We start from the raw sequence: 56244 nt of genomic DNA, 5'->3' as shown, positions 1-56244 counted from the left end.
TCCAGGTGACTGAGGTTCTCCGGCTTCCGGGCGACGAGATCCACGCCGGCGACGTGGTGCTCGGCGTAGGAGCCGGGGCCGCCGAAGATCTGGGGCGTGTAGTACACGTCATCGCCGGCGCGGAACTCGGTCACGTCGGATCCGACTTCTTCGATCACGCCGGAGACGTCGTGCCCGATGATCGCCGGCAGCGGCACATAATCCGCATAGTCTCCGCGCCGGATCTGATAGTCGAGCGGGTTGATCGCGGTCGCGTGGACACGCACCCTGACCTGGCGGGGTCCGACGCGCGGTATGGGGACCTCGCGCAGCTCGAAAGCATCGGCCCCTCCAAAACGGCTGAGCACAATTGCTTTCATCGAGTCGGTCATATCGGTGGTCCTCATTGTCCTTGCGGGTGATCGTGGTTGCGGGTGCGCGACGTGCCGGGACGGGCCGCTCTCTCAGTGTCGCGGGTTGGATCCCTATCTTCCAGTGGCGGCATTGCCAATATTCGAGAGGAAAATGACACGTCCTGGGTGGCGGTGTGCCGCCGTGAAAAGGTCGATGTGAAGGGTCCTCAGGAGATCCGCGACGTTGCCGGCACGTGGATCGGTTGCGCGCAGGATGGCGATGCCGTCGTCATCGAGATCGACTGCAGCAGGGTGACCACAGGCCACGTCAGCACTGACGACCAGCTTCAGGACGGCGTGGCGTCCGCGGCCACGGGAGTCGGCCATTCGGCCGGTGAATCCTGCAGTGCCGAAATGTCGGGCAGCGGCTTCTGGCACAGCGTCCTGGCCTGTTTCGGCGTCATGCCGAGGGTGCGCAGCAGGCGCTCGGTCACTTCGTCGACGGTGGCTACGGCGTCGTGGTGAGGTCGCTCGCGCAGCAGCGTGGTGAGACCGACGAGCATGCCGCCGGCGATGGCCAAACCGAGTTCGGGGTCGGTGATCGTGAAGCGGCCTTGCTCGATTGCCGCGGCGATGTCGCGCAGTGCCCGCGGCGCCAGGCCTCGGTCGGACATGATGAGCGAGTTGGCGTGGGCAAGTAGCAGCGCGGCTTCCTGTGGGCGGTAGCGCATCAGGCGCCCGGTCAGTCGGTAGTTGGTGGCGAAGGCCTCGGCAGGATCGGATACCGATTCGGTGAAGGCGTCGAGGAGGGCGCCGAGGTCGTCGAGGGCGTCGGTGACCGCGGCCTCGAACAACTCCTCCTTGCTGGAGAAGTGGTTGTAGAACGATCCCATTCCCACGTCGGCTGCCTGGGTGATCTCAAGAATGGGGACGGCGAGTTTGCCTTGGGCGATGAAGCCCTGGGCCGCCCGCACCAGAGCATTGCGGGTACGCATTTTGCGCCGCTCCAGGCGGTTGACCGTGGGGTGCGGCGATACAGCTGCGTCGCGATCGGGCACGTCCATGTCGCAGAGAATATCAGCGAACTCCAGTCCTGAGGATTTCGTCAGAAGCCTTGACTGAGCGATTCCACGTATGTGACGATTTCCTCAATTCGATGTGGAGGAGGCTGAGGTGGCGCACGCGGTGACACCGGTGACCGACGGACACAAGGACTTACACAGCGAACGCGGCGCACTCCGCGGGGAGCACTCGGGCCGATCCCGCGATCCGCTGATTCGGGTGGCCGATATCGCCTGGGTGGAGTTCGACAAGCCCGACCTGATGCGCGCGGAGGCCTTCGCTCGCGCGTTCGGGTTCGGCGTGGCCCTGCGTCAGCCCGAGCAGCTGCACCTGCGCGGCACCAATGCGGGAGCGCCCTGTGTGCTGCTGCGGCGCGGCAACAACACCCGCTTCGCCGGACTGGCCTTGCGCGCCGCCGACGACATCGACGTACTGCGCCTGGCCGACAAGACCGGGGCGCCGATGCACCCGCTGCCGGAATCCCTCGGTGGTGTGGCCGTGCAGTTGACCGATCCCAGTGGCATCGCGGTCAAAGTCGTCGCCGGCCTGCATGATCTTCCCGCCCAACCCGCGCAGGCCGCGCAGGTGGTCAACACCGGACCCGACGACGCGCGTATCAACGCCACCGTCCGTCCGCCGCGGGTCCCCGCCCGGATCCAGCGACTCGGGCACGTGGTACTGCAATCCACGACCTATCTCAAGACACTCAACTGGTATCTCGACACGTTCGGGATGATCGTCAGCGACTTCCTGTTCTTCCCCGGTCAGCGCGAGCGCGGACCGGCGATGAGTTTCATCCGCTGCGACCGCGGCGCGACGCCGGCCGATCACCACACGCTGGCCTTGGCGCTGGGCCCGGCAAACCGCTATGTGCACTCGGCCTATGAGGTCGGCGATCTCGACGCGCTGGCCGCCGGCGGCGAATACCTGCGGGATCGTGGGTACTTCCGCTCCTGGGGGATCGGCCGTCACATTCAGGGCAGCCAACTCTTCGACTACTGGCGCGACCCCGACGGCTTCCTCGTCGAACACTTCACCGACGGCGACATGTTCGACAGCACCCTCGAACCCGGCTGGGCTCCGTTCACCGCATCCGGCCTGGCGCAATGGGGTCCACCGGCGACCAACGACTTCCTCGACACCAGCCCGCGTGCCGCCCGCCATCAAGTGACCTCGATGCTCGCCGCCTTGCGCGGCGACAACGAATTCGATTTCCACCGCCTCATCGGACTGCTGAAAGTAGCCACGTCATGACACTCTCCGTCCTTCGCACCGCTGCCGGCTGGTGGGTCCAGACCCCCACTGGAGCCGCCCGTATCGCCACCACAGCGACCAGCACCCGTCAACTGTTGGAGGCCCGGCCCGCCATCGATGCTGCCGCCGCCGAAGGCGGCACCGTCGCCATCGACGAGCTCGAACTGCTGTCACCGGTGACGGCCCCGTGTCGTGTCATCGCGCAGATGACCAACTTCGAGTCACACGTCAAGGATTCGGGCATGGATCCGAAGACGGTGCCGCTCACCTTCTTCCGTAAGTCGTCGGCGTCGATCACCGGGCCATTCGGTGAGATCGTTCGGCCGTCGCATGTGGGCCTGCTGGACTACGAAGTCGAGATCGGACTCGTGATCGGCCGCGACATCCCGGTGGGCACCGCCATCACCGATGCGAATCTGGCGGACTACATCGCCGGCTTGACCATCACCAATGACGTCTCCGCGCGCGACATCCAGTTGCCGCAGACGCAGTTCTACGAAGCCAAGTCGTATCCGACCTTCACCCCGGTGGGGCCCGCGCTGGTGCTGCTGGAGCCCGCGGAGCTGGCGCGCTTCGGCGACCTGCGCCTGCGGCTCAGTGTCAGTGGCCAGGAACGCCAGAACTCCATCGTCGACGGGGACATGCTCTACCGGCCGCTGCAGGCGCTGCAGTCGCTGACCCGCTTTCAAGACCTGGCGGCCGGCGACCTGATCCTCACCGGCACCCCCGCGGGCACCGCGCTAACCGCTCCACCCAAGCCGATCGAGATGATCGGCAACCTGCTGCCTCCGGCGGTCAAGTGGAAGGCCTTCTTCTCCCGGCAGGCCAAGAATCCGAAGTACCTGCAGCACGGCGACGTCGTGGAAGCATCGATCGCCACCGACGACGGCGCCATCGATCTCGGTGCGCAGCGGTTGGCGGTGCGGCACGCATGAGTGACGACTTGCTCTGGCCCGCAGCGCAATCACCGGACGACGACGCCGCCGACCGCGTTGCCGTGGAACGGCCGGCGAAGGCCTTCCCGGTGACCCGGGAGATCGACCAGCGATGACGCACGCCGCGGCCGACCTGCCCACCGAGCACGTCCCGGTGGTCATCGTGGGCGGCGGCCCCACCGGGATCACCGCGGCGACCCTGCTGGCCCAGTACGGCGTACAGACGTTGGTGCTGGACCGGTGGCCCCAGGTCTATCCGCAGCCGCGCGCGGTGCACCTCGACGACGAGGTCTACCGCGTCCTGGCCAGACTCGGCGTCGCCGAAGACTTCGCCGCGATCTCCCGCCCAGCCATGGGGCTACGTCTGGTCGATCGGAATCTGTCGGTACTGGCCGAGTTTCGGCGCGATACCGCAGTGACCCACAACGGATTTCCGGCTGCGAGTATGTTCGAGCAACCCGAACTGGAGGAGTTGCTGCGCGGTAACCTCACCCGCTATCCGAGCGCCCGGTTCCGTGGTGACGCCGAGGTCCTCGACGTCCTGTCAGACACCGCGACCGGTGCACTGCGCCTGCGTCTGCGCGACCGCCTCGACGACCAGGAGTCGATGATCTCCGCCGATTTCGTGCTGGGGTGCGACGGCGCCAACAGCGTGGTGCGCAGCTCCATCGGCTCGTCGATGCGCAACCTGAAGTTCGACCAGCGCTGGCTGGTCGTCGACATCACCACCACCGCAGATCTGCAGCAGTGGGAGGGCGTGCATCAGGTCTGCGACGGACAAAGAGCGGGCACTTACATGCGGATCGGCCCCACCCGATACCGCTGGGAATTCGCCCTGCTCGACGGAGAGTCCGTCGACGACTACCCGAACCTGACTGCCCTGCGTCCGTTGATCGCCCCCTGGACTTCACACGTCGACGACGCCGAACTATGCGTGATGCGGGTCGCCGAATACACCTTCCGCGCCCAGATCGCCGACCGCTGGCGCCGTGGCAATATCTTCCTCCTCGGCGACGCCGCCCATCTGACCCCGCCGTTCATCGGCCAGGGGTTGGGGGCCGGACTGCGCGATGCGATGAACCTGGCCTGGAAGATCGCCGCCGTGCACCACCGCGGCCTCGCACCCAGCGCGCTGGACAGCTATGAAGCCGAACGCCGACCACACGCCCGCGCCATGATCGCCCTTGCGCTCAATATCGGACGTGCGATGACCGCCGGCGGTCGCCTCGGCACGGCCGCGCGCGCAACAGTGGTGCCCCGCCTGCACCTGGTCCCGGGGCTACGGGCGAAGGTCACCGATTCGCAGACCCCGCCGCTGCGGTCCTCAGCGCTGGTGCGGCGCACACTGATCACCCGTCGCATCACGGGCCGATTGTGCCCGAACGCGTTACTCGGCAACGGTGGTCGCGTCGATGACACCTTGGGCGCAGGATTCGGCGTCATCACCACGGTCGAGCTGACCCCGGCGCAGCAGAGCGTGGTGGCGGCGCGTGGCGCCCGTACGATCCACGCCCCCGCCGGGTCTGAGCTGGCCCGGTGGCTGAACCGCCATCACGTGAAGTCCGCAGTGGTGCGGCCCGACCGGACCGTCATGATCGCCGGCCGCGACCTCGACAAAGTGTGCCGCGCTGTCCCGGTGTTCGTGCTCGACCATCAGCCGGGCCCCCCGCCGACCTCGCCACGCGCCGACGTCGCCTACCACGAATAGGAACTATCCGCGTGTATCGTCGCCCCTCGGATGTGACGGTCTACCGACCCGACATCTACACCCGCTCAGCGATTCTCGACCCCTATCCGCACTACCGTGCCTTACGCGACCTGGGTGCGGTGGTGTGGTTGCCCCGCCACCGCCTCTACGCACTGCCGCGTTACGCCGAATGCAAGGCCACCCTGCGCGACGACGGCCTGTTCTTGTCCGGGCACGGCGTCGCGGCCAACCCGCTGACCAACCGGCTCTCGCGCGGCACCACCCTCAACAGCGACGGCGCCGACCATGACCGGCGCCGCAAACTGGTCGCCCACCGCCTGATGCCCCGCGCGATGCGCACGCTCGGTGACGACGTCGACGCCCGGGCCCGGTCGATCGTCGACAGTGCTGTCGAACGAGGCAGTGTCGATGCGGTGACCGACCTCGCCACCGCGCTTCCGTTGGCCCTCGTACCCGACCTGGTGGGATGGCCCACCGACCAACGTGAACATCTACTCTCCTGGGCCGCAGCCACATTCGATATCCTCGGACCGCCGAACGTGCAAGCCCTCAAAGCCGTACCGCGCAGTGTGCACATGCTGCGCTTCGCCCGGCGCGTCGTGCGCGAACGCAACGTACTGCCCGGCAGCATGGCTCATGAACTGCTCAGCGCGGTCGACGAGGGCACCCTGTCGGTCGAGGAGGTACCGCCGCTGCTGATCGACTACATCGGCCCGTCCCTGGATACCACGATCAGCGCCATCTCCAGTGCGATCTATCTGTTCGCCACCCACCCCGAGCAGTGGGCGTTGCTCAAAGCTGACCCCGCGCTGCTGCCCAACGCGGTCAACGAAGTCGTCCGCTACGAGTCACCGTTGCGGGCCTTCACCCGAAAGGCGCTGCACAGCACCGATATTGCCGGCGTTCCGATCGCCGCTGGTGCCCGAGTGCTGGTGCTGTACGCTTCGGCCAACCGCGATGAGCGCGAATGGGATAACCCTGATGTCTTCGACATCCGAAACGACGCGGGACGTCACGTCGGGTTCGGCAACGGCGCCCACGCCTGCGCCGGCCAAGGGCTGGCACGACTGGAGACCAGCGCGCTGCTCAAGGCCCTCATCGATCGCGTCGATCGCATCGAGATCGCCGCCGAGCCGACCTGGGCTGTCAACAACATCATCCACCGCCACGCCCGTCTGCCGGTACGGCTCTTCGCCGCTGTGTAACGACGCTGTTCCGGTGGTCGCACTGGGTCCGAATCGCCCCATCGCACCGGCTCCCGCGGTCGGGGCCTCACCCTTTCGTTCAGCCGATGAGCGGTGTGCGCCGCGCGGTGAGGGCATCGAGTCGCCCCTGCATGGCCGACCGAACGCGCTCAGCGAAGTCCTCGGCTGATTCAGCCGCACACGATGTCATCTCGGGCATGACCGCGGTGACGAGCTTGGTGGGTAGTGGCAGATAGGGCAGCAGGCCGACGACGCCGAAGTTCAGACCCCATGGAATCGAGACGCTGAGCGGAAGGGATTTTATCCGCAGCAGTTTCGGCAATCGGAGCGCACGGGCGGCAGACTGACCGTCGCTGAGCACCAGAAGCGATTCCCCTGCTCCGGCGGTCACCACCGGCACGATCGGAACTCCGTGAGCCTGTGCTAAACGCGCGAAACCGGTGCCGTGAAACGTGATCGTGTTGCGGTCGCGCCACGACTTTCCGGCATCCACGTCACCCCCTGGGAAGACGAGGACATTGTGACCAGCTTCGAATGCTGAGTCGGCGGCGGCGCGGCTGCCCGGCGTCCCGCCAACTCGTTCGACCAGCGCCCCAGCGCCGAGCGTCCACGCGATCTGATGCACCATCGCGGTGGTAGGTCGCGTGATTCCCGCGGCTTGGCGTGCCGCGACGAAGGCTCCGACATTGAGATCGATGACCCCACCGAAGCCGTGATTGCACACGAACAATACCGGCCTGTCCGGTACCGGAGCGTCGATGTGAATCTCGTGCCGGTGATACACCCGCAGGTAGGTGTGGATTGCCGCCGACACCCAACCGGGCGGCGCGATCGCCGGCTCGTCAGTCATCCAGGACCACCGCCTGGTCACGGTGCTGCGGCTGATGTGGGCCGAACTGCGCGGCGATGCGCATGCATGCTCCTGTCTCCGGCGAAAGGTGGAGGGACCGTTGAGACTGCAATAGCGGCGGGGTCTACCCGAACTTCCACGGCCTCATCGCAGTCCCAACCCGGTGCTCGGGAGACCGGGCCCCCGAGTCACATCGCGATGTCGAACACCCACACCGCCAGCGTGGTGGAGGCCACGCTGATAATCACGATCGCGATGAGATTGAGCCAGATACCGCCTTTGACCATACTGCCGATGTTGACGTACCCGGTGCCGAAGACGATCGCATTGGGCGGGGTCGCCACCGGCAGCATGAACGCCGACGTCGCCGCGAGGGCGACGGGGATGGTCAGCAGTAGCGGATCCTGACCGATTCCCATCGCCACCCCGCCGATCACCGGGAGGAACGTCGCCGCGGTCGCGGTGTTACTGGTCAGCTCGGTCAGGAAGATGACCCCGGCCGTGATCAGCGCGACCAGCAGCAGGATCGCCAGCCCGCGCAGGGTCTGGGCCTGGGTGCCGATCCACTCGGTCAGGCCGGAGGAGCTGAATTGTGATGACAACGCCAAGCCGCCGCCGAACAGCAGCAGCACCCCCCACGGGAGCTGGACCGCGGTGGCCCAGTCGAGAAGTCGCACACCCAATTTCGCGCCGGCGGGGAGGATGAACAGCAGCAGCCCGGCTGCGATCGCGATTCCGGCGTCGGAGATCGGCGGGTCGTCCCAGATCAGGGGCAGTGAAATCCAGCTCAGTGCTGCCAGCGCGAAGATCATCGCGACACGCCGTTCGCCGCTGGACGGTGTGCCCAGTTTGGCCAACTCGTCGTCGAATAGCTTTCTCCCACCGGCGAGTTCGTCGACCTCGGGCTTGAAGATGAGCTTGGTCAGCAGCAGCCAGGTGATCACCAGCAGGACGGCGGCGACCGGCAGACCGAGCAGCATCCACTGACCGAACCCGATGCTGATGTCGTGCTCATCCTGCAGGTAGCCGACGAGCAACGTGTTGGGCGGGGTGCCGATGATGGTGGCGAGGGAGCCGACCGATGCCGCATAGGCGATGCCCAGCATCAATGCCGTGCCGAAATTGGATTGCTTGACCTGTTCCTTGACGTCGTCGTCTTCGGTGGCGGCGTCTTCGGTAGCGGCGTCGTCTTCGGCGGCGGCGGCGTCCTGGTCCTGGTCGGTTGCGATGTCCTCATCCCGGGGGCGCGAGATGGTTCCGGCGATCAGCAGGACCGAGACGCCGATCGGCACCATCATGACCGCGGTCGCGGTGTTGGAGACCCACATGCTCAGGAATGCGGTCGCGAGCATGAAGCCGGCGATCACCCGCGTCGCGCTGGTTCCCATCGCCCGGACCGTCAACAGTGCGATGCGTCGGTGCAGATTCCACCGCTGCATCGCGAGCGCGATGAGGAATCCGCCCATGAACAAGAAGATGATGTCGCTGCCGTAGTAGGCGCCCACGTCGGAGACACCCACGTCCTCGACCAGCGTAGGGAAGACCACCAGAGGCAGCAGCGCAGTGGCCGGAATCGGGATCGCCTCGGTCATCCACCACGCGCCCATGAGGACCGCAACGGCGGCGGTCACCTTCGCGGGGTGCGCCAGGTCGTCGGGCAACACCAGGTAGACCAGCACCGACAGCAGCAGACCGCCGCCGAACCCGAGCCAACGCCTGCGGAACGTCGAGGCCCTCTCCGCCGGGGCACGCTCACCCGGTGACTGCTGGTCGATCTCCTCGTCCAGATCGGGGTCCCGTGGGCTGCGCTCGAGGTCCTCTCGTGCGACGTCCTCCCTGGCCATCGATCACTCCCTCCGACGGTGGTGCGGCCCGTCCCGCGTGGATGCAGCGCGCAGGTGGGTCGACCGTGATGTGTATCACAGGACGTTTGTTACCCACTACGTGTCATTCGAAAGCCTGCAATGCCGGGGGGTGGAATCGCTCAGCCGTAGAGGCGCCCAGTGATGCGCAGCTGCCGAGCTTCCAGGAAGACCCCGGGCCGAGGGGCCGGGGTACCTGACAACCCGTGCGGGCAGAATCACTGCTGCGACACACGCCAGAGCCGACAAGAAAGAGGAGCATGATGAGTGTATTGGAGCTGTTTCGACTCGACAGCAAGGTCGTCATCGTCACCGGTGCGTCCTCCGGTCTCGGGGTGGCGTTCGCCAAGACGTTCGCCGAAGCTGGGGCTGATGTCGCGCTCGGAGCCCGTCGGGCCGAGAAGCTCTCTGACACAGCGAAACTGGTCTCTTCCACGGGTCGCCGAGCACTGTCCGTGCAGACCGACGTCGCCGATCCCGACTCCTGTCAGGCCTTGGTCGATGCGACCATGGCTGAGTTCGGCAAGGTTGACGTGTTGATCAACAACGCCGGTGTGGGCACGGCCGTTCCGGCTACTCGTGAGACGCCCGACGAGTTCCGCCGCGTAGTCGACATCAACCTGAACGGGTCCTACTGGATGGCGCAGGCTTGCGGTCGAGTCATGGCACCCGGTTCATCGGTGATCAACATCGCCAGCATCCTCGGCATCACCACCGCCGGACTGCCACAGGCCGCCTACTCAGCGTCCAAGGCCGCCGTGATCGGACTGACCAGGGACCTTGCCCAGCAGTGGGGATCCCGCAAGGGAATCCGTGTCAATGCGCTGGCGCCGGGCTTCTTCCGATCAGAGATGACCGACTCCTACAAGCCGGGCTACCTCGACGCGCAGATGTCGCGGGTGATCCTCGGGCGAACCGGCGATCCGGTCGAGCTGGCCGCGACCGCCGTCTGGTTGGCCTCGGCCGCCGGCGTCTTCGTCACCGGTCAGACACTTGCGGTCGACGGTGGCCTGACCATCACCTGAGACCGCCCTGGAGAACCGGCGGGCCATCAGGTCCGCATTCGCAGTATCGAAATGCCCATCGCCACAAAGGCGGTCGCGCGCACGCAGGCCGCCACGGTCCGCGCGGCATCCGGCAGGTCATTGCTGACGGCGACCAGGATCACGCCCGCCATCAGGGTGTAGACCACCCAGCGCGGGAGCACACCGGCTCGTGCCACGGCCCACCCGAGACAGAGTCCGGCGACCACCATGAGCGCTCCGTGGACTGTCAGCCAGACACCCATCCGCGCCGCCAGCGCTTCCCAGTCAGGGGTGCGTTCGACCAGGCTGTAGGTGACTGTGCCGGTGAAGTAGATGTAGGTGTAGGCGTACAGCGCGGCGCCGAGAAAGCCGAGTCGGCCGATGTGCGGCCGCTGCACGGCGTAGATGCCGAGCACGAACAGCGGCAATGTGGCCTCTGCGGCGTATGTCAGCACCAGCTGAGAAGTCGAGAATCCCCCCTGCGCCCATTCGATCAGGTCCGACAGGACGTACATGGCCGAGGACACGACGGCGGTGAGGCCGACGAGCACCCGAAACTGGCGTTCCACCATATCCACCTCCGCGGTGCATTTCGGGCTGCACCATCCCTGGTGTCGGAGTTCCCGCGGCGAGCCGTCCGGCCGACTGTCCGCCGTGACAGTCGGCATGTGGTGAATTCTCGTTGATTCGGCGGGCCGGGGCACCGCGAGACATCAGCCGAGTGGACATCGAGGGGACCAGTTCGTAGCCTTTCGGAGTTGTCACCAGCCGGACCCTGACCGGTCCCCGGAGCGAAGGATCGCGACCATCCGAACGACCGCCTGCCGCGCATTGCGGCGAGTGGTGTGCGGTTCTGTCGCCGCGGTCCTGGTGGCCGCGCTGTCGATGGGCGGCGTGCTGGCCGACCCGGCCGCCGATGCGCTGGCCAAGCTCGACGAGTTGTCCCGTACGGCGTTGCAGACTCGCACGGAGGTCACCGCAGCGCAACGCGACGCCGAGGACAAACAGGCCGCTCAGGAGGTGGCCGAGGATCGTCACCGCGCCGATCTGACGGAGCTGGAGGGCGCGAATGCGCGGCTGCAGCCGCTCCAGGACGCGGTCGACCGGGTGGCCGCGATGACCTATGTGGGCGGCGGCGCCGGGCAGTGGTCGGCCGTGCTCAACGCGTCCTCCCCGCAACAGCTGATCGATGAGCTCACGCTGCAGCGAGCACTGGCCGGCGCACTGGCCGATCAGATGGAGGACTTCCGGGCGGCCCGCGAACGGGCGGCCGCCGCGGCCCGAGCCTCCGAGCGGTCGGCCGTCGAGGCCCGTACGGCGGCCGAGCAGTCTGCCGCCGTGCGTACGGAGCTGCAGGCCAGGTGGAGCGACCTGCAGCGTCAGATACTTGCCGCCGAGGCGCAGTACGCGGTGCTGACACCGCACCAGCAGGCGGTGATCGACAACGCGGCCGCGGTGCTGCCGCCGGTGCCCGGTGGTCCCCCCGAGGCGGCGATGCCCGGTCTGCCACCCGGCGACGTCCTTCCACCGGTTGCGGTACCCCCGCCGCCGGCCGGTCTCGTCGACATTCCGGAGTCGTTGCCGGTCGGCGTCGCATCCGAGGTGGGGCTGCAACCCAACACCATCATGGCCGCGCGGGCCATCAGCGCACGGTTTCCCCAGATCGCCACCATCGACGGAGTGCGGCCCGACTCGAAACCGTGGCATCCGGCCGGTCTCGCGATCGACGTGATGATTCCCAACCCCGACAGCGCCGAGGGCATCGCGCTCGGGGACGAGATCCTGGCGTTCATGATGGCCAACGCGGCCAGGTTCGGGTTACAGGACGTGATCTGGCGCGGCACGTACCACACGCCGGCCGGTCCACAGGGATCCGGTTACGGGCATTACGACCACGTGCACATCACGACGACGCCGCGGCGCTGACCGGCCCCGTACTCACGGGTGCAGGTTCCACTGACCACAATCCTGGGCCAGGACGTCGTTGACGTCGACGCGGATCCCGCCGACCACCGGTCCGGGATTCGAGGCGGTGTCGATGATGCGCTGATAAAGCACCGCGGCGGGGAAGATCTGCCCACGCGACCAGGATCGGGTCTGCCATGCCCACACGCGACCGGGGGACTGCGACCTGCCGATCACACCGTCGGTGGTGGCCCACTGGCAGGTGTTGATCCCGCCATAGACCCCGGTTCGCTGCACACCGAGCACCGAGTTGATACCGCGAAACCACGGCAGTGCCAGTTCGTTCCACGCGTTGCGGTCGATGTCGTCGTCGACGCTGAAATAGATCGGGGCGCTGCGGCCCCCGCCGGCGGCGGTGTGCAGCGACCAGGCGGTGCGAGCGTCGGCGACTCCGCCGGCGAAGCCACGGGTGAAGTCCGACGGCGCCGTTCCACCGGGCTTTCCGTATTGGTAGTTGCTGACGATGACCAATCCGGCGGCAGTCAGCGACTTGGCGTAGGGCAGGGTGATCGGCTTGGCGCCGAAGTTCGACCCGGGCCGCGAGGTGGACACGTAATTGATCACCCCGGCGTGGCCGGCGGCGCGGATGTCCTGGGCCGGGATCTGGCGCATGGCGTAGTCGATCAGAGTGGGAGCGGCCGCCGAGGCGGTGGGCGCTGCGGCCGCGGCGGCGCCCACCCCCGCCAGCGCCGACAGTGCGGTCGCGCAGCGCAGTGCCTCACGCCGCGAAACGGGGCGTGAGTGCCTGCTGCTCGTAGCCCAGGGGGTCTCCCGCACCGGCGGATGTTAACAATGTGGCAGCTGTGAATGAGGTAGCCACGCCGCGCGTTTAGATCCGGCCGCCCGGGAACATCGTCTTGACCGCCCGGGTGATGTTCTCGCGGGCGGCGGTCTCGCTGGTGGGATCGAGCGAGCCGATCGCCACCACATAGCGGTGGTCGGATCCGACGACGCCGGTGGACACGTGCAACTGGTTGCCGCCGTTCCAGCAGCAGAACCATCCCTGTTTCACCGCGACCGGCTCCGCGTTGAGCCCGTCGGGGATGCCGAACCGTTGCGGATAGCCGTCGGTTCCCGTCGGCGTGGCCTGGGCGAGGTTGCCGATGATGATGTCCGCCTGCTCGGGCGGCAGACCGCCGGTGCCGTCCAGCAGCATGTCGTAGTAGCGGACCAGATCGCTGGCGGTGCTCTGCGTGACATCCCAGTGCCCGTTGTACGGCGCGGTCGTCCCCGTCAGCCCGTACCTCGCCACGATGCGTGCGATCACCGCGTTCTGACCGCTCCGGTCCCAGAACGTCTGGGCGGCGCTGTCGTCGGACGAGCGCAGCATCAGGTCGAGCGAACTGCGGTCGGCGGCGGACAGCTGCACCTTGTCCTGGGATTCCTGCATCAGCAGGTCGTCGGCGATGAACAGCTTCACCACCGACGCGATCGGGAAGGGTGTGTCCTGGCCGTTGGAGAAGACCTGACCGGTGTCGCGATCCAGCACCACGATCTCCATGTCGGCCCCGGATGCCGCGGCGTCGGCGGTGGCCTGCTGCAGGCGGGCGTCGAGTCCAGCCAGTGGGGCCATCGGCTGTTCGGGTGGAGCTTGCGGCAACGTCACCGGCGCCTGCGGAGCGGCACCGGTGGCCTGCGGGTGGTCGGCGTCCGGCGGGGAACCCCAGACCTGGGCCGCGCAACCGCTGACAAGCAGCGCCACACACGCGATCGCTGTGCCCGCGGTCGCGCGAATGAACCGCTGCCGACGACGCATGAGTCTCCTTCGATCCGATTCGGCCAAAGGGCCGGATCTCCTCTGTACCCGCCGGTCATCCAGCCTAATCGGCTTCTTCCGCTCGACAGGATCGACGGTCTGGCAGTCGTTGCGGGCGGGTGGCGCCGCGCGCAAGGATCGCCGCGACCCTTCGCCGATGCTCAGAGGCATGGCGAGTGTTGCTTAGATGGGCATCATGCGCACCCACGCAACCGTCGACCCCGCACGGGCCGGCGGCCCGTCGGCGCTGTCAACGATCTACGGGCGTGCTTCGCGATGACCGAACCCGGCGAATATCCGCTCACACCAACGCAACAGCGTGCCTGGATGAACTACATGCGCGTGTACCACCGGCTCGAGTACGAGATGAACCACCACCTTCGGACCGAATGTGGGCTCTCGCTCCACGATTACACGGTGCTCAGCGCGCTCTCACGAGCGCCCGATCGTCGGTTGCAGGTGACCTCGCTGGCGACGGTGATCGGATGGGAGCGCAGCAGGCTGTCACACCATCTGATCCGGATGACGCGCCGCGGCCTCGTCGAGCGCACGGCTTCGGCGGCCGACGGCCGCGGCACGGTTGTCATCCTCTCGGCCAGCGGCTGGGAATTGCTCGCCGCGGCCGTTCCGATTCACGCCGACTGGGTACGGCGAACGTTCTTCGCCGATCTGACCCCCGAACGCGAGGATGCCCTCGCCCACATCCTCGCGACCGTCCACGAAAGTCTGTTGCGCGTGGGCACCCTGCCATGCCCTGAGATCTAGACCTGGTTGATGCCACCGTCGACGAAGATCTCGGAGCCGGTCATGAAGCTGCTTGCGTCCGAGGCGAGGAAGACCACCGCGGCAGCCAACTCGGCGGGGTCGCCGATCCGCTTCATGGGATTGGCTGACAGACCGTCGACAAAGGCCTGCAGCTCACCGGCGGGCGGCAGATCCTGGAGGCCGGGCGTTTTGATCGGGCCGGGAACGACGGTGTTGACGCGGACTCCGCGGTCAGCCAACTCCACCGCCCAGGTCTGGCCGAAGGACCGAATGGCGGCCTTGGTCGCGGCGTAGGAGCCGAACGCCGGGGTGCCTCTACCGGCCGCAGTCGAGCCGGCCAGCACGATCGAGGCACCCGGGTTGAGCAGCGGCACGGTCTTCTGCACGGTGAACACCGTCCCGCCGACGTTACGGCTGAAGATGTCGGCGAGATGTTCGGGCGTCTCATCCTCCAGGGTGACGAACTCGCCGCTGCCGGCATTGGCGAAGACGACGTCGAGTCCGGTCCCTGCGTCGCGGATGGTGTCGACCAGCCGATCCAGGTCAGCGAGGTCGGTGACGTCGCCGGCCACGCCGACCACACCGTCACCGAGAGACGCCGCGGCGTCGTCGACGCGCTGCCGGGAGCGGCCGGTGATGAACACCTTCGCTCTTTCCTCGGTGAACGCCCGGGCCGTTGCGTAGCCGATGCCGGACGTGCCACCGGTGACCAGTGCTGTCTTTCCTTCGAGTTGAGGCATCTCGCCCTCCTGTTGTCGGGGAACGCGTTTGGTTCCACCGCCGACAACTGCGTCCCACGCCACGTTATTCCGTGACATGTCACGTATCATCGCGTCGGCCCAACAGAAGATGACAGCGCGACGCGCTCCTGCGCCGGCCGGCCGATCACGCAGAGGGGCCGAGGACGGGAGTGTGTTGCAGGAAGCGGTGGACGGCGGTGAGCAGCTGCGGCCCGTCGAGCATGGCCCGGTCGTTGTGCCCGAGGCCGGGGATCGACAACATCTCCTTGGGTTGAGGCGCTGCGTCGTACAGTCGGCGGCTCAACGACGCGGGCACGATGTCGTCGGCGTCACCGGCGATCACCAGCAGCGGGGCCGCCAGAGCGGTGATCCGGTCGATTGACGGATAACGGTCGAGCAGCAGCCGGCTCACCGGCAACCACGGGTAGTGCACAACCGCAACATCACCGAGCGACGTGAACGGCGAACGCAGAACCAATGCCGCGGGCGGATGTTCGACGGCCAGCCCGACTGCGACCGCGCCACCGAGCGACTCGCCGAAGTACACGACTCGGTCCCGGTCGACGTTCGGCTGAGCGGTCAACCAGCGCTGGGCGGCGCGCGCGTCGGCAGCCAATCCGTCCTCGGTCGGACGACCCGGGTTGCCGCCGTAGCCCCGGTAGTCGACCAGAAGCACCGACAGACCCATCTGATGCAGACCGTGGGCCAACGGGGCGCGCATCGAGCGATCCCCGGCGTTGCCGCCGAGCACCAACACCGCGGGGCCGCCGCCACCGGGAAGGAACCAGGCGGCCAGCTCGAGCCCGTCCTCGGTCTCGATGACCACATCGCGCGCGCCGGACAGCACCGCCGAGGCCGCCGGAAGCGGATCGTTCGACGGGAAATAGATCAACCGGCGCTGCTGTGACCACAACACGCCGAGCAGTCCCGACGCCACCAGGGCCGCGACCGTGAGGACGATCAGCGTGCGGCGCAACGGTCTCGGGCCCCGGCGTCGGCAATTACGCGCATGCAGCGGAGGCTCATGACGATCCCATTCCCGCAAGCCCCGCGTTCAACCCTCTAGCCGGCAGGGGTCACGTCCACGCCGGAGCCTTTGACCGAAGCCTTGGCCCGATTCTCAGCCCGCACCGCCTTCTTGCCGCGCACGAACCCGGACGCGGAGATGGACGCCGCCAGCAGCGCGCCCTCGCCCTTGACGAAGGGATGGAACCCGACGCCGGCGCCACCGCGACCCTTCACCGGGATGTCGGCGACGTCGGTGACCTTCCAGCTCTTCTCGGACACCGACAGGATGGCTTCGCCGTTCGCGCACGAAACCGGCAGGGCCGCGATGACCTCGTCCTCGCTGTCGGCGAGCTTCACCCCGGCGACACCGTTACCGGCGGCGCCCTGGGGGTTCACCGCTGCCGGGTCGATGCGGAGGACCTTCCCCCGCCGGGTCACCAGCGCCAGGTGGTAACCGGACGGAAGGACTCCCGACCGCACCAGCCCGGAGATGTCGGGCGCGACAGGGATGTCGCGGATCTTGAATGGCAGGCCGCCGCCGTTGGTGAACTTCACCCGGCCATCGGTCCACACCGCCCAGCCAAGGCCGGAGGTGAGCAGGTCACCGTGGCTGTCGGAGAACACACCGCGGTCGTCGAGGCGCCAGGAGAGGTTGACCTTGCGCTCGCGCGGTCCGTCGTCGCCGGCGCCGGAGGTCACCGGGGTCGCATCGGCGTCCAGCACCGTACGCCGGTCGTACTCGGCGCCCTTGAACAGTTTCGCGGTCTCGACGAGTTCCTTGTCGATCACCAGCCGCCGTGCGTCGGGGTTGTCGACCAGCTCGGTGAGCTCGGCGAACTCGGCGTCCAACTTTTCGGCTTCGGCCTGCAGTTCGATCACGTCGAGCTTGGTCAGCCGCCGAAGCTGAAGTCCGAGAACATAATCGGCCTGCTCGGCATCGATCCCGAACCGCTCCTGCAAACCCTGCCGGGCATCGTCGACGGTGTCGGAGCCGCGGATCACCGCCACCGCGGCGTCGATGTCCAGGTGGATCGTCATCAGCCCGGCGACCAGATGGCGGCGCGCGGTCACCTTCTCCAGCCGATACTGGCTGCGGTGCAACACCACCGAATCGCGCAGCGACAGGAACGCGGCGATCAGCTCGCGCACCGACCACCAGCGCGGCACCCGGTTCTCGTCGAGCGCGACCAGGCTGGCGGCGAAGGTCGACTCCAGCGGTGTGAGGGCCAGCAGTTGCTCGCGGATGGTCTCCGCGCTGTGTCCGCGTTTGGCGGTGACGACGATGCGCAGCCCGTTGCGGCGGTCGGTCAGGTCCGACATGTCAGCGACACCGGCCAGTTCGCCGGACTCCACGAGAGCCCGGATTCGCTCCTGCACAGTGCCGCTCGCGACTCCTGGGGGCAACTCGGTGATGACGCAGTTCTTGCCGTCGACCGAGATCGTGCCGCGCACCGTGAATGCGCCCCGACCGGTCGTGATGTACTCGCGAAGGCCGGCGGTGCCGACCACGGTCGCCCCGCACCCCCAATCGGGGCCCGGTATCAGTTTGACCAACCGGTCGTCGGTCATGTTCGGAGTCTTGAGCAACGCCCGGCAGGCCGCCATGATCTCGCGGGGATTGTGGGCCGGCACCTTGGTGGCCCAACCCTCGGCGATACCCACCGCGCCGTTGCACAGCAGCACCGGCCACTGGGCCGGCAACACGGTCGGTTCGATCCACTCGCCGTCGAAGGTGGCCACCATCGGCACCGCGTGGTCCGCCAACTCGGCGGTCAACGCCGCTCCCGGTGCCGACAGCCGCATCTCGGTGTAACGATCGGCGGCCGGAATGTCACCCTGGATGCGTGGGAAAGCGCCTTGCCCGTCAATGACTTTCACCCGCTGGAAGTCCGCGGCCATCAGTGCCGCGGCCCCGTACATCGACGCACCGCCGTGCGGGTGCAGGTTGCCCGTCACGGCAGAGCAGACCTTCGAAGACTTCTGCGGCTTGTTTCCGGGCAGCAGGCGGGAGTCGTACATCTGATAGAGCAGGCGCCGTTGACCCGGCTTGAGCCCGTCGAATGCGGACGGGATCGCGCGGTCGCTGACGCTGTAGAGCGCGAAGGTCAGCTGGTAATGGTTCCAGTAGTCGTCGGCGCTCTGATCGAGCACCAGATCGGGATTCTGCTCGGGGATGTCCAGGGTGGCGGTCATGTCGTCGTTCCTAGGTCAGGTCCAGCGATGCGGTGTCGACGCGGGCGGCGACTTCGGCCATCCAGCTTCGTCGGCCCTCCGGTGGCCCACCGAACAGAGTGTGATGCAACGGCGAGTCGCCGTGGTCGAGGTTCACCCGAATCACCGTGCGGCGCTGGGGGTCCAGAACCGTGTTCCAGAAGTCGTCGGCATCCATTTCGCCCAGACCCTTGTTGCGCTGTACTTCGACCTTACGCTTGGAGGTGGCCTTCATCTGCGCCACCGCGGCGTCACGCTCCGACTCGTCCTGACAGTAGACACGCTGCTGTCCGTCTTTGACCACGAACAGCGGTGGCAGCGTGACGTACACCATGCCGGCCGCTACGAGGGGCCGGTAGAAGTCGAGGAACATCGAAATCAGGCTGGAGTTGATGTTCCCGCCGTCGGGGTCGGCGTCGGAGGCGAACAGGATCCGGTCATAGCGGCACGACTCGGGATCGCAGTTGTCGCGCACCCCGCAGCCCAGGATCCGCTCGATGGCGTCGAATTCGTCCTTCACCCGTGCCTTGTTCACGGTGAATCCATAGACGTTGGGCGGCTTGCCTTTCAACGGGAAGGCGGCCTGGAAGGTGGCGTCACGGGCCGCCTTGATCGTCCCCAGGGCGGAATCGCCCTCGCAGAGAAACAGCTCGACGCCCGACCCGCGCCCCGACTCCCTGCTGGGCAACAGCTTGGGTGGCAGCGACAGGTTCGTTCCGAGGCCCTTGGCCTTGGAGGCCGCCCGGGAACGGGCCTTGGCGCCTTCGGCGCTGCGCCGCGCCCGGGCGGCTTCCAGCGCCAGTTTGGTCCACAGCGACACCGTGTCGGCGTTGGCAGGGTTGGCGGCCCAGATGTTGACGCTGCGTGCCACGTCCGGAGCCATCGCCACGTTCAGGGACCGTGACGACACCGCGGTCTTGGCCTGCGAATCCCACGCCACGTCGGGTGCGCGGGTGTCTACGGCCAGCGCGGTGACCGCAGCGAAATCCTGTGCCTCCGGACCGTCTTCGCCCTTGGCCAGTCCCAGGTCTCGGATACGGGACGCGCGATCGGCCAGCGCCTCGGACAGACCCTTCACCGCGGCGGTCAGATGCGACCCGCCACCGGGGGTGCGCACGGTGTTGCAGAACGCCGCGACCGTGGCGGGTTCGGCGGGGCCGGCGGTCAGCGACCAGCGGAACGGGGTCGGACCGCGGCCGGTGGTGTACTCGCCACGCCCCTCCACGACGGCTCGCACGCCGGGGACAGGCGTGCCCGCGGAAGCGCACATGAGGTCGAGCAGGGTGTCGGTGCCCCACGGGCCGCTGAACGATTCGACCAGCTCGGGCCGGATCTGCTCACCCGGCCAGCCCTCGTCGACGACGACCAGGTGCACGCCTGGTGACATCCGCGCGGCGGCGTGCGCCCGCAACAGCACCTCGTTGATGTCCACCGTGGAATCCGGAACGACCGCCGGGTCGAACAGGATGCGGACGGTGGTGCCGTGGGCGTCCGGTTTCCGGTTGCCCACCCCGCGCAGCTTCTGGGTGTCGGCGCGGGTGAACGGGGCGGCCGGGTCGAAATCTCTGCCCTCGAACACACCCGGGTATCCGCGGCCGAAGCTCTGCAGGTAGGTCTTGCCGGCGCGGCGCACCGTGACATCGGTGCGGGCGGAGATGAACACCGCGGCCGCGGCGCCGATCCCGTTGAGCCCGGCACCGGTGCTGGACGCGTCGGTGTGTGCGGAAAACTTGCCGCCCGCCCGCGCGGTGCCCAGGGTCTTGACGATGCCGTTCTTGCCGTTCACCGGATCGGAGTCGACGGGCAGGCCCCGCCCGTCATCGGCGACGCTGACCGACCCGTCCTCGTGCAGGGTGATGGTGACGGTGGACCCGCCATGGTCGGGGTCGGCGACCTCTTCGATCGCGTTGTCGACCAGCTCGCGCAGTGCGGTGTTGAGCACGTCCAGGCCGAGGTTGACCGCCGGCCGCAGGCGGGTGTGCTGGACATCGTCGAGTTCGGTGATGTCCGCGGCGTTGTAACTCACTGCTAGTTCTCTCCGTCAGTGCCAGGTGTGCCGCAGGGATGGTAGTCCGTGGAACCGACAACTTCGTGACGCCCTGCCGCGGGGACAGGGAGCGCGATGACGGGTCTGACCGCGGCAGGGCGGGACCGCGGGGAGTTCAGATCGCCCTTCGAAGCCGGTGACGCGTCACCCGGCGGACCGGATAGACCTGGTCAGGCCGGAAAGCTAGCGGTACTCCGGGTTCTCGTATCCGAAGTCGCAGCCGGCTTCCCACTCCGAACGCTGGTTGCCATAGGCGGGGAAACCGCCGGCGTCCTTGAGCATCTTGGCCATGTGCATCAGGTTGTAGGTCATGAACGTGGTGTTGCGGTTCACGAAGTCGTTCTGCGGCCCGCCGGAGCCCTCGTCCAGGTAGGACGGACCCGGTCCGGCCTCACCCATCCAGCCCGCATCGGCCTGCGGAGGCAGGGTGTAACCGATGTGCTGCAGGCTGAACAGGATGCTCATCGCGCAATGCTTGACGCCGTCCTCGTTGCCGGTGAGCAGGCAACCGCCGACCCGGCCGTAATACGAGTACTGCCCCCTGTCGTTGAGGACACCCGAGTATCCGTAGAGTCGCTCGATCACGTGTCGCATCACCGAACTGTTGTCGCCCAGCCAGATCGGGCCGGCCAGAACCAGGATGTCGGCGGCGAGCACCCGCTGCAGCAGAGCCGGCCACTCGTCGCTGGCCCAGCCGTATTCGGTCATGTCCGGCCGCACCCCTACCGCGATGTCGTGGTCCACGGCGCGGATCTGGTCGACCTCGACGCCGTTCTTGCGCATCAGCGCGACGCTGCGGTCGACCAGTCCCTGGGTGTTGCTCACTTCGGGTGAGCGCTTCAACGTGCAGTTGATGTACATGGCCTTCAGGCCGGTGAAGTCCGGGGCGGCGGGCGGGGTGGTCATGACGACTCCTTTGGCGGCGGCGGGGGCTCAGGTGCCCGCTCGCAACACTAGCGGGCCGGGCGGGCCTCAACTGGTCAGCACGTAGACCACCGACGCCAGGCCGAACGCCATGAATCCGATGGCGGTGGCGATGACGGACCATGTCTTCAGCGTCGTCACCGTGTCGAAACCGCAGAAACGCCCGATCAACCAGAAGCCGGAATCGTTGACGTGCGAGAAGGTGATGGAACCGGCACAGATACCGACGACGACCGCCGCCAGCGGGATCGCACCGAGGTCCATCGCGACCACGGCGGGCGCCATGATCGAACCCGCGGTGGTCGCCGCGACGGTGGCCGATCCCTGGGCGACGCGGAAGATGACGGCGATCAGGAAGCCGGCGAGCATGACCGGCAGACCCAGTGCGTCCAAGCCGTCGGCCAGGGTCTGGCCGATCCCGGTCTCGGTGAGGATGCGGCCGAAGGCGCCGCCCGCGCCGGTGATGAGGATGATCGAACACACCGGTGCCAGCGCGTCATCGACGAGTTTCTCCAGCACGGTACCGACGGGCTCGTTGCCGCGGCGGGGCAGCACGTAGAGGAACAGCATGGCCAGCAGGACGGTGATCAACAGCGCCATCGAGGTTGTCCCGATCAGTCGCGACAGCTGGTAGGCGAAGTTCTCGTCGTCCACCACACCGTCCGCTTCCAGCGTCGAGAACACAGTGTTGAAGAAGATCAACATCAGCGGCAGCAACAGGATGCCCATGATGGTCCAGAAGCCGGGCCGCTCGTCCTCGGGATAGTCCTTCGGTTCGCCGAGCAGCGTGGGGACCGGCATGTTCGGGTACCGCTTGGCGATCAGCAGACCGAGCCGGTATCCGGCGAGGTACCACGTGGGCAGTCCGACGAGCAGCGAGACGATGACCACCATCCCGACGTCGGCGCCCATCACCGTCGCGGCGGCGGTCGGGCCGGGGTGCGGCGGGGTGAGCGCGTGCATCATCAGGAACGCGCCGATGGACGGCAGCACGTAGAGCATGAAGGAGCCGCCCAGGCGCCGTGCCACGGTGTAGATGATGGGCAGCATGACGATGAAGCCGGCGTCCAGGAAGATCGGGAACGCGTAGAACAGCGACGCCACCGCGAGCGCCAGCGGCGCCCTCTTCTCGCCGAACCGGTCGAGCATCTTGTCGGCGAGAACCTGTGCACCGCCGGTCATCTCGATCAACCGGCCCAAGACGGCGCCGAAACCGACGAGTAGGGCGACGGCCCCGACGGTGTTGCTGAACCCGGCGATGACGACGCTGACCACATCGCCGATGCTGATGCCGGCGGCCAGCCCGGTCAGCACGCTGACCACGATCAGCGAGAAGAAGGCGTGCAACCTGACCTTGACGATCAGGATGAGCAGCACCGCGATGGCGACCAGTGCGATGGCCACCAGCAGGGCGGCCGGTCGCTCCGCGAGAACTACTTCGTCCATGGAAGTCCCTTCCGGGTTTGGCAGACGCAGGGAACGGCGTCAGCGACGCCGTCTGGTTGTGGTGGTCACGATCCCTTCGGCGCCGGCCCGAGTTCGCGCAGCAGATCCCCCATGCGGGAGTACGCCTTGTTCCGGTAGGCGATGAGTTCGGCTTTGGTGTCGTCGTCGAAGTCGCCCGTCCAGCCCTTACCGTTCTTGGTGCCGTGGCGCCCCGCCGAGACCGCGTCGGTGAGTAGTTCGGGTGTGGCCATGCGCTCACCGAACTCGTTCTCCAGGGTGCGGAATCCCTTGGCATAGACGTCGAGTCCGGCTTGGTCGGCGATGGCGAACGGTCCGAAGAAGCCGAGCCGGAATCCGAAGGTGGTGCGGACGATGGTGTCGACATCCTCCACCGAGGCCACCCCCTGCTCGACGATCAGGGTCGCCTCCTTGAGCAGCGCGTACTGCAGGCGGTTCAACGCCATGCCGGGGGTGTCAGCGACCTGGGCGCCCTCGCGCCCGGCGCGCACCAGCAGGTCCTTGACCGAGTCGATGACCTCCTGGGTGGTGGCCTCCCCGGCGACCAACTCCACTCCGGGGATGAACGGCGCGGGATTCGAGAAGTGCACGGTGAGGAACCGCTCGGGGTTGGTGACCGCCTCGACCAGAACCTTGACCGGGATGGTGGAGGTGTTGGTGCCGATGATCGCGTCCGGCCGGGCGCTCGCGCAGATCCGGGCCAGCACTTCTTTTTTGACGTCGGGGTCTTCGAAGACGGCTTCCATCACGAAGTCGACGTCGGAGACCGCGTCCTCCAGGCTCTCGCCGGCGGTGAGGTTGCTCATGATGGTCTTGGCGCTGTCCGCCTCGAACAGACCCTGTTCCTCGAACTCCTTGGCTTCCTTCTCCAGTCGCGCCAGCGCCGTACGGGTGGCCGCGGCGTCCACGTCGGCGATTCGGACCTCGAAGCCTCTCAGGGCGAGGACCTGAGCGATCCCGCCGCCCATGTATCCGGCGCCGACGACGGTGACGGTGTTGATCTTGCGCATGCGATTCCTTCGGTTGGGGTCAGGCGAGTGCGGAGGTGAGAACCTGTTGGATGTACTCCCGGTTCTCGGCGCACACACCCAGGGAGTCAGATCCGTAGTGCTCACAGCAGAACGGCCCGGAGTAGCCGAGTTCCAGTGCCAGGCGGATCATTTGGCGGTAGTTGATGTATCCGTACTTCAGCGGCAGCGGGGCGGAACTGTATGCGCCGGTCGCCGGGTCGTAGTCGCGCGAGTAATTCTTGATGTGCCAGAAATTGGAGTAGGGAAGGACTTTGGCGAACATCTCGCTGAAATGCGGCATCGGCCGGTGCAACCGGATCAGGTTGCCCAGGTCGGGGTTGAGGCCCACGGCGTCGTGGTCGACGTCGCGGATGAAGCCGACCGCCTCGTCGGGTGTCCCGATGTAGGTGTCCTCGTACATCTCCAGGCTGAGTTCGATGCCGTTGGCCCGGGCGTGGTCTCCAAGTTCGCGGACGCGCTCCACCGCGAGGTCGCGCAGCGCCGGATCGTCGACGTGCCCCTCGACCAACCAGAACCAGATCTGCTCGCTCTGCTCGGGGGTGATCGCCTGCATGAAGCCCGTATTGACGATGGTGGCACCGAAGGTCGGCGCCAGATCGATGAGGCGATGTGCGTCGGCCAGGTTCTGCTCACCGTTGGCCACGTCGACGACCGAATTGCGGGTCATCGAGATCGAGGAGATCGCCAAACCTTCGTCCTTGAGCACCGATCGGAATTCCTCGACCCGACCGTCGGACAAGGCTGCCAGCGGAACCCAGGCGTCGGTCGGGTCGATGTAGTCGAACCCCAGCTCGCGGACTTGCCGAAGCTGCGAGGCCCACACCGTCGCCGGTGCGTCTTTGATATGGCCGCCGTCGGGAGCTTTGTTGCCGAACCCGAGCATGTTGGCCGAGATCGGCCAGGTGTGAGCCGAGAACATCTCGGTCCTCCATCGTGGTCTGAGTCACAAACAGTGCCTTAAATCACATAGGATATAGGCGTCCCCAGGTCCTGTGTCAACGTCGGGGTTAAACTCAGCTCCCTGCATGAGAGCGTCGCGTGCATCGCCGGCGTGACGACCAGCCCGACGTGCCCGACGGGCGGTGATGCCGCCGGGAAGCGGAAAGGGCTGAGGTGGGAGCCGACGAGTACCCGATGCCGGTGCGCAGCACGCTGGTCGACCAGGTCTACGAGCGGTTGATGGAGCTGCTCCTGGACGGAACGCTGCAGTCCGGAGATCCGGTCAGCATCGACGGAACGGCGCGTTATCTGGGTGTGTCGCCCACGCCGGTGCGCGAGGCGCTGGCCCGGCTGGAGTCCACCGGAAATGTCGTGCGGGTGGCCATGCGGGGATATCGGGTCCCGGAGATGCCCGACGCCAAGGAGATCGCCGACATCATGGATGCCCGCCTGCTCATCGAGCCCAGATTGGCGGAACTGGCCTGTTCGAAGGCCGACGACGGCTGGCTGGACGCCCTGGAAGACGCGGTCGAGGAGCAGGAACGCGCCCCGCACACCCCCGATGCCGCCGCGATCCGGAAGTACCACCGCCCGGATGAACGGTTCCACCGGCTGATCGCCGAACATGCCGACAACGCGGCGCTGTTGCGGGCCTACGACGCGCTCGGTGGCCACGGGCAACGCTTCCGGCTCTTCATCGGGGTGGGCGTCCAGGACTCCTCACACGCGATCTCCGAACACCGCGAACTGCTGGCCGCGCTGCGCCGCGGTTACGGCCCTGAGGTGTACCGCCTGATGCACAGCCACATCAGTGGCGTCAAAGAGCGAGCACTGGCCGAGCATGCGCAGGCCGTGCGCGTTCAGACCGATTCAGCGCATACCGATCGGACCCGGCGTAAGGCCGGTGCGGAAGCGCGGCAGAAGATCGGTGATCAGCCAAGGGGCTGATTCGGCGTCGACAATCCTATACGATCAATGGATCGATAATCAGGGTCCCGGGGTGGTCCCCGCGGCCTGACCGCCGCATCCAGAAGGATGGAACCCAGAAGGACGGAACAGTGACGTACCTCCTCAACTCCCCGGACGACTTCGCCGACGAGGCGGTCCGCGGCCTCGTCGCCGCCCACCCCGACCTGCTCACCGAGGTACCCGGTGGCGTCGCCCGTTCGACGCAGACTCCGCAGGGGCAGCCGGCACTGGTGATCGGCGGCGGGTCCGGGCATTACCCGGCGTTCGCCGGATGGGTCGGCCCCGGCATGGGCCACGGCGCACCGTGCGGCAACATCTTCTCCTCACCCTCGGCCTCCGAGGTGTACTCCGTGGTGCGCAACGCCGAGAACGGCGGCGGCGTCATCCTCGGGTTCGGCAACTACGCCGGCGACGTACTGCACTTCGGGCTGGCCGCCGAGAAGCTGCGCCACGAAGGCATCGACGTGCGCATCGTCGCCGTCAGCGACGACATCGCCTCCAACGGTCCGGACAACCACCGCGATCGCCGCGGTGTCGCGGGCGACCTACCGGTCTTCAAGATCGCCGGCGCAGCCATCGAAGCCGGCGCGGATCTCGATGAGGCCGAGCGGGTGGCGTGGAAGGCCAACGACGCGACCCGCTCGTTCGGTCTGGCGTTCGACGGCTGCACCCTCCCGGGCGCCGAGGAGCCCCTGTTCCACGTCGACAAGGGGCAGATGGGCGTCGGGCTGGGAATCCACGGTGAGCCGGGCGTCCGGGACAGCCGCATCGGCACCGCCGCCGAGATCGCCGACCTGCTGTTCGACGAGATCATGGCCGAAGAGCCGCCGCGCGACGCGAACGGCTACGACGGCCGGGTGGCCGTGATCATCAACGGGCTCGGCACGGTGAAATACGAAGAACTCTTCGTCGTCTACGCGCGTATCGCCGAACGGCTCGAGGAAAAGGGGCTGACCGCCGTGCGCCCGGAGGTGGGTGAGTTCGTCACCAGCCTCGACATGGCCGGCTTGTCGCTGACGCTGGTCTTCCTCGACGAGGAACTCGAAAAGCTGTGGACGGCACCGGTGGAGACTGCGGCCTATCGTCGCGGGGCGATGCCGGCCGTGGACCGCGCACCGCGCACCGGTGTCTGGGACGCCGCGGAGCCAGAGATCCCGCAGTCGAGTGAGGACTCCCAAGCCTGCGCCCGCACCATCGCCGCGGTGCTGGAGATGTTCCAGGAGGTGTGTGCCGACAACGAATCAGAACTCGGCCGCCTCGATGCAGTCGCCGGCGACGGCGATCATGGACAAGGCATGACGTTCGGGTCCCGCGGCGCGGCACAGGCGGCCCGCGCCGCCGTGGAGCAAGGTGCCGGTGCCAGAACCACGCTGCTGCTGGCCGGCCAGGCGTGGGCCGATATGGCCGGCGGCACCTCGGGCGCGCTCTGGGGCGCCGCGCTGACCAGCGCCGGCGGCACCTTCGCCGACACCGAGGGCGGTACCGACCGGATGATCGTGGATGCGGTCAGCGCCGGGATCGACGCCGTCGTCCGTCTCGGCGGCGCTCAACCAGGCGACAAGACGATGGTCGATGCCGCCCTGCCGTTCCGTGACACGCTGACCGATGCCTTCGACTCGGAGGCAGGGCCGGCCATCACCACCGCCGCGCGCGTGGCGCAGGAAGCGGCCGAAAAGACCGCCGAGATTTCGGCGAGATTGGGTCGCGCGCGGGTACTCGGTGAGAAGAGCCTCGGCACCCCCGACCCTGGGGCGCTGTCGTTCGCGCTACTGATGGCTGCCTTGGGCGACCATCTGTCGCAGTGAAATTCGAGAGGAGCAAAGCATGGCTTTGAGGATCGTGATCGGCGGCGACAACGCCGGATTCAACTACAAGAAGGCGCTGCGCGAGGACCTCGAGTCCGACGCGCGGGTGGCGGTCGTGGACGACATCGGTGTCGAGGACGCCCAGGACGACACGGCGTATCCGAACGTCGCCGTCGCGGCCGCCGAGAAGGTCGCCAGGGGTGACGCCGATCGGGCGTTGCTGATCTGCGGCACCGGCCTGGGCGTCGCGATCGCTGCGAACAAGGTCAAGGGCGTCCGCGCGGTGACCGCCCACGACCTGTACTCCGTGCAGCGCTCGGTGCTGTCGAACAATGCGCAGGTGCTGTGCATGGGGGAGCGAGTGGTCGGGCTGGAACTGGCACGAGCGCTGGTCAAGGAATGGCTCGGCCTGGAGTTCGACCCACAGTCCTCCTCGGCGGCGAAGGTCGACGCCATCTGTGCCTACGAGGGTGACTGACCCGGGGCCGGTCGGGGTGCCCCGGTTGTGGATCGGCACCAGCTGGAAGATGAACAAAGGGCTCGCCGAGGCCCGTCGCTACGTCCGTGGGCTGTCAGACCATGTCAGTCGGCACGGCGCACCAGGAGTGCAGCCATTCATCATCCCGTCGTTCACCGCGCTCGCCGCCGCCCGTGACGAACTCGGAACCGACTCGACCGTGTTGCTCGGTGCACAGAATGCGCATTGGGAAGATGAGGGAGCGTGGACCGGCGAGGTGTCGGTGGCCCAGGCCAAGGACGCAGGCGCCCAGCTCGTGGAGATCGGACATTCCGAGCGTCGCGAACACTTCGGCGAAACCGTGGAGACGACCCGGTTGAAGGTGGCGGCCGTCCTGGCCCACGGCCTGGTGCCACTGCTGTGCATCGGTGAGAGCGCCGAGGTCAAACGCGCCGGGAACTCTTCACCGTTCATACTCGACCAGGCGGCGGGCGCGCTCGACGGTCTGACCGCACCGGAACTGAGCCGCGTCCTGATCGCCTACGAGCCGATCTGGGCCATCGGCGAAAGCGGCCGCCCCGCCACCGTCGAAGAACTCCGGCAACCGTTCGCCGATCTGGATCGTGAGTATGGCGGCCGGACAAGGGGATTGGTCTATGGCGGCTCGGTGAATCACGACAACGCCGGCGACCTGCTGGGCATCGACGGGGTGACCGGACTTTTCATCGGCAGGGCGGCGTGGCAACTGCCCGGCTACCTCAGCCTTCTCGAGATCGCCGCGGCCCATCCGAAGGCGGCCGGCTGATCGGCGGGCAATTTCGGCATACCGACGAATACCGGCACCGACTGGCCTTCAATTGAACCGTCAGCCACTGGTTGCCATAGCCAGGGTGAGCGCCGGGAAAGGGTGTGTTCTCGATGGAGCGTAGATCGGTCGGCGGGTCCGAGGACACCTCGCTGTTGAAGGTGCTGGGGAACTGGGACGTCCTGGCGCTGGGCTTCGGGGCGATGATCGGTTTCGGCTGGGTGGTGCTCACCGGGGACTGGATCGGATCCGCGGGCACCCTCGGAGCGGTGCTGGCCATGACCGCCGGCGGTGTGATCATGGCCGTCGTCGGCCTGACCTACGCCGAGCTCACCGCGGCGATGCCCAAGGCCGGTGGTGAACACAACTTCCTGCTTCGCGGAATGGGGCCCCGATGGTCGTTCATCGGCTCGTGGGGCATCGTCGGCGGCTACGTGACCATCGTGGCGTTCGAGGCCGTCGCTCTGCCCAGAACCGCGTTGTACCTCTTTCCCGGGCTCAATCAGGTTCACCTGTGGGACGTCGCGGGCAGCCCGGTCTACCTGACGTGGGCGCTGGTGGGCGCGATCGCCGCGGTCGTCATCACGACCATCAACATTCTGGGGGTCAAGTTCGCCAGTGTGGTGCAGACGTTCGTCGTGGTGCTCCTTCTGGTCATAGCCTTGATGCTGGTCGTCGGTTCCTTCACCGGCGGCTCCCCGGACAACATGCAACCGTTGTTCACCGGCGGCGCGGCGGGTTTCTTCGCGGTGCTCGTCGTCGTGCCGTTCCTGTTCGTCGGATTCGACGTCATACCGCAGTCCGCGGAGGAAGTGAACGTGCCGGCCCGCCAGATCGGCCGCCTCGTCGTCATCGCCGTGGTGTTGGCCACCGTGTTCTATCTGCTGGTCATCGCCACCACATCATCGGCGATGCCGCCGGGCGAGCTCGCCGAGGTCGACATTGCCACTGCGGACGCGTTCGGCGCCATGTTCGGTAGCGACGCGATGGCCAAGGTGCTGATCGCGGGCGGCATCGCCGGAATCCTCACATCGTGGAACTCCTTGCTGCTGGGCGCATCCCGGCTGATGTACTCGATGGCGCGTTCCGGCATGCTGCCGGCCTGGTTCGGCAGGTTGCATCCCAGGTTCCGCACGCCGGTCAATGCGTTGCTGTTCATCGGCGCGCTGTCGTTCGTCGCGCCGTTTCTCGGCGAGGCGATGCTCGGGTGGCTCGTCGACTCCGGTTCGCCGAGCATCGTCATCGCCTATCTTCTGGTGTCCATCGTCTTCCTGGTGCTGCGCCGTCGCGAACCGAGCATGGATCGGCCGCTGCGCATCGGCGGAAACGGCAACGGCGGCAAGGTGATCGGCGCCGCCGCGGTGGTGCTCTGCGCCGGGTTGCTGGCGCTCTACCTGCCCGGTATGCCGGCCTTCCTGGACGTCCAGCCGTGGATCCTGTTCGGTGCCTGGTGGGTGCTCGGCGCATTCTTCCTGCTGCGGATCCCGACCGGTGTCCAGCCGGGCGAGGACGCCGAGCACCGCTTACTGGAGGCGCTCAAGCAGCGTTGAGCGCGCCGGTCAGGAGTTCTGCGTGTCGTTGGTGCGGAGGGCAGGCAGCAGGGCCGGCAGGACGAGCCGGCGGCGCAGGCGGTTGCCGGAATGCCGGAACAGGCAGCTCATCGCCGCGGCGGTGCCGCCGACGTCGTCGCGGGCGGTGAGGTAGGTCCATTTGTGCGCGTCGGGCAGGCTGAAGAACTGCTCGAAGAAATCGGGGACCTCGGGCGGCGGCATCCGCAGAAGTGCTTCCAGACCGATCCGGCGAAAGCGATGGATTGCCTGCGCAGTCCGCGGCCACACGGTCTGCTGGGCGGCAGACAGTGCGCTGTCCGGATCGGAGGGCAGGTGCGCAGCGAGCGCCTCGGCGACCAAGGGGGCGAGTTGCAGGGAGGCGGCCACGCTGAAGCCCGTCGCCGGATGGATCAAGGGCGCGGCCGCACCGAATCCGAGTACGTCACGTCCGGCGTGCCGCGGATGGTCGACGCGGAACGAGACCTTCTCGCTGCGTGCGTCTTCCGGAGGGACGACACCGCGGCGGGCCAGCCGGGCGTGCAGCCGTCGGCGCAGCGTCGACAGCGCCAAACCCGGCCTACGGGCCAGGGAAGTCTCCTCCAGCAGCACCCGACCACCGCCCAGCGGAACGCCGTAGAGGAACGTCGGCCAACCGGCCTCGCCGTGATCGGCGCGCCAGTCCATGAAGAGTGCATCGCCGGGAGCCACCAGCGGCGCGGCCCGGTCTTCGTCGAGGATCAACCCGAAAGCCGTTTGCTCAGCGGGTGTCCCGTGCGATGCTGTGCGGTCCAGGGGCCGCCACCGGCCCCCGGCGTCGACGACCACCGAGGCCCGTAGCTGCGACCCATCGGCCAACGAGACCATGCCCCGTTCCGGTGACCCGACCGCCCGACCGGTGTGGACGTGCACTCCGCTCAGCCGGCCTGCGAGGTGCGCGCGGAAAGCGGGCACGTCCAGGACGGCGTATTCCCACCCCAGCAGGTGTTCGGTTCGTGCGATCGCCCGGCCCGCGGCCCGGGCGGCGACCACCGAGTCCGGCAGATCCGCGGGCAGCTCCCGGCTCCACAGGCCGTAGGTCGCCAGCCAGGGCCGATCCGGCGCAGGATCGAGCAACCCGGTGTCGAGGCCGAGGCGCCCACAGGCCCCCGCCAATGCCATACCCGCGGGTCCACCCCCGACCACCAGCACGTCCATGCATCCATCGTGCCCGGTCGTTCCGTCGGCGCGATGACGACAGCTGAAGAGCACGGCCGCCTCTGGACGATCGGACAGGTGATTCGGCTCTTCGCCTATGGAAACGTCCGGGCACTGTCGGTTGTATGGACGGTATGACAGCTGACTCCCACCGCAAGACCGTCCTGGTTCTCGGGGCGACGGGTAAGACCGGTCGACGGGTCGCCGCACGGATGCGACTGCGCGGTCACCTGGTGCGACCTGCGTCCCGGACCAGTGAGGTGCCCTTCGACTGGTCGGATCCCCAGACCTGGGACGCCGCCCTGCGCGGCGCCGAATGCGCTTACGTCATCTCGCCGGGCGCGCCCGGTCCGGTGCACGATCTGGTCACCCGTGCCCGACAGGCCGGCGTGCGCAGACTGGTCCTGCTGTCCGGCCGCGGCGCCGACAACTGGGGAGATTCATCGTTCGGACTCGACATGCTCGACGCCGAGAGTGCGGTGCGGGATTCCGGTCTCGAATGGACGATCCTGCGGCCCAACAACTTCGACCAGAACTTCAGCGAGGAACTGTTCCACGGCCCAGTCGTCGCGGGGGAACTCGCACTGCCCGCCGGTGACGTCCCGGAGCCTTTCATCGACATCGAGGACGTGGCCGACGTCGCGGCCACCGTGCTGTCCGAGCCGGGCCGCCATGTCGAACGGACCTACGAACTCAGCGGGCCCCGGGCCATCACATTCGGCGAGGCTGTCGCCCTGATCGCCAGGGCGACCGGGCGGTCGATCACGTACAAGCGGATCTCCCCGGCCGAGTACATCGCCGCCCTGGTCGAGGACGGCCTGTCCGAGTCTGATGCCGGCCACCTCGCCGGCATGTACGACATCATGGAGCGCGGATTGATCGCGGACACCACAGCTGAGATCGACGCGCTGCTGGGCCGGCCGGCGCGCACCTTCGAGGACTACGTTCTGCGGACCGCAGCGCTCGGAGTGTGGGACCGATGACCTCGGCCGCCGGCGACGTACCTGCCGATGCCCTGACTCGGTCCGACATCGAGTTCCTCTGCCGTCCTCTGCACGGATTCCTGACCATGGCCGCCGGACCGGTACCCCCGCAACCGCGTCCGGTCTGGTTCGAGACGACCGCCGACGGGACGCTGCAGTTGTTCACCGGCCCCGACACGGTGAAAGTGCGGCGATTGCGTCGCGATCCGCGCGCCTCGCTGGTGGTCGCGGCGCCGGTCGGGGAACGTGAGCGGTGGATCTCGGTCACCGGGCACGTCACCGTGGCTGTCGACGGCGCCCACGATCTCGCACGCCGGCTGGCCGCGCGCTACTGGGACCTCGACGATCCTGTCCGCGCCAAAGACCTGGCCGACATCCTCGCCGAGGATCAGGTTCGGCTGGTGCTGCACCCGACGGCCGTGCACCGCGCGGTGTTCTGAGCAGGCCCGGCGATTGCGCGGCCGGGCATCACCGGCCTGCCAGGCTAATCCGGAACTGCTGCGCCGGAATCAGTTTCACGCTGGAGGAGCCGGCGTGCACTGGCCACGATGTGATCCTCCAGCACGCTGCGCCGTTGTCCGGGATCGTCGTTCTCGATCGACTCGAGGAGTACCCGATGCTCCTCCGGGATGGCGAACGGAGTCGAGTGCCGGCGCGCCAGCCGGTGAATCTGCATTCTTATCCGGGGCTGCACGCTGGTCCACAGCTGTAGAGCGTGATCGGAATGCGCACTGCGCACGATGGATTCGTGATAGGCGACGTCGAGTTCATTGAGCTGATCCAGATCGCCGGCGCGGGCAGCGATGCCCATCTGTTCGACGAGTCGCCGTAGCTCCTCGAGCGTGGTGGGATCGGCGCTGGCCGTCTCGACGGCAAAGGACTCGATCGCCAATCGCACGGGCAACAGCACCCCGAGTAGTTCGTCGGGGCTCACCGACGTGACGAAAGCCCCGCGGTTGGGAATGTGCTGGACCAGTCCCTCACTCTCCAACTGGCGCAGCGCCTCGCGCACCGGGCCGGGGCTGGTGTGCAGATGGGCGGCCAGGATGTCCTGTTTGAGTTGAGCACCCGGTGCGATGTGTCCCTTGACGATCTGCTCGCGCAGCCAATCCGCGATCTGATGTCGGCGCGAGGCGGCCAGGGGCGCAGGGGCGGTGGCGCCCAGGCTCTCAGCGTGCGTCATGCGTGTCTCCCTCTGCGCCCTGCTCGCGTTTCTCATCCTAGGCATCCCTGACTGTCATCCCCGACTGTCATCCCTCACCGTCATCCCTCGCGCCGTCACCCCTGACCGCGCCGACGCGACGCGAGCGCACCGGGCCGTCTTGCGTAGATTATGGATTATAGATAATCTCGAATGTGATGCGGGTCGCAGCTCATACCGACCTCGCCTCCGACCCGGCCGATCGGCCGCCGACCCGAATCGAGGGATGAAGATGCGAAAAGCGTTCCGTGCACTCGCTGTTGTGTTGATGGCGGTCCTGCTGGCCACCGGCTGTACGTCGTCGGGTTCGGGGGGCGGCCCGGCCGGCGCCGGTCAGAGTGTGCTGACCAAGGTGCTTCAGTCAAAGAAGGTGTCGATCGGCGTGTTCGCCGATGCGCCGCCCTACGGCGTGATGAACAGCGCGGGTCAATACGAGGGATTCGACATCGACAAGGCGCGCGCACTGGCCGAGTCCCTGGGCGCGGAGGCCGAGTTCGTGAGCACCACCAACGCCAGCCGGATTCCGATGCTCGAGACCGGCAAGGTGGACGTCATCATCGCCGCACTGACCAATCTGGATGAACGCGCCCAGGTGGTCGCAATGACCCGCCCGTACGCCTCGGAAGGTCAACTCGTCGTGGTGCCGGCCGACAGCGACATCCGCAGCTATGACGACCTCACCGGCAGGAACGTCGCCGCCACCCGGGGCAGCGTGCCGGCCACCATCCTCAATACCCAGTTCCCGCAGGCGAATGCCAGCTTGTTCGAGGCGGTGGCGGATTCGATCCAGGCGCTGCGCAGCGGCAAGGTGGATGCGCTGATGGAGAGCACCGCCGTGGTCGCCGACATCCGGGACAGCGAGGGCGACGCAGTCCGCGTGCTGGAGGCTCCGCAGCTGGCGCCGTCGTTGGTGTCCTTCGGGGTCAAGATGGGTGACCAACTCTGGCTGAACTATCTGAACAACTTCATCATGAACTACAACATCAGCCAAGGGGCCAACGAGTCGTACAACAAATGGCTCGGGATGGACGTCCCCGAGCTCATCAAGTAGGGCCGAGTAGCCGACGATGCAGCTCTACTACGGCGATGTGGTGCCGCACCTGGGGCCGCTCCTGACCGGACTGGCGATCAGTATCGCGGTGAGCGCGGCCGCCGCACTGGCCGGCGGCGCCCTGGGCATCCTGCTCTACGCCGGCCGGACCTCCGCGGTGCGCACCCTGCGTGCACTGGCCGGCACGTACATCGAGATCATCCGCAACACACCGCTTCTGCTGCAGCTCTATCTGGTGTACTTCGCGTTACCGCAGGCAGGGATCAACCTGGATCCGATCGCAGCCGGCGTCGTGGCGCTCACCGTCAACAACGCCGCATACATGGCCGAGATCTATCGAGCCGGATTCCAGTCCGTGCCCGACGGTCTACGGGAAGCCGGCGCGGCCCTGGGGTTGAGCACGCGGGACACCTTCTGGCGGGTACTGCTACCGCCGGCGATGCGAAACGTGCTGCCGGCCATGACCAACCAGACGATCCTGCTGTTCCTGGCATCGTCGGTCACGTCGGTGGTCGCCCTGCCGGATCTCATGCACGCCATGCTGGGCATCACCTCGACCACCTTCCGCACGATCGAGACGCTCACCGTCGGTGGTCTGCTGTACTTCAGCGTCGCGTTCCTGATCGCCGCCGCGTCACGGGTCGTCGAGACCCGCTTCATCACCTGGAAGGTGGCGTGATGTTCGAAGCATTCGGTTGGCAGCACTTGTCTTTGATCCTGCAGGGCGCCGTCGTGACCATTCAGATCTGTGTGCTCTCCGTACTGTTCGGCGGCGCCCTGGGACTGGTGATCGGACTGATGGTGGCCGGCACCGTCCGGCCGCTGAAGTGGCTCAGCGCGATCTACATCGCGATCATCCGGGGCATCCCGGTGCTCCTGGTCATCTTCTTCGTGTACTTCGGCGTGCCGTTGCTCATGCCCGGCAGCGGGCTCGCCGAGTACTGGGCCGCGGTCATCGCGCTGTCGATCTTCGCGTCCGCGTATATCGGAGAATTGGTGCGCGGCAGCATCCAGGCGGTACCGCTCGGGCAGTTCGAAGCGGCAGAAGCGCTCGGCCTCGCGTACCGGGATCGGATGCGCTTCGTCATCCTGCCGCAGGCGGCCCGCCTGATCGTGCCACCGGGTGTCGGGTTCCTGGTCATCCTGATCAAGGACAGCTCACTGGTTGCCGTCATCGGATTGATCGAGCTGACCCGAGCGGCCAATATCGTCAGCTCACAGACCGCCGATCCGATCCTCGCCTACACCGTCGCGGGTGCGTTCTACTTCGCCATCTGCTTCGTTCTGTCCGCGCTGTCGCGCCGCTACGAACGCCGTCTGGGCAACAAGGTCGCGGCACCCAAGCTTGGTGATGCGCTCACCAACCTGACCACGGGAGCAAGAACATGATCGAGATATCCGACCTCCGCCTGAGTTTCGGTGCCAACGAGGTCCTCTGCGGGATCTCCTGCGCGGTGGCCGAACGTGAGGTGGTGTGCATCATCGGTGCATCAGGCTCGGGTAAGAGCACCCTGCTGCGTTGCATGAACGGCCTGGAACGCCCGTCGCATGGCAGCATCGTCGTCAACGGCCACCGGCTCGGCCCGCAGGAGCGGCCCGCCGACCTCGCCGTCGTCCGGCGGGATGTCGGAATGGTGTTCCAACACTTCAATCTGTTTCCCCACATGACGGTGATCGACAACATCATCCTCGCACCGCAACGCGTGCTGAAGCGAAGTAGGTCACAGGCACGCGAGCATGGGCGTGCGCTGCTGGACCGGGTCGGGCTGACCGACAAAGCCGATGTCTATCCCGATTCCCTCTCCGGCGGTCAGAAGCAACGGGTCGCCATCGCCCGGGCGCTCGCGATGGAACCCACCATCATGCTGTTCGACGAGCCCACCTCGGCTCTTGACCCCGAGATCGTCGGTGAAGTGCTGGCCGTCATGAAGGACCTGGCCGCCGACGGTATGACCATGGTGGTGGTCACCCACGAGATGGGGTTCGCCCGTGAGGTGGCCGACCGCGTGATCTACATGGACAAGGGGTGCATCGTCGAAACCGACGAACCCTCAGCGCTTTTCGGATCTCCCCGAGAGTCCCGAACGCGTGAGTTCCTCAGCAAGGTGCTCTGACGTGCCCGCCCTCGACACCCTCATCGCCGGTGGTGACATCGTGGACGGCACCGGCGCGCCGCCGCGGCGGTGCGATGTCGGCATCGCCGGCGACCGCATCACCTACCTCGGCCTTTCTCAGCAGGTCGACGCCCGCCACGCGGTGGATGCCTCCGGGATGTACGTGTTGCCCGGGCTGATCGACCCACACAGCCACAGCGACTGGTCGACACTGGGAAACCGGGAGGCGTACAGCACAATTCACCAGGGCGTGACGACCGAGGTGGTGGGCAACTGCGGTGTCACCTATGCCCCGCTGGGCGGCGTCGATGTGGAGGCCGCGCGCAGTGCCTTGCGGGCGATGGGATACCAGGGCCCGATCGACTGGCGCAGCTTCGGTGAGCTGCTCGACACCGTGCACGCGGGCCGGACCGCGCAGAATCTCATGTGGTTCGTCGGGCACACCGCGATCCGGTCGGCCGCCAGATCGAATGCCGAATCGGCGGGCGTCGACGAACACCGAGAGCGGCTGCGGTTGGTCGAAGAGGCCCTGGAGGCCGGCGCGATCGGACTGTCCAGCGGGCTGGAGTACGGTGCCGGCAGATTCGCCGACACCGACGAGCTCGCGCAACTGGCGCGAATCGTCGGGCGCCGTGATGGTATGTACGCCAGTCACATCCGAAACCGGGACAGCGGACTCGATGACGCCGTCGAGGAGTTCTTCGACGTCGTTCATCGGGCGGGGGTGCGAGCGCAGCTGTCGCACCTCAACGTGCGGTACGGCACCGGGGCCGAACCCGGCGCATGGCACCGTGCGGTGCACCGGGTCGTCGAAGAGCGACGCAGCGGTACCGACGTGCTGGCCGACATGACACCGTACCCGCACGGGATCGGGATGGCCGCCGGGCTACTCCCCGGCTGGCTGGTCGAGCGGCCGCCAGCCGAAGCCGCCGAACTGCTGCGCGACAAGGAAATACGCGCCCAGGTCCGGTCCGACTGCGACCGGTACTGGCGGTTTCTGCATCGGGGGCAGTGGGACCGGGTCCGGCTTGGCGTGTCGGCAACGCATCAGGAGTGGGAGGGGCTGACCTTCCCGGAGATCGCCGCGCGGCACGGTCGCGACGAATGGGACTGCCTGTTCGACATCCTGGCCGCCGCCGGGGCCGATCTGGGCGGCGTGCAGCTGCTCGGATTGCTGTTCACCGAGGACCACCTCGCCGACGCCATCGGTCACGACCACTTCCTGCTGGGCGTCGACGCTTTCACCACCCGGCGCGACGGCACGCTCAACGCGCGCACCCGCCACCCGCTGTTCTATTTCGGCCATACCCATTATCTCGCCCACCATGTGCCGGCAGGAACGCTCTCGCTCCAGGAAGCGGTGCACAAGATGACCGGCATGGTGGCCGACCACTTCCGCATCCGCGACCGCGGGTATCTGCGCGCTGACCATTACGCCGACGTCGTGGTCCTCGACCCGAAGCTGCTGGCTGCCACCGACACCTGGGGGTTGCCGAAGGCCTACGCCTCGGCCGTCCGCCAGGTCTGGGTCAACGGCAGCGCGGTGGTCGCCGACGGTCAGCACACCGGCGGGCTGCCGGGCCGGTTACTGCGCTGAACCCGGGCCCAGCCGGGTCGCACCCAACTGCGCATCGACGACACAACACGGAGGAAGACAGCATCAGATGAAGATCGAACGGATCGAGACCTGCGGCCTACGCGGCGCCACGCCGGAAGGCGGGTGGTCCAACGAACTGCGTCCCGACGACGTCGTACACACGTTGGTCGCCGTGCACACCGACACCGGCCATGTGGGGGTCGGCAGCGCCTTCACTGCGGAGGGACTGGTCCGCGCCGGGCTTGACCTGCTGCGGCCCCAACTCGTCGGCCAGAGCGCACTCGAGGTGGAGCGGATCACCGAAACGCTGCATCAGAGTGCCTTCTGGATGGGTCGGGGTGGGACTCTGACCCATGCCACCAGCGCTGTCGACATCGCATTGTGGGACCTGGCCGGGCAGGCATTCGGACAGCCGGTCGGCCGGTTGCTCGGCGGACGCTACCGGGACTGCGTACGTCCCTATGCCTCGGTGCTGATGGACGAGGCCCAGGTGATGACCGAGAATCTCGAGGCGCTCGTCGATGAGGGGTTCACCGCGTTCAAGATCGGTTGGTGGAAGTTCGGTCGTGTCGACGCCGCGACCGATGAACGTACGGTGGCCGCCGCGCGGCAGGCGGTGGGTGACCGGCTGCTCGCCGTGGATGCGGGCGGATCGGAGGCGTTCTTCCCGGGTGGACTGTCGTGGGCCAAACGTACGGCCAACATGCTCGCCGGTTACGACGTGGCCTGGTTCGAGGAGGCGCTGGCGCCGGATGACCTCGACGGATTTGTGGCGTTGCGCGCCCATTCGCCGATACCGATCAGCGGTGGTGAGGTCCTGACCCGACGGCAATCGTTCATGCCGTTCATCGAGGGCGGCGCCTTCGATATCGTGCAGCCCGACACCACCAAGGGCGGTGGTCTCAGCGAGTCGCGCCGGATCGGTTGGGCTGCACAAGATCACGGGATCCGGCTGGTGCCACACGGATGGAATACCGGAGTGGGCCTGGCGGCCGATCTACAGCTGGCGTCGGCGCTGGCCGGCACAGACCTCGTCGAGTACAAGACCGGGTCCGCCTACATCGACGATCTGATCCTCGGGGGCTGGAGTCTGGACGGCGACGGGATGCTCGCCGTGCCAGACTCCGCGGGACTCGGTGTCGCCCTCGACCCCGACGCGCTGACCCGCTACGGAACCAATCCCACCTTCGCCGAGGCTCGGTGACGGTATGCCCACGATCCATCCGCTGTTCTGTCACCCGGTGATCCCGCTGGCGTCGATCGCGCACATGGACCATGTCGACGAGATCGGCGCAGGCCTCGTGGACGGGGGCCTACCCGTGGTCGAAGTGGCGCTGCGGGGGCGTCACGGTATCGCGGCGATCCGGAGCTTGGCGCGGCGCGGTGATCTGCTGGTCGGGGCGGGAACCGTGCGAACGGTCGCGCAGGTGCACGAGGTGCTCGATGCGGGCGCACAGTTCGTGGTTTGCCCCGGCCTGGACCCGAGCGTGGTCGCCGCCGCCCGGACGGCCGACGTTCCGGTCATCCCCGGGGTGCTTTCCCCGTCAGAGGTCCAGGCGGCACTGCGTCTGGGTCTCGACCAGGTGAAGTTCTTCCCGGCCGGGACCGTCGACGCCCTGGCCTTCCTCCAGGCCTATTCCGAGGTCTTTCCTGATGTGCAGTTCATGCCCTCCGGTGGGGTGGGGCCGTCCAACCTGGACGACTACCTCTCACGGCCCAACGTTTTCGCGGTCAGCGGCAGCTGGATCACCACAGCCGCATCTGCCGGGCGGGCCGCGGTGGCAGACGCCTGCCGACGGGTCGCGGACGCGGCCGCGTCGGTACGGTCGGAATGAGTGCCGCGCGGCTCGACCTGGTGACGGTCGGCGAGTCGCTGGGGCTGCTCACCGCCGACGGTGTGGGCAGCCTGTCCCGCGTCAAGACGATGCAACTCGGATTCGGTGGCGCCGAGAGCAACGTGGCGATCGGCGTCGCACGTCTGGGTGGCTCGGCGGCGTGGATCGGCCGGGTGGGCGCCGACGCGGTGGGCGAGTTGATCCTGCGCGAACTGCGCGCCGAGAAGGTGGAAACCCATGCGTCGGTGGACCACGGTGCTGCGACAGCACTGATGCTCAAGGAGCGACCTCGCCCCGGGACAAGCCGCATCACCTACTACCGGCGGGACCAGGCGGGGAGCCGGTTAGGTCCCCCGGATGTGCCCGCGCCGGTTCTCGGACGCGCCCGGATCGTCCACCTCACCGGAATCACCGCCGCACTGGGCGAGCGACCGCTGGCCGCGCTGCACGAAGCGATCGACCAGGCCGAGCGCGCGGGAGCCACCGTCTCTTTCGACGTCAACCACCGCAACGGGCTGTGGGCCGATTCCGCCGATGCCGCTCTCGCCTACCGGGGTCTGCTTGCCCGGGCACACCTGGTGTTCGCCGGCGAGGACGAAGCGCAGCTGGTGACCGGCGAGCACAGCCGAGACCGGCAGATCGACGCGTTGCTGGCTGCCGGACCGGATCAGGTCGTGGTCAAATGCGGAGCCCGGGGCGCGGTGGCGGCATCGCAGGCCGGGGCGCGGCTGTCACGCCCCGCTCATCGGGTGACGGTGGTCGACACCGTGGGTGCCGGCGACGCGTTCGTGGCGGGCTGGCTGGCCGAGCTGGCCCGGTGCGGCGACATGAGCTCGTGTCTGGAGGTCGCGTCAGCGTGTGGCGCACTTGCCTGTACCGCCATCGGTGATTGGGAGGCCGCTCCCACGCGGGCTGATCTCGACCGGTTCGCCGGCCCCGAGGAGGATCCGGTCAGCCGCTGAGGTGCTTGATCTATCACCGGGTGCCGGCGCGTCCATCACAGGTGCCGGTCAGCAGCGTGTCACGCCGATGGGATTGGGCACGACGATCGCCCCCCGATCGAACAGCGCTCGGGTCAACGACGTGAGAACGTGACGTGACGGCGTATCGTCGAGCAGATCATGTCCGCCGGCAGCGATCCTGTCGGTGGCTGCCTCGATCTCCTGGCGCAACGCCCTGCCCCGAGCGGTGAGCCGTCCTCGGTCATCGATGATGCCCAGGCCGGTCAGTCGCTCGGTCGCCTCCGCCCACTGACCGTCGGTCCAGCCGCGGTGTGCGGCGAGGACTTGCCGCGGCACCGCACCGGTCCCGATGTGCGTGAGGGCGAGTTCGAGACCGGTGAGGCCCATGGCAGTGGCGACCGCCACATGGCCGTCGCCGCGGTGCTCGCGAAGGACGGTGGCGGCCAGCCACAGTCGGGCCAGGGTACTTGTCGGCCGACTTTCGGCCGCCCAGGCCGCGGCGAGGGCTCTGCCGTCACAGCACAGGCTGTCCGCGGACCGCTCCAACAAGTCCGTGACACGCCGCAGATCATCGAACGAGCCTGCGGTGGCCGCATCTTGGAGCACAACCTGGGCAGCGTGCAGGCGAGCCTGTACCGCAGCGGCCGGTTCGATCCGGTGCCAGATCTTCGGGATGGCGCGAGCCACCATCGCCGGCGAGAATCCGAAGAACAGCGCCGCCACCACCGCGCTGGATGCCGAGGCTCCCAGGGGCGCTGCCCGGCCGGCGAAGTAGCCGTTCCAGCTGCCGGTAAGCCCGGCGCCCACGAGGGTCTCGGCGAATGTCGGATGGTAGTAGCAGATCGCATGCACCGGCTCGTAGAGAGACCAGAATCGGCGGGCGGCGGACGCGGGTGGTGCGGACATGGCTGCCACGTTCGCTGTCGCGCCCATCGCCGTCCAGGTCCAATCAGGTTCGGGTGGACCAGTCCAGTTACCCACGATTGGACGTAGACAGCCTCAACCAGCTCGGGTTCTCATGGTGCCGAGACGAAAAGAGGTGAAGCCATGAGCGAGGACGGCGGAGACGACACCGACAGGGTATTCACAGTCGTCGCAAACGAATCGCCGACTCACCCAGATGCCCGGGAGACCATCCTGCGGGACCCGGGATTTGGCGACCACTTCACCGATCACATGGTGCAGGTGGACTGGACACCCCAGTCTGGTTGGCACCATCCCCGGGTCGTGCCCCTCGGCCCGCTGTCGTTGCATCCGGCAGCTGCTGTACTTCACTACGGGCAGGAGATCTTCGAAGGTCTCAAGGCGTTTCACGGTGGCGACGACCGCTTGCGGGTCTTCCGGATGGCCGATCATGCCGCGCGGTTCGCAGCTTCCGCGGACCGAATGGCCATGCCGGCGTTGCCGTCAGATCTGTTCTCGGAGTCTGTGCGCCGACTGGTGGATGTCGACCGAGCCTGGCTGCCGGACGGGCGCGGCACCAGCCTCTATCTGCGGCCGTTCATGGTGGCGACCGAACCCTTCCTGGGGGTTCGACCGGCCCGCGCCGCCACCTTCGGGGTCATTGCCAGCCCGGCCGCAAGCTATTTCGCCGACGAATCCGCAGTGTCCATCTGGTTGTCCGGCCGCTACTCACGTGCTGCGGCGCGCGGTACCGGTGCGGCGAAATGCGGAGGAAACTATGCCGGAGCGCTGGCTGCTCAGGTGGAAGCGCACCGGCACGACTGTGCACAGGTGCTCTTCACCGATGCGGCTACGCAGACATGGGTGGAGGAGGCCGGCAGCATGAACCTGTTCTTCGCCTTCGCCGATGGCACGGTCGTGACTCCACCTGCCGACGGCACCATCCTGGCCGGCGTCACCCGCGACAGTGTCATCGAACTGGCCAGCAGCCGGGGATACCACGTCGCGCAGCGACGGATCGGTATCGCCGAGTGGGCTTCGGCGGCACGGACCGGGCATCTGCGTGAGGTTTTCGCCACCGGAACGGCGGCGGTGGTGACGCCGATCAACCGACTGCTCGGCGACGGCTTGGTCATCGACACACCGACCCAGGGCTTCGGGATTCTGGCCAGGATGCTTCGTGACGAGCTGACTGGGATCCAGCGCGGGACGCGTCCGGACCGGTTCGGCTGGATGACGGATCTCGGGGAGTCCTCACGGACCTCACAGTCCTCACCGAGCCGCCCACAACGATATGCCGCGACGGTCTGACATGACCGACCCGTCGGAGCTTGCCAGGCCCACCGCGCGCGCCCACATCGGCGCGCATACGCTGGCTCCGCTGCTCGGGCATTGGGACGCAACGGGATCGGCGTACACGGCACTGGCATCACGACTCAGACTGCTGATCATCGACGGCAGAATACCTAGCCACACCCGATTGCCGTCGGAGCGCGAACTGGCGGCGGCAGTCGGACGCAGCCGCAGCACCGTCGTCGCAGCCTACCGGGCACTGCGTGACGAGGGGTATCTGGTGAGCATCCGCGGTTCGGGCAGCATCGCCCGGCTGGCTCCCGCAGACATCCATGGTGTGGATCCACCAGTTGTCGATTTCGCCCGCGCTGCACCCGCTCCCGTGGCCGCGCTCGGCGACGTCATCGCCCGTGCGGCGGCCACCGCCCCCGCTGCGATCACTCACGCCGGAGTGGACATGCTCGGTGAGGAGTCACTCCGGGTGAGGATCGCCGAACGGTTCGTCCGTCGCGGACTGCCGACCCGCCCCGACCAGATCATGGTGACATTGGGCGCGCAACACGCCATCGCGCTGATCGCCAGGACGCTGTTGGCGCCGGGCTCCCGGGTACTGGTGGAATCACCGAGTTATCCGCATGCGCTACAAGCGTTTCGTGACGCCGGCGCAAGGATTCTCGGCACCCCGGTGACGTCCCAGGGGTGGGATCTCGACCACGCTGCCGGCGTGCTGGACCGGCTACGGCCGGTGCTGGCCTATCTGATGCCCGACTTCCACAACCCCTCGGGAGGCTCGATACCCGACACCCAGCGGGCTCAGCTTGCCCACGGGGCGCGACGAACCGGAACGTTGCTGTTAGTCGATGAGACAACTGCCGAACTCGATATCGACGGAATCGGGTCGGCGGGCGAAATCGCGACTCAGGCCGGTGATTCGGTCATCATCGTCGGCTCTTTGAGCAAGACCGTATGGGGTGGATTTCGCATCGGTTGGATCAGAGCCGATCCCGGGATGCTGACCCGGCTGGCGGCGCGCCGACCCGCCGGAGATCTGGGCACCCCGGTCATCGAACAGCTCATGGCGGCGAGCGTGTTGGACGACCTCGACCAGCTCCTCGCCGAACGACTCGCCCAGCTTCGCGGCCAGCGTGATCTGGTGATCCGGCTGCTACGCAGCCAGCTACCGGACTGGCATGTCCCGAGCGTCGCCGGCGGCCTGTGTCTTTGGGTCGGGCTCGGGACGCCCCTGAGTTCACGACTGGCGGCCGCGTGCCAACGTCAGGGCCTGCGAATCTCTGCAGGGCCGACCTTTGGTACCGACGGTGCCCATGAACGGTTCATCCGGGTGCCGTTCACCGCCGGACCTGAGCACCTCACCGCCGGGGTCTCGATCCTGCGGGACACCTGGGACCGGGTCTGCGACGGCCGACGGCGTGGCGGCCGGCTCGCGCCGCTACCACACACCCTCTGATCCGAAAGGGCCTGCACCCCAATGCCAGCGGATGAGACACTCAGTTCGGCAGTGGCCGCGCACGTCAAGGACAGCTTCTCTCGGCAGGGCCTGATGAAACACCTCGGGGCGCAGATCACCGTGCTCAAGAACGGATTCTGTCGTATTTGCGTGCTCTATCGAAGTGAGCTCACGCAACAGCACGGCTACTTCCACGCCGGTGTCACCAGCGCTCTGGTCGACACGGCCGGCGGCTACGCGGCGCTGAGCACATTCGATGCGGTCGACTCGGTCCTGACGGTCGACTTCACCGTGAACCTGCTGGCGCCCGCTCGCGGAACACGACTCCTGGCAGAGGCGCATGTCGTCCGGAGCGGCAGGACGCTGACGGTATGCCGGCTGGAGGCCTACACCGAGAGCGCCCACGGACAGGGCACCCATATCGCCACCGGAAGCCAGACATTGATCCGGTTGGCTGAAACATCGGACAGCTCAGGGTGATCGCGTCCGCCCGGCCTCGGCGACCCGGCGTGCATCACCGCCACGCACCGTAGAGCAGCAGAGCGCCGAATCCGCACAGCCCCAGACCGCTGACCAGGTCCAGTCGCGGTCGCCAACGTCCCACAGAAAATCGCCTACCACCCGCGGTGACAGCCAGCACGCCGAAAATCAGCATTCCGATCGTCGCGTGGATGCCGGCCAGCGCCGCCCCGAACAGCGCCGGCGAGTATCCAGGGGGAAGGAACGGTGGCAGGAAACCGAGATAGAACACCCCGATTTTCGGGTTGAGCGCATTGGTCAGCAGACCGGTTCGGAACGATCCGGCGAGTGACGGTGACTCACCCAGGCGGGTTGCGTCGATGACCTCGTCCGGTAGGTGCCGTGATCGCCGTACGAATCCGATGCCCAGCCAGAACAGGTAATAGGCGCCGAGAAGCTGTATCGCCCGGAACATCCCGGGGACCGCGGTCAGCACTGCGGCCAGCCCGGTGGCCGCTGCAACACCCCAGATGAGCACCCCGCTGCACACCCCGGCGGCGGTCGACATCCCGGCACGCACTCCGGCCACCACCAACGCGCGAGTGACCACCAGCATGTCCGGGCCCGGGGTGAGCGTCACCAGCAGTGCGGCCCCGGTGAAAGCGGTCACCGCGTCGACGGGATTCATCCGAGGTGCCGCCTATCGATGCGAAAGGATCTGGTGCATAGTTGATCTCGAGTCTGGGGTGGTGCAGCGCACCAACTGTGGTTCACGATGTGCCCGGTGGGCAAGGGCCACTCGGGTAGTAGTGGTCTGCTCGAATGATCGCCGCGGTGTCGATCCGGGCGGCTAGTCTTCCGCTATGGACGACTCCGATCTCGGCGCCGAATCTGATCTCGACACAGTGGTTGCCGCCGCCGGTGCTGCCATCGAGGAGGCGGTCGCGGTGTTCATGCTGCACCCGGAGACCTTTGGTGGAAGTGTCGCCGCCGGTTACCAGAATCCGCTGGCCGGTTACATCGCCGGCCGCGGCGGGGTGCTGGGTGAGGCCACCGGGACCACGGTGGCCGCGGTGTTCGCCGTCTTCGAACCCACGGGGGTGGCCGCACTGTGGGACGAGGGACTCAGGGTCCGCGGCGCCGCCGGCGCTTCCCAGTCCTACTGGGCGCAGACAGCCGACTTCGGGCGCAAGTACCTTTCCGGCGCCGGTGAATTGGACCGGCTGGCTGCGCTGGGGGAGAAGCTCATCGCGGCGACGCCGTTCGCGGCGCTACCGCTGTACGCCGGTTGGCGCCTCATGCCGTTGTCGGAGGATGCTCCGGCTCGGGCGTTGCAGGTGATGTTCGTGCTGCGGGAGCTGCGGGCCGGGGTGCACTTCAACGCGCTGTCGCTGTCCGGGATCACGCCGATCGAAGCCCACATGCTCAACAAGGGCCCGCAGTACGCCGCGATGTTCGGCTGGCCCGAACCGTTCGCCGACGGAGCGGACAAGAAGGCCCGCTACGCCGAGATCGAAGTGGCGACCAACCGGAGGATGGCCGAACTCGTCGCCGTGGCGTGGGACGTCACAGAGACCGCCGAGTTCGCCCGGCTCAGTACCGCGGCGCTGGCGACCTTGAAGGCCGGCGTGCCGTCCTGAGTCACCCCCGTCGGGTGGCCACCGTGGCCTGTACGGCGGCCTGAACTCCGCGGCCCGCGGCGATGATCGGTTCGACCGATCGCAGTGTGCGGCACAGCACGAACGCGCCCTCCAGCGCGGTCAGGGTGATGAGCGCCAACCGGCGGCTGTCGTCTTCGGTGATGTCGAGGCGGGCGAACCACGCCGCCAGACTCGTCAGCCAGCCCTGGAAGACCTCGGCAGCCTCGGTTCGCAGACGCTCGTTGGTGCTGGCGACCTCGAGCGCGATTGTCTCGATGGAACACGCTTCGCGATAATCCTGAGCTTCCAGGTCTGCGCCGGCCTTCTCGAACAGGTCCGCGATACCGTCGAGCGGGTCGGTGTGCGCCAGTTGCGCACCCACCAGCTCCCCGTACCGGATGCCTTCGCGCCGAATGACTTCGACGCTGATCGCTTCCTTTCCACCGGGGAAGTGGTGGTAGATCGAGCCGAAGGGTGCTTGCGCGGCGGTCGAGATCTGCTTGAGGCCGGTGGCGGGCATGCCCTGACGGCGGTACAACTCGGCCGTCGCGTCGAGGATTCGGCCTCGAGTGGTCGGATCTGCCATGGGACTCCCTCTTGCGCATCGTGCGTCGACAGCATAGCGTTCCCCTAACTAGAACGATCTATCTAGGAGGTCGCGGTGTTCTCCGTCGACGTGCCGGCCGGGCCGATCGCCTATGACGACACCGGTGGGGACGGACCCGTCCTGGTGTTCGGACACGGTCTTCTTCTGGACGGCCGGCAATGGCGCACGGTGATACCGCTGCTGCCCGGATACCGCTGCGTCACGCCGACCCTGCCGTTGGGAGCGCACACCCAGCCGATGCATGCCGACGCCGACCTCACCCAGACCGGAGTGGCGGGCATCCTCGCCGACTTCCTCGACGTCCTTGACCTGCACGACGTCACCCTGGTGCTCAACGACTGGGGCGGTGGACAGTTCGTGATCTCCGCTGGTCGCGATCAGCGTGTGGCGAAACTGGTGCTCGTTTCGTGCGAGGCATTCGACAATTTCCCGCCGAAGCCGGCGCGGCCCGCGGTGCTGTTGTGCCGCGTGCCCGGCGGCGGCTGGCTGCTGAGCAAGCTGCTCGGGACCCGAACTTTCCGCCACAGCCGGCGCGCGTACGGTCTGCTGGCCAAACACGGGATTCCCGACGCGCTGTTCGACGAATGGTTCCGCCCCGCGGCCACCGACGCAGCGATCCGTCGTGATCTGGTGAAGTTCGCGACCGGTTCGCCCAACCGCCGACGGCTGCTCGAACTGTCGGACACGCTGGCACGATTCGATCGTCCCGTCCTCGTGGTGTGGGCACGTGACGATCGGATGATGCCGTTGGACCATGCCGACCGGCTGGTTGCGCTGTATCCCGATGCCAGGAAGGTGATCGTCGACGACTCCTGGACCCTGGTCTGCGAGGACCAACCGGAGATCATGGCCCAGGTGCTGCGCGACTTCGTCAGTTGAGTCGCGGTCGGCCTCACCGGTGCGCAGCCGGGCATCCGGGTGAGGTTAGCCCAGCGCCCACAGCCCCAGGCTGAGAGCGAACGCGCTGAGACCCAGGGTCGTCTCCATCACCGTCCAGGTCTTCAAGGTGGTCTTGACGTCCATGCCGAAGAATCGGCTGACCAGCCAGAATCCGGAGTCGTTGACGTGGGAGAGCACCGTGGCGCCGGCCGCGATGGCCATCACCAGTGCGGTGAGCTGAAGGCTGCTCAGGTCGGCGGCAACGACTGCAGCGCTGAGCAGGCCTGCGGTCGTCGTCAACGCCACGGTGGCCGAGCCCTGCGCGACGCGCAGCAGGGTGGAGATGACGAACGCCTGCAGGATCAACGAGATACCGAGATTCGACAGCGACCCGCTCAGCGCGTCACCGATGCCGCTGAGGCGCAGCACTCCACCGAACATGCCGCCGGCACCGGTGATGAGGATGATCGCGCAGATCGGGCCCAGGGCCTTGTCGAGGATGTCGCTGACGGTGGACATCGACCGTCCGCGCAGACCCAGCACCAGCGTCGCCACGATGACCGTGATCAGTAGGGCGACCGAGGTGGTGCCGATGAGCTTGAGGTATTCCGCCCACGTTGCCCCCTCTTCGACGACGCCCGCGGTCATCAACGTGTCGATCACGGTGTTGAACGAGATCAGCACGAAGGGCAGCAGCAGCACCCCGAGCACGGTGGTGAAGGCCGGGGCGGTGCGGGTGGCTGTGCGCGCGGTGCCCGCACCTGCGGCCCCTTCGCCGGCCCCTTTACCGTCGCCGTCACCGGCGTTGTTGTCGTCCCGGCCGCCGTTGATCTCGCCGAACAGCGAGGTGGGGATGTCGACGTGCACTCGCCTGCCGATGGCCTGAGACACCAGGAACGCCCCGACGTACCAGGACGCGACCGCCACCGGGGCACCGACGAGCAGTGTCAAACCGATGTTGGCGCCGAGCAGTTCGGCCGCCGCGACCGGCCCCGGGTGCGGCGGAACCAGGGCGTGCATCGCGGCGAACGCCCCGGCGGCGGGGAACGCATACAGCAGGATCGAGCCGCCGAACCGGCGCGCCACCGTCATGATGATGGGCAGGAAGACGACCAGCCCGGCGTCGAAGAAGATCGGGAAGCCGAACAACAGCGCCGCCACACCGAGCGCCAGCGGCGCCCGCTTCTCGCCGAACCGCCCGATCAACGTATCTGCGAGAACTTGTGCGCCACCGGTGATCTCGAGAAGCCGGCCGATCATGACGCCGAAGCCGACGAGAAGTGCCACCGAGCCCAATGTGTTGGAGAACCCGAACGACAGGGCGCTGGGTACATCGGCGACCGGAATTCCGGCAGCCAGCGCCGTCAGCAGGCTCACCAGCACCAGTGCGATGAAGGCGTGCAGTTTGACCTTGATGATCAGGAACAGCAGCAGTGCCACCGCCCCGGCGGCGATCAGCAGCAGGGTCGCGGTCCCGTATGCCGGATCAATGGCTTCCATGACGTCCCCTTACCCCGGTGCCTTGCCTCATCGGTCCTCCTCGGCTGTCAAATCTGTTGCCCTGATGTAGCTTTCGATGATGCCGTCGATGCTCTGGTCGACGTCGATGGCAACGCCTCCTTCATCGGGCTCGAGCGGCTCCAGCGTCTGAAATTGGGATTTCAGCAGTTCGGCCGGCATGAAGTGGCCGGGTCTGCTGGCCTGTCGTCTGCCGATGGTCTCGACGGATCCTTCGAGATGGAGGAATTCGATATCCGGGCAGTGTCGGCGCAGATGGTCTCGGTACTCGCGTTTGAGCGCCGAGCAACTCATGACCCCGCCGTCGGGGTGATCGGCCAGCCACTCCCCGATGGACTCCAGCCAGGGATACCGGTCGTCGTCGTCGAGGGGTCGGCCGGCGGACATCTTCTCGATGTTGGCGGGCGGGTGGAAGTCGTCGGCGTCGGCGAAGGGCACCCGCAACCGTTGCGCCAGTGCGGCACCCACGGTCGATTTCCCGGACCCGGAGACCCCCATGACGACGATCGGTAATGGCATACATCCGCCCCATCTATGTGTGTGACGTCACATAGCTTCCCGCAATCATCAGATCATTGCAAGAGTTTGGGCGAAATCAATGTTTCTTATCCGGCATGCATGCGATCTGGCATGATCATCCAGTGCTCGATCGGCTGAATGCTGGCGCTCTCCACGGCAGTCTGGTGACTGCCCTGGGGACCGGTATCGTGTCCGGGAAGTACCCACCCGGGGCGATCCTCACACTGGACGGTGTGGGCGCAGAGCACGGCGTGTCCCGCAGCGTCGCCCGCGAGGCCGTCCGCGTACTGGAATCCATGGGCATGGTCGAGTCCCGACGCCGGGTCGGCATCACCGTCCAGGCCCCGGATCGGTGGAACGTCTTCGATCCTGTGGTGATCCGGTGGCGGCTGGACGTCGGGGACCGCACGGCCCAGCTGGTGTCACTCTCGGAGTTGCGGCTCGGGTTCGAACCGGCCGCGGCGGCGTTGGCGGCGCGACGGGCCAGTCCGCACCAGTGCCGGGTCATGGCGACCGCGGTGTCGGACATGGTGGTCCACGGGAGGACCGGGGACCTGGATGCGTATCTGGTGGCCGACAAACTGTTCCATCAGACCTTGCTCGACGCCAGCGGAAACGAGATGCTGCGAGCACTCAACGGAGTGGTCGCCGAAGTGCTCACCGGGCGGACCCACCACGGCATGATGCCGGAGAAGCCCAACATCGCCGCCATCGCCCTGCACGACGAAGTCGCGCGCGCCATCCGCATGGGCGAGGAGCAGCAGGCGGAGCGGGCGATGCGCGCGATCATCGACGAGTCGGCCTCGGCCATCGTCGAGGAGTTCCCCTCTCCGCAGGACGGGGCCGGCGGCGGGTCGGCGCTAACGCAGCCCCCGCCCGAACCGATAACCCCGGCATGAGTCGCCTCGGTGCTCCCGCCGTGCTCGCGGCCGCGTTGACCGTGCCGTGGTGGTCGACGGCGACCGCACACGCCGTGACCTTCGCGCAGTTGCCGCCGGTCCCGGTGGTGGCGTCCCCGATGTGCGCGGGCACCGTCAGCGCCGAGGCGCAGGTCTCGCCGGTCCAGACCTATGACGGTGTGCGCAACGGCGTGCGGGTCGCGATCAACTACGACGCCGGCAACTACGACGGGTCCTGCTCGCTCACCGTGACCGCGCAGTGGACCAATATCGACAGCGGAGCCTCGGGTAGCGGCGACATCACCGCGGTCTCGACGATCGACGGGCACTACGGCTTCATCGGCTACGCCAGCACCATGTTCCAGACGGGCAGCGGCACCGTCGTGGTCACGCTCGATTCACACCCGGGCGCCCAGCTGCGGGTCACCGCGTAAGCCGGGTCGTCAGCGAATCACGCTGGTAAGACCAGAATTTCGCCTGAACCGCAGTGGTGTCGACGGACACCCGGTTCTCGGCGGGCGGACGGCCTCGGCGAGTGCGAGGGTGCGGATCGACCCTGCGGAACCGGCGGAAAGACTAGGGTGGCAACCATGGCGGAGTTGGTGGAGTTGCTCTCCGAGGACCGCGTTGCGCTCGACGTGCCCGCCGACACCTGGCAGTCGGCGATCACAGCGGCCGGTCGGCTGTTGGAGCAGGCGGAGGTCGCCGAGGCCGACTACACCGATTCGATGATCGCCAATGTCGAATCCAACGGCCCCTACATCGTGGTGGCGCCCGGTTTCGCGTTCGCGCACGCCCGGTCATCACCGGCGGTGCACCGCACCGGGATGGCCTGGGTGCGGTTGTCCGCCCCGGTGGCGTTCGGTCACAAGACCAACGACCCGGTGACGCTGGTGGTGGCGCTGGCGGCCACCGACGCCGGCGCACACACCTCGGCGATGGCGCAGCTGGCCGCGGTGCTCGGAGATCCGGAGCGTCGCGAGGCGCTGGACACCGCCGCCACGGCCTCGGAGGTCATGGACCTGCTCGGAACTGACCGCACGACGACGGACACCACCTCGTCGGCCGCCAAAAGCAACAACGTGATCCTGACGGTGTGTGGAAACGGACTGGGCACCAGCCTCTTTCTGAAGAACACCCTGGAAAAGGTGTTGCAGAACTGGGGATGGGCGCCGTACATCACCGTCGAGGCGACGGACACGATCTCGGCGAAGGGGAAGGCCAAGAGCGCCGACCTCATCCTGACCTCCGGCGAGATCGCCCGGACCCTCGGTGATGTCGGGGTGCCGATCAAGGTGATCGAAAACTTCACCTCCACCGCCGAAGTGGACAACGCGCTGCGCGATTCCTACGACGTCTAGGAGCCCGATGAACTGGCTGGTCGGCACCGCCGAATTCCTGGTCAACGAAATCCTCGCGGTACCGGCCTATCTGATCGGCATCATCACCGCCATCGGCCTGATCGCGTTACGCAAGTCCGCCGGGCAGGTCATCGGGGGTGCGCTCAAGGCCACGCTGGGTTTCCTGTTGGTCAGCGCCGGCGCCACGCTGGTGGTGAGCTCGCTGGACCCCCTCGGGGTGATGATTCAGGGCGCCGCCGGTACACAGGGGGTGGTCCCGACCAACGAGGCCATCGTCGGTATCGCGCAGGAGCAGTACGGCGCGCAGGTGGCCTGGCTGATGATCCTGGGGTTCGCGGTCAGCTTGCTGCTCGCGAGGTTCACACCCCTGCACTACGTGTTTCTCACCGGCCACCACACCCTATTCATGGCGACGTTGTTGACCATCGTGTTGGCCACCGCCGGACTGGAAACCCCGATCGTGATCCTGCTCGGGGGTTTCCTGCTGGGCGTGGTGATGGTGTCGCTGCCCGCCCTCGCGCAACCCTGGACCAAGCGGATCACCGGCGACGACAGCATCGCCATCGGTCATTTCGGCACCGTGGGCTACATCGCGTCCGGAATCACCGGTCGATTCGTGGGTGGTTCGAAGAGCCGGTCCACCGAAGACCTCAAACTGCCGGAGACACTGCGCTTCCTGCGTGATTCGATGGTCGCCACCGCACTCTCGATGGTGCTCATGTATCTGGTGGTGTCACTGATCTATCTGGGCCGGGCCGGGCAGGAGACCGCCTTCGCCGCGTTCGCCGACGACACCGGCGCCGGCGCCGCCGTGGACATCGGCAACTACGTGATGAAGGGCGTCACCGAGGGGTTGAGCTTCGGTGTGGCCGTCGCGGTGATCCTGTTCGGCGTGCGCACCATCCTCGGCGAACTGGTACCGGCGTTCCAGGGCATCGCCGAGCGCGTGGTTCCGGGTGCGGTGCCCGCACTGGACGCGCCGATCGTGTTCCCGTACGCACAGAATGCGGTGCTGATCGGGTTCGTGTCCAGCTTCGTCGCCGGTCTGGTCGGGCTTGCGGTGCTGTCGGTGTGGCTCGGCCCGGCGTTCGGTTGGGTGCTGGTGCTTCCCGGTCTGGTGCCACACTTCTTCACCGGCGGAGCAGCAGGGGTGTACGGCAACGCCACCGGTGGCCGGCGCGGGGCCATCGCCGGCGGCTTCGTCAACGGCCTGCTGATCACCTTCCTGCCCGCGCTGCTGGTACGTGTGCTGGGTTCGTTCGGTGCCGAGAACACCACCTTCGGGGACGCCGACTTCGGTTGGTATGGAATCCTGCTGGGGAACGCGGCGAAGCTCGGCACGGTGTGGGGCATGGTGACGATGGCGATGATCGGCGTGATCGTGCTCAGCATGGCGATCCTGGTGCAGAAGCGGCTGGTCGACACCGGTTGGGACCCCTCGCCGGGCCGGCCGGTCCCGGCCGGCGGCGGTGAAGCAGCCACGTCGTCGAGGAACCCGCCCGCCGGGCGCAGCTACCCCAAGATCACGCCGCCGGCGGGTGCGCCGCCTCCACCCCCGCGGGCCTGACAGTGGCGCGCCCGTTCACCGTCGAGATCCCGGAACCGGCGACAGCCGACCTGCACGACCGACTCGACCGGACCCGATGGCCGGAACCGGCCACGGCCCCCGGGTGGGAGCAGGGGGTGCCGCTGGGGTATCTCCGCGATCTGTGTGATTACTGGCGATGGCAGTACGACTGGCGGGCCACCGAGCGACGACTGAACCGGTGGGCCCAGTTCACCGCCGAGATCGACGGCGTCGTCGTGCACTTTCTCCATCTCCGGTCGTCGGATCCGGCGGCCGTACCGGTGATCCTCACCCACGGCTGGCCGGGATCGTTCTTCGAATTCGAGTCCGTCATCGAGGCGCTCGCCGCGACACCGGGCGGCGCCCCGGTGCATCTCGTGGTGCCTTCGCTGCCCGGATACGGCTTCAGCTCCAAGCCGGTGGCATCAGGGTGGGGCGTCGAGCGCATCGCGCACGCCTGGGTCGAGTTGATGGGCCAGCTGGGGTACCAACGCTTCGTCGCATCCGGAAGCGACTGGGGGACAAGCATATCGACGTGTATAGGGCTGCAGAGCCCGGATCGTCTGCTCGGACTTCATCTGGTCCCACCGCTGGTCGCGCCGGTTGGCGCGGTTGCCGAACGGACCGATGCCGAACAGGCTGCCCTGGCGCGGTTACGGGAGCGTACCCGTACCGGATCGGCCTACTCCGCGGTGCACGCCACCCGCCCGCAGACGGTCGGGTACTCGCTGCTGGACTCCCCGGTCGGGCTGTGTGCATGGCTGGTGGAGAAGATCTGGAGCTGGGCCGACCACAGCGGCGACATCACCGAGGTCCTGTCCCGAGATCAGATACTCGATAACGTGAGCCTCTACTGGTTCACCGGGACAGGCGCGTCGTCGGTGCGGTTGTACTGGGAGAGCATCGCGAAGGTCTCGGAATGGTTCACCGAGCCCGCACCCGACACCGTTGACGTGCCGACCGCGTGCACGGTCTTCCCCGAAGAGGTGCCGCGGCCGTCCCTGCGCTGGGTGCAGAGCCGGTTCAGCTCCGTGGTCCATTGGGGTGAACCACCTCGTGGCGGCCATTTCGGCGCCTGGGAGCAACCTGAGTTGTTCGTCGCCGAGTTGAAAACCGCCGTCGCTAAGCTGGTTCGGTCGTGACGGTGCGCAGAGACTTCCAGCAGCGGACAAGGACGTAAGCTGCAACAATGTGTGCTCGTAGCGACGCCGCACCGGTGAATCCGGGCGAGGAGGAACCGGACTACCGCTTCACTCTGGCCAACGAGCGGACGTTTCTGGCGTGGATCCGGACCGCCCTGGCCCTGATCGCCGGTGGCATCGCCGTGGTTCAGTTCGTACCGTCCTTCGGGATCCACGGTGTGCGGCATGCCCTCAGCGTGGCGCTCACTGCCGGCGGCGGGGTGCTGGCGGTGCTGGCGGTGCGGAGGTGGCAACAGGTCCAGGCCGCGATGCGGCGCGACCAGGAGCTACCGCCGACCCGTGTGCCGATGCTGCTCGGCGGTGCGATTTTCGTGCTCGTCCTG

The 56244-nt window shown here is 67.2% G+C and carries 55 protein-coding genes (2 of these 55 cut by a window edge); 33 read left to right on the top strand and 22 right to left on the bottom strand.

Features of this window, described 5'->3' with window-relative positions; translation table 11 throughout:
- Together ACNUDN_RS27480 and ACNUDN_RS27475 are read right to left on the bottom strand one after the other, a co-directional pair.
- Positions 1-371: the start of a zinc-dependent alcohol dehydrogenase family protein gene (locus ACNUDN_RS27480; RefSeq protein ID WP_419124838.1), read on the bottom strand. It extends 637 nt beyond the left edge of the window; the window shows 371 of its 1008 coding nt (coding positions 1-371); it begins with the start codon at positions 369-371; the stop codon falls past the left edge of the window.
- Positions 372-679: 308 nt separating this feature from the next.
- Positions 680-1396 (bottom strand): TetR/AcrR family transcriptional regulator, encoded by a 717-nt coding sequence (locus ACNUDN_RS27475; RefSeq protein WP_419124837.1) that lies wholly within the window; start codon positions 1394-1396, stop codon positions 680-682.
- Positions 1397-1505: 109 nt separating this feature from the next.
- Here ACNUDN_RS27475 and ACNUDN_RS27470 point away from each other — a divergent pair, with 109 nt between their 5' ends.
- The 4 genes from ACNUDN_RS27470 (at position 1506) to ACNUDN_RS27455 (ending at position 6496) form a co-directional block, all read left to right on the top strand.
- Positions 1506-2648, top strand: a complete 1143-nt coding sequence (locus ACNUDN_RS27470; protein ID WP_419124836.1) for a VOC family protein — start codon at positions 1506-1508, stop codon at positions 2646-2648.
- The gene (locus tag ACNUDN_RS27465; protein ID WP_419124835.1) at positions 2645-3583 is read left to right on the top strand and encodes a fumarylacetoacetate hydrolase family protein; all 939 of its coding nucleotides are present in this window, start codon (positions 2645-2647) and stop codon (positions 3581-3583) included. The genes ACNUDN_RS27470 and ACNUDN_RS27465 overlap by 4 nt, the downstream gene beginning before the upstream one ends.
- Before the next feature lie 112 nt (positions 3584-3695).
- Positions 3696-5291 carry a bifunctional 3-(3-hydroxy-phenyl)propionate/3-hydroxycinnamic acid hydroxylase MhpA gene (gene mhpA, locus ACNUDN_RS27460; RefSeq protein WP_419124834.1) on the top strand — a complete coding sequence of 532 codons (1596 nt, stop codon included), beginning with the start codon at positions 3696-3698 and terminating at the stop codon, positions 5289-5291.
- 32 nt (positions 5292-5323) lie between these two features.
- Complete coding sequence (locus ACNUDN_RS27455) at positions 5324-6496, top strand: cytochrome P450 (protein ID WP_419124833.1); 1173 nt, start codon at positions 5324-5326, stop codon at positions 6494-6496.
- Positions 6497-6575: 79 nt separating this feature from the next.
- On the opposite strand, the gene ACNUDN_RS27450 is transcribed toward ACNUDN_RS27455, so the two are convergent.
- Together ACNUDN_RS27450 and ACNUDN_RS27445 are read right to left on the bottom strand one after the other, a co-directional pair.
- On the bottom strand, positions 6576-7346 hold the full coding sequence (locus tag ACNUDN_RS27450) for a 1-acyl-sn-glycerol-3-phosphate acyltransferase (protein WP_419124832.1): 771 nt from the start codon (positions 7344-7346) through the stop codon (positions 6576-6578).
- 188 nt (positions 7347-7534) lie between these two features.
- The gene (locus ACNUDN_RS27445) at positions 7535-9190 is read right to left on the bottom strand and encodes an SLC13 family permease (protein ID WP_419124831.1); all 1656 of its coding nucleotides are present in this window, start codon (positions 9188-9190) and stop codon (positions 7535-7537) included.
- A 281-nt stretch (positions 9191-9471) separates the two neighbouring features.
- On the opposite strand from ACNUDN_RS27445, the gene ACNUDN_RS27440 reads away from it, so the two are divergent.
- On the top strand, positions 9472-10233 hold the full coding sequence (locus ACNUDN_RS27440; protein ID WP_419124830.1) for an SDR family NAD(P)-dependent oxidoreductase: 762 nt from the start codon (positions 9472-9474) through the stop codon (positions 10231-10233).
- A gap of 26 nt (positions 10234-10259) precedes the next feature.
- Here ACNUDN_RS27440 and ACNUDN_RS27435 read toward each other — a convergent pair whose 3' ends face one another.
- Complete coding sequence (locus ACNUDN_RS27435) at positions 10260-10901, bottom strand: hypothetical protein (RefSeq protein ID WP_498450171.1); 642 nt, start codon at positions 10899-10901, stop codon at positions 10260-10262.
- A gap of 217 nt (positions 10902-11118) precedes the next feature.
- Between ACNUDN_RS27435 and ACNUDN_RS27430 the strand changes: the two genes are divergently transcribed.
- On the top strand, positions 11119-12159 hold the full coding sequence (locus tag ACNUDN_RS27430) for a coiled-coil domain-containing protein (protein ID WP_419125339.1): 1041 nt from the start codon (positions 11119-11121) through the stop codon (positions 12157-12159).
- A gap of 12 nt (positions 12160-12171) precedes the next feature.
- On the opposite strand, the gene ACNUDN_RS27425 is transcribed toward ACNUDN_RS27430, so the two are convergent.
- Together ACNUDN_RS27425 and ACNUDN_RS27420 are read right to left on the bottom strand one after the other, a co-directional pair.
- Positions 12172-12975, bottom strand: coding sequence for a DUF1906 domain-containing protein (locus tag ACNUDN_RS27425; protein WP_419124828.1), 804 nt, complete (start codon positions 12973-12975; stop codon positions 12172-12174).
- Positions 12976-13027: 52 nt separating this feature from the next.
- Positions 13028-13954: a serine hydrolase gene (locus ACNUDN_RS27420; RefSeq protein WP_419124827.1), complete on the bottom strand. Its 927-nt coding sequence runs from the start codon at positions 13952-13954 to the stop codon at positions 13028-13030.
- 327 nt (positions 13955-14281) lie between these two features.
- On the opposite strand from ACNUDN_RS27420, the gene ACNUDN_RS27415 reads away from it, so the two are divergent.
- Positions 14282-14719 carry a MarR family winged helix-turn-helix transcriptional regulator gene (locus ACNUDN_RS27415; RefSeq protein WP_419124826.1) on the top strand — a complete coding sequence of 146 codons (438 nt, stop codon included), beginning with the start codon at positions 14282-14284 and terminating at the stop codon, positions 14717-14719.
- Here ACNUDN_RS27415 and ACNUDN_RS27410 read toward each other — a convergent pair.
- From ACNUDN_RS27410 to ACNUDN_RS27375, 8 genes are all read right to left on the bottom strand, one after another.
- Positions 14716-15459: an SDR family NAD(P)-dependent oxidoreductase gene (locus tag ACNUDN_RS27410; RefSeq protein WP_419125338.1), complete on the bottom strand. Its 744-nt coding sequence runs from the start codon at positions 15457-15459 to the stop codon at positions 14716-14718. The two genes, ACNUDN_RS27415 and ACNUDN_RS27410, sit on opposite strands and share 4 nt — an antisense overlap.
- 145 nt (positions 15460-15604) lie before the next feature.
- Positions 15605-16435, bottom strand: coding sequence for an alpha/beta hydrolase (locus ACNUDN_RS27405; protein WP_419124825.1), 831 nt, complete (start codon positions 16433-16435; stop codon positions 15605-15607).
- An 86-nt stretch (positions 16436-16521) separates the two neighbouring features.
- Entirely contained in the window at positions 16522-18660 is a 2139-nt protein-coding gene (locus ACNUDN_RS27400; RefSeq protein WP_419124824.1) for a DNA gyrase subunit A, read from the bottom strand.
- Between the two features lie 10 nt (positions 18661-18670).
- On the bottom strand, positions 18671-20704 hold the full coding sequence (locus ACNUDN_RS27395) for a toprim domain-containing protein (protein ID WP_419124823.1): 2034 nt from the start codon (positions 20702-20704) through the stop codon (positions 18671-18673).
- Positions 20705-20908: 204 nt separating this feature from the next.
- A complete protein-coding gene (locus ACNUDN_RS27390; RefSeq protein ID WP_419124822.1) occupies positions 20909-21631 on the bottom strand; it encodes a flavodoxin family protein in 723 nt (240 codons plus the stop codon).
- Positions 21632-21697: 66 nt separating this feature from the next.
- Positions 21698-23095: a GntP family permease gene (locus tag ACNUDN_RS27385; protein WP_419124821.1), complete on the bottom strand. Its 1398-nt coding sequence runs from the start codon at positions 23093-23095 to the stop codon at positions 21698-21700.
- Between the two features lie 65 nt (positions 23096-23160).
- On the bottom strand, positions 23161-24123 hold the full coding sequence (locus ACNUDN_RS27380; RefSeq protein ID WP_419124820.1) for a 3-hydroxyacyl-CoA dehydrogenase family protein: 963 nt from the start codon (positions 24121-24123) through the stop codon (positions 23161-23163).
- Between the two features lie 19 nt (positions 24124-24142).
- A complete protein-coding gene (locus ACNUDN_RS27375) occupies positions 24143-25063 on the bottom strand; it encodes a sugar phosphate isomerase/epimerase family protein (RefSeq protein ID WP_419124819.1) in 921 nt (306 codons plus the stop codon).
- A gap of 194 nt (positions 25064-25257) precedes the next feature.
- On the opposite strand from ACNUDN_RS27375, the gene ACNUDN_RS27370 reads away from it, so the two are divergent.
- The 5 genes from ACNUDN_RS27370 (at position 25258) to ACNUDN_RS27350 (ending at position 30669) form a co-directional block, all read left to right on the top strand.
- On the top strand, positions 25258-26031 hold the full coding sequence (locus ACNUDN_RS27370; RefSeq protein ID WP_419124818.1) for a GntR family transcriptional regulator: 774 nt from the start codon (positions 25258-25260) through the stop codon (positions 26029-26031).
- Between the two features lie 110 nt (positions 26032-26141).
- Complete coding sequence (lerK, locus tag ACNUDN_RS27365; RefSeq protein WP_419124817.1) at positions 26142-27857, top strand: L-erythrulose 1-kinase; 1716 nt, start codon at positions 26142-26144, stop codon at positions 27855-27857.
- A 19-nt stretch (positions 27858-27876) separates the two neighbouring features.
- Positions 27877-28335: a ribose-5-phosphate isomerase gene (locus tag ACNUDN_RS27360; RefSeq protein WP_419124816.1), complete on the top strand. Its 459-nt coding sequence runs from the start codon at positions 27877-27879 to the stop codon at positions 28333-28335.
- The gene (locus ACNUDN_RS27355) at positions 28328-29119 is read left to right on the top strand and encodes a triose-phosphate isomerase (protein WP_419124815.1); all 792 of its coding nucleotides are present in this window, start codon (positions 28328-28330) and stop codon (positions 29117-29119) included. The genes ACNUDN_RS27360 and ACNUDN_RS27355 overlap by 8 nt, the downstream gene beginning before the upstream one ends.
- A 113-nt stretch (positions 29120-29232) precedes the next feature.
- Positions 29233-30669 (top strand): APC family permease, encoded by a 1437-nt coding sequence (locus ACNUDN_RS27350; RefSeq protein WP_419124814.1) that lies wholly within the window; start codon positions 29233-29235, stop codon positions 30667-30669.
- A 9-nt stretch (positions 30670-30678) separates the two neighbouring features.
- On the opposite strand, the gene ACNUDN_RS27345 is transcribed toward ACNUDN_RS27350, so the two are convergent.
- Entirely contained in the window at positions 30679-31863 is a 1185-nt protein-coding gene (locus ACNUDN_RS27345) for a lycopene cyclase family protein (RefSeq protein WP_419124813.1), read from the bottom strand.
- Positions 31864-31997: 134 nt separating this feature from the next.
- On the opposite strand from ACNUDN_RS27345, the gene ACNUDN_RS27340 reads away from it, so the two are divergent.
- Entirely contained in the window at positions 31998-32846 is an 849-nt protein-coding gene (locus tag ACNUDN_RS27340; protein WP_419124812.1) for an NAD(P)H-binding protein, read from the top strand.
- Complete coding sequence (locus tag ACNUDN_RS27335) at positions 32843-33286, top strand: pyridoxamine 5'-phosphate oxidase family protein (protein WP_419124811.1); 444 nt, start codon at positions 32843-32845, stop codon at positions 33284-33286. The genes ACNUDN_RS27340 and ACNUDN_RS27335 overlap by 4 nt, the downstream gene beginning before the upstream one ends.
- Before the next feature lie 44 nt (positions 33287-33330).
- Here the strand turns inward: ACNUDN_RS27335 and ACNUDN_RS27330 are convergent, their stop codons facing one another.
- Entirely contained in the window at positions 33331-34029 is a 699-nt protein-coding gene (locus ACNUDN_RS27330) for a GntR family transcriptional regulator (protein ID WP_419124810.1), read from the bottom strand.
- A gap of 244 nt (positions 34030-34273) precedes the next feature.
- On the opposite strand from ACNUDN_RS27330, the gene ACNUDN_RS27325 reads away from it, so the two are divergent.
- The 8 genes from ACNUDN_RS27325 to ACNUDN_RS27290 all read left to right on the top strand — a co-directional run bounded on the left by ACNUDN_RS27325 (position 34274) and on the right by ACNUDN_RS27290 (position 41606).
- Positions 34274-35098, top strand: coding sequence for a transporter substrate-binding domain-containing protein (locus tag ACNUDN_RS27325; protein ID WP_419124809.1), 825 nt, complete (start codon positions 34274-34276; stop codon positions 35096-35098).
- A gap of 16 nt (positions 35099-35114) precedes the next feature.
- The gene (locus tag ACNUDN_RS27320) at positions 35115-35777 is read left to right on the top strand and encodes an amino acid ABC transporter permease (RefSeq protein WP_419124808.1); all 663 of its coding nucleotides are present in this window, start codon (positions 35115-35117) and stop codon (positions 35775-35777) included.
- Positions 35777-36487, top strand: a complete 711-nt coding sequence (locus tag ACNUDN_RS27315) for an amino acid ABC transporter permease (RefSeq protein ID WP_419124807.1) — start codon at positions 35777-35779, stop codon at positions 36485-36487. The genes ACNUDN_RS27320 and ACNUDN_RS27315 overlap by 1 nt, the downstream gene beginning before the upstream one ends.
- Complete coding sequence (locus ACNUDN_RS27310) at positions 36484-37212, top strand: amino acid ABC transporter ATP-binding protein (protein WP_419124806.1); 729 nt, start codon at positions 36484-36486, stop codon at positions 37210-37212. Before ACNUDN_RS27315 ends, ACNUDN_RS27310 begins: the two co-directional genes overlap by 4 nt.
- Position 37213: 1 nt before the next feature.
- On the top strand, positions 37214-38809 hold the full coding sequence (locus tag ACNUDN_RS27305) for an N-acyl-D-amino-acid deacylase family protein (RefSeq protein ID WP_419124805.1): 1596 nt from the start codon (positions 37214-37216) through the stop codon (positions 38807-38809).
- A gap of 67 nt (positions 38810-38876) precedes the next feature.
- Positions 38877-40013, top strand: coding sequence for a mandelate racemase/muconate lactonizing enzyme family protein (locus ACNUDN_RS27300; RefSeq protein WP_419124804.1), 1137 nt, complete (start codon positions 38877-38879; stop codon positions 40011-40013).
- A gap of 4 nt (positions 40014-40017) precedes the next feature.
- Positions 40018-40644, top strand: a complete 627-nt coding sequence (locus ACNUDN_RS27295; RefSeq protein ID WP_419124803.1) for a bifunctional 4-hydroxy-2-oxoglutarate aldolase/2-dehydro-3-deoxy-phosphogluconate aldolase — start codon at positions 40018-40020, stop codon at positions 40642-40644.
- Positions 40641-41606 carry a sugar kinase gene (locus ACNUDN_RS27290; protein ID WP_419124802.1) on the top strand — a complete coding sequence of 322 codons (966 nt, stop codon included), beginning with the start codon at positions 40641-40643 and terminating at the stop codon, positions 41604-41606. The genes ACNUDN_RS27295 and ACNUDN_RS27290 overlap by 4 nt, the downstream gene beginning before the upstream one ends.
- A gap of 48 nt (positions 41607-41654) precedes the next feature.
- Here ACNUDN_RS27290 and ACNUDN_RS27285 read toward each other — a convergent pair whose 3' ends face one another.
- Complete coding sequence (locus tag ACNUDN_RS27285) at positions 41655-42512, bottom strand: SCO6745 family protein (protein WP_419124801.1); 858 nt, start codon at positions 42510-42512, stop codon at positions 41655-41657.
- A 141-nt stretch (positions 42513-42653) separates the two neighbouring features.
- On the opposite strand from ACNUDN_RS27285, the gene ACNUDN_RS27280 reads away from it, so the two are divergent.
- Genes ACNUDN_RS27280 through ACNUDN_RS27270 form a run of 3 tightly spaced genes read left to right on the top strand, consistent with a single transcriptional unit; the run spans position 42654 to position 45750 of the window.
- Positions 42654-43820 carry a branched-chain amino acid aminotransferase gene (locus ACNUDN_RS27280; RefSeq protein ID WP_419124800.1) on the top strand — a complete coding sequence of 389 codons (1167 nt, stop codon included), beginning with the start codon at positions 42654-42656 and terminating at the stop codon, positions 43818-43820.
- Between the two features lies 1 nt (position 43821).
- Positions 43822-45270, top strand: a complete 1449-nt coding sequence (gene yczR, locus ACNUDN_RS27275; RefSeq protein WP_419124799.1) for a MocR-like transcription factor YczR — start codon at positions 43822-43824, stop codon at positions 45268-45270.
- Positions 45271-45291: 21 nt separating this feature from the next.
- Positions 45292-45750, top strand: a complete 459-nt coding sequence (locus ACNUDN_RS27270; RefSeq protein ID WP_419124798.1) for a PaaI family thioesterase — start codon at positions 45292-45294, stop codon at positions 45748-45750.
- 34 nt (positions 45751-45784) lie between these two features.
- On the opposite strand, the gene ACNUDN_RS27265 is transcribed toward ACNUDN_RS27270, so the two are convergent.
- Entirely contained in the window at positions 45785-46417 is a 633-nt protein-coding gene (locus tag ACNUDN_RS27265) for a LysE family translocator (RefSeq protein ID WP_419124797.1), read from the bottom strand.
- 175 nt (positions 46418-46592) lie between these two features.
- Between ACNUDN_RS27265 and ACNUDN_RS27260 the strand changes: the two genes are divergently transcribed.
- A complete protein-coding gene (locus ACNUDN_RS27260) occupies positions 46593-47369 on the top strand; it encodes an SCO6745 family protein (RefSeq protein ID WP_419124796.1) in 777 nt (258 codons plus the stop codon).
- Position 47370: 1 nt separating this feature from the next.
- Here ACNUDN_RS27260 and ACNUDN_RS27255 read toward each other — a convergent pair whose 3' ends face one another.
- On the bottom strand, positions 47371-47955 hold the full coding sequence (locus tag ACNUDN_RS27255) for a TetR/AcrR family transcriptional regulator (protein WP_419124795.1): 585 nt from the start codon (positions 47953-47955) through the stop codon (positions 47371-47373).
- Positions 47956-48030: 75 nt separating this feature from the next.
- Here ACNUDN_RS27255 and ACNUDN_RS27250 point away from each other — a divergent pair, with 75 nt between their 5' ends.
- A complete protein-coding gene (locus tag ACNUDN_RS27250; RefSeq protein WP_419124794.1) occupies positions 48031-48855 on the top strand; it encodes an alpha/beta fold hydrolase in 825 nt (274 codons plus the stop codon).
- A gap of 45 nt (positions 48856-48900) precedes the next feature.
- Here the strand turns inward: ACNUDN_RS27250 and ACNUDN_RS27245 are convergent, their stop codons facing one another.
- Together ACNUDN_RS27245 and ACNUDN_RS27240 are read right to left on the bottom strand one after the other, a co-directional pair.
- A complete protein-coding gene (locus ACNUDN_RS27245) occupies positions 48901-50355 on the bottom strand; it encodes a GntP family permease (protein ID WP_419124793.1) in 1455 nt (484 codons plus the stop codon).
- A 27-nt stretch (positions 50356-50382) separates the two neighbouring features.
- A complete protein-coding gene (locus ACNUDN_RS27240) occupies positions 50383-50892 on the bottom strand; it encodes a gluconokinase (protein ID WP_419124792.1) in 510 nt (169 codons plus the stop codon).
- 122 nt (positions 50893-51014) lie between these two features.
- On the opposite strand from ACNUDN_RS27240, the gene ACNUDN_RS27235 reads away from it, so the two are divergent.
- The 6 genes from ACNUDN_RS27235 to ACNUDN_RS27210 form a co-directional block, all read left to right on the top strand.
- Positions 51015-51791, top strand: coding sequence for a FadR/GntR family transcriptional regulator (locus ACNUDN_RS27235; RefSeq protein ID WP_419124791.1), 777 nt, complete (start codon positions 51015-51017; stop codon positions 51789-51791).
- Positions 51788-52225, top strand: coding sequence for a hypothetical protein (locus tag ACNUDN_RS27230; protein ID WP_419124790.1), 438 nt, complete (start codon positions 51788-51790; stop codon positions 52223-52225). The genes ACNUDN_RS27235 and ACNUDN_RS27230 overlap by 4 nt, the downstream gene beginning before the upstream one ends.
- Positions 52226-52381: 156 nt before the next feature.
- Positions 52382-53152: a PTS sugar transporter subunit IIAB gene (locus ACNUDN_RS27225; protein ID WP_419124789.1), complete on the top strand. Its 771-nt coding sequence runs from the start codon at positions 52382-52384 to the stop codon at positions 53150-53152.
- A 7-nt stretch (positions 53153-53159) separates the two neighbouring features.
- On the top strand, positions 53160-54719 hold the full coding sequence (gene ulaA / locus ACNUDN_RS27220) for a PTS ascorbate transporter subunit IIC (RefSeq protein ID WP_419124788.1): 1560 nt from the start codon (positions 53160-53162) through the stop codon (positions 54717-54719).
- A 2-nt stretch (positions 54720-54721) separates the two neighbouring features.
- Complete coding sequence (locus ACNUDN_RS27215; protein ID WP_419124787.1) at positions 54722-55861, top strand: epoxide hydrolase family protein; 1140 nt, start codon at positions 54722-54724, stop codon at positions 55859-55861.
- Between the two features lie 47 nt (positions 55862-55908).
- On the top strand, positions 55909-56244 hold the 5' portion of the coding sequence (locus ACNUDN_RS27210; protein WP_419124786.1) for a YidH family protein. The gene runs 45 nt beyond the window's last position; 336 of the gene's 381 nt are visible here — the first part of the coding sequence; the start codon lies at positions 55909-55911; its stop codon lies off the right edge, out of view.

This window comes from Mycobacterium sp. smrl_JER01 (genome assembly GCF_048513595.2).
In the GTDB taxonomy this organism is placed as follows: Bacteria; Actinomycetota; Actinomycetes; order Mycobacteriales; family Mycobacteriaceae; genus Mycobacterium.
This window is presented reverse-complemented; position numbering and strand designations above follow the sequence as displayed.

Bases quoted from the DNA above. Each gene is read 5' to 3' on its own strand.
- ACNUDN_RS27475 (WP_419124837.1), bottom strand. From the start codon at position 1,396: ATGGACGTGCCCGATCGCGACGCAGCTGTATCGCCGCACCCCACGGTC.
- ACNUDN_RS27465 (WP_419124835.1), top strand. From the start codon at position 2,645: ATGACACTCTCCGTCCTTCGCACCGCTGCCGGCTGGTGGGTCCAGACC.
- mhpA (WP_419124834.1), top strand. From the start codon at position 3,696: ATGACGCACGCCGCGGCCGACCTGCCCACCGAGCACGTCCCGGTGGTC.
- ACNUDN_RS27450 (WP_419124832.1), bottom strand. From the start codon at position 7,346: ATGACTGACGAGCCGGCGATCGCGCCGCCCGGTTGGGTGTCGGCGGCA.
- ACNUDN_RS27445 (WP_419124831.1), bottom strand. From the start codon at position 9,190: ATGGCCAGGGAGGACGTCGCACGAGAGGACCTCGAGCGCAGCCCACGG.
- ACNUDN_RS27440 (WP_419124830.1), top strand. From the start codon at position 9,472: ATGAGTGTATTGGAGCTGTTTCGACTCGACAGCAAGGTCGTCATCGTC.
- ACNUDN_RS27435 (WP_498450171.1), bottom strand. From the start codon at position 10,901: ATGCCGACTGTCACGGCGGACAGTCGGCCGGACGGCTCGCCGCGGGAA.
- ACNUDN_RS27430 (WP_419125339.1), top strand. From the start codon at position 11,119: ATGGGCGGCGTGCTGGCCGACCCGGCCGCCGATGCGCTGGCCAAGCTC.
- ACNUDN_RS27420 (WP_419124827.1), bottom strand. From the start codon at position 13,954: ATGCGTCGTCGGCAGCGGTTCATTCGCGCGACCGCGGGCACAGCGATC.
- ACNUDN_RS27415 (WP_419124826.1), top strand. From the start codon at position 14,282: ATGAACTACATGCGCGTGTACCACCGGCTCGAGTACGAGATGAACCAC.
- ACNUDN_RS27410 (WP_419125338.1), bottom strand. From the start codon at position 15,459: ATGCCTCAACTCGAAGGAAAGACAGCACTGGTCACCGGTGGCACGTCC.
- ACNUDN_RS27400 (WP_419124824.1), bottom strand. From the start codon at position 18,660: ATGACCGCCACCCTGGACATCCCCGAGCAGAATCCCGATCTGGTGCTC.
- ACNUDN_RS27390 (WP_419124822.1), bottom strand. From the start codon at position 21,631: ATGACCACCCCGCCCGCCGCCCCGGACTTCACCGGCCTGAAGGCCATG.
- ACNUDN_RS27385 (WP_419124821.1), bottom strand. From the start codon at position 23,095: ATGGACGAAGTAGTTCTCGCGGAGCGACCGGCCGCCCTGCTGGTGGCC.
- ACNUDN_RS27380 (WP_419124820.1), bottom strand. From the start codon at position 24,123: ATGCGCAAGATCAACACCGTCACCGTCGTCGGCGCCGGATACATGGGC.
- ACNUDN_RS27375 (WP_419124819.1), bottom strand. From the start codon at position 25,063: ATGTTCTCGGCTCACACCTGGCCGATCTCGGCCAACATGCTCGGGTTC.
- ACNUDN_RS27360 (WP_419124816.1), top strand. From the start codon at position 27,877: ATGGCTTTGAGGATCGTGATCGGCGGCGACAACGCCGGATTCAACTAC.
- ACNUDN_RS27350 (WP_419124814.1), top strand. From the start codon at position 29,233: ATGGAGCGTAGATCGGTCGGCGGGTCCGAGGACACCTCGCTGTTGAAG.
- ACNUDN_RS27345 (WP_419124813.1), bottom strand. From the start codon at position 31,863: ATGGACGTGCTGGTGGTCGGGGGTGGACCCGCGGGTATGGCATTGGCG.
- ACNUDN_RS27340 (WP_419124812.1), top strand. From the start codon at position 31,998: ATGACAGCTGACTCCCACCGCAAGACCGTCCTGGTTCTCGGGGCGACG.
- ACNUDN_RS27335 (WP_419124811.1), top strand. From the start codon at position 32,843: ATGACCTCGGCCGCCGGCGACGTACCTGCCGATGCCCTGACTCGGTCC.
- ACNUDN_RS27330 (WP_419124810.1), bottom strand. From the start codon at position 34,029: ATGACGCACGCTGAGAGCCTGGGCGCCACCGCCCCTGCGCCCCTGGCC.
- ACNUDN_RS27325 (WP_419124809.1), top strand. From the start codon at position 34,274: ATGAAGATGCGAAAAGCGTTCCGTGCACTCGCTGTTGTGTTGATGGCG.
- ACNUDN_RS27320 (WP_419124808.1), top strand. From the start codon at position 35,115: ATGCAGCTCTACTACGGCGATGTGGTGCCGCACCTGGGGCCGCTCCTG.
- ACNUDN_RS27315 (WP_419124807.1), top strand. From the start codon at position 35,777: ATGTTCGAAGCATTCGGTTGGCAGCACTTGTCTTTGATCCTGCAGGGC.
- ACNUDN_RS27310 (WP_419124806.1), top strand. From the start codon at position 36,484: ATGATCGAGATATCCGACCTCCGCCTGAGTTTCGGTGCCAACGAGGTC.
- ACNUDN_RS27300 (WP_419124804.1), top strand. From the start codon at position 38,877: ATGAAGATCGAACGGATCGAGACCTGCGGCCTACGCGGCGCCACGCCG.
- ACNUDN_RS27295 (WP_419124803.1), top strand. From the start codon at position 40,018: ATGCCCACGATCCATCCGCTGTTCTGTCACCCGGTGATCCCGCTGGCG.
- ACNUDN_RS27290 (WP_419124802.1), top strand. From the start codon at position 40,641: ATGAGTGCCGCGCGGCTCGACCTGGTGACGGTCGGCGAGTCGCTGGGG.
- ACNUDN_RS27285 (WP_419124801.1), bottom strand. From the start codon at position 42,512: ATGTCCGCACCACCCGCGTCCGCCGCCCGCCGATTCTGGTCTCTCTAC.
- ACNUDN_RS27280 (WP_419124800.1), top strand. From the start codon at position 42,654: ATGAGCGAGGACGGCGGAGACGACACCGACAGGGTATTCACAGTCGTC.
- yczR (WP_419124799.1), top strand. From the start codon at position 43,822: ATGACCGACCCGTCGGAGCTTGCCAGGCCCACCGCGCGCGCCCACATC.
- ACNUDN_RS27270 (WP_419124798.1), top strand. From the start codon at position 45,292: ATGCCAGCGGATGAGACACTCAGTTCGGCAGTGGCCGCGCACGTCAAG.
- ACNUDN_RS27265 (WP_419124797.1), bottom strand. From the start codon at position 46,417: ATGAATCCCGTCGACGCGGTGACCGCTTTCACCGGGGCCGCACTGCTG.
- ACNUDN_RS27260 (WP_419124796.1), top strand. From the start codon at position 46,593: ATGGACGACTCCGATCTCGGCGCCGAATCTGATCTCGACACAGTGGTT.
- ACNUDN_RS27255 (WP_419124795.1), bottom strand. From the start codon at position 47,955: ATGGCAGATCCGACCACTCGAGGCCGAATCCTCGACGCGACGGCCGAG.
- ACNUDN_RS27245 (WP_419124793.1), bottom strand. From the start codon at position 50,355: ATGGAAGCCATTGATCCGGCATACGGGACCGCGACCCTGCTGCTGATC.
- ACNUDN_RS27240 (WP_419124792.1), bottom strand. From the start codon at position 50,892: ATGCCATTACCGATCGTCGTCATGGGGGTCTCCGGGTCCGGGAAATCG.
- ACNUDN_RS27230 (WP_419124790.1), top strand. From the start codon at position 51,788: ATGAGTCGCCTCGGTGCTCCCGCCGTGCTCGCGGCCGCGTTGACCGTG.
- ACNUDN_RS27225 (WP_419124789.1), top strand. From the start codon at position 52,382: ATGGCGGAGTTGGTGGAGTTGCTCTCCGAGGACCGCGTTGCGCTCGAC.
- ulaA (WP_419124788.1), top strand. From the start codon at position 53,160: ATGAACTGGCTGGTCGGCACCGCCGAATTCCTGGTCAACGAAATCCTC.